Genomic DNA, 53,665 nt, shown 5'->3' with positions numbered 1-53,665 from the left:
ACCAGCGCACGCCCCCCGGCGTCCCCGAGAGTTTCGGCACGATGCCGGGCATCTTCACCCGCGTGCCGCCGGGCAGCTCCGTCGGCAGGATCATGTCGCGGGCGGCGTAATGCGGGTCGGCGACGATGTCGGCCACCGAGTAGATCCGCCCCGCCGGCACCTCGGCCGCGTCCAGGACGCAGAGCACCTCCTCGATCGTGCGCGCGCCCGACCACGCGGCGATCGTCGCGTCCAGCATGGCGGCCTGGGCCGAGCGGCCGTCATTGCTGCGCAGGGCCGGGTCCTCCGCGAGGTCGGGCCGGCCGATCGCGCTCATGAGGCGGCGGAAGATCGGGTCGCTGTTGCCCGCGATCACGACGTAGCCGCCGTCGCGGGTCGGGTAGGTGTTGGAGGGCGTGATGCCCGGCAGGGCGCCGCCGGTGCGGGTCCGGACCTCGCCGAGGAGGTCGTACTCGGGCACCAGGCTCTCCATGACGTTGAACACGCTCTCGACCAGCGAGACGTCGACCACCTGCCCGCGTCCGCCTTGGGTCTTCACGTGCAGGAGCGACATCAGCGCGCCGATCACGCCGTGGAGCGAGGCCAGGGTGTCGCCGATGCTGACGCCGACGCGGGCCGGGGGGCTCTCGGGCGATCCGGTGGTGTAGCGGATGCCCCCCATGGCCTCGCCGATCGCCCCGAAGCCGGGGCGGTCGCGGTAGGGGCCGGTCTGGCCGTAGCCGGAGATCCGCACCATGGTCAGGCTCGGGTTCAGCGCGGAGAGGACGTCCCAGCCGAGGCCGAGCTTCTCCAGGCCGCCGGGCCGGAAGTTCTCGATCACCACGTCGGCCCCGGCCGCCAGCGCCTTGACCACCGCGAGCCCGTCCGGCGCCTTGAGGTCGACCGCGATGGATTTCTTGTTGCGCGACTGAAGGTACCACCAGAGCGAGGTGCCCTCGTGCAGCTTGCGCCACTTGCGCAGGGGGTCGCCCGATCCGGGGGTCTCGACCTTCACCACGTCGGCCCCGAACTCGGCCAGCAGGCGCGCGGCGAACGGCGCGGCGATCAGGTTTCCGAGTTCGAGCACGCGGATTCCGGCAAGCGGACCAGTCATCGACGTTACCTCCGAATTGATTGTCCCGGAGAGTATCGGAGGCGCGCCGGGCGTGTCCAAACGTCATGCACCATTGGGCGTTCTCCAACGGAGAACGCCGGGCCGGATTCGCGTTACGTGCCGCCGCCTCGTCGCGATGATAATCGGACGCTTGGTAGTGCTTGTTGAATGTTCGTCTCGGGCGGATTTGCGAGCGTCCGCTTTCAAGCATCTTGACGGCTGAAGCGGACATCGCAGGCCGGAAGGTGTTGACCTCAAGCGGACATCAAGGAGACGCGCCGCGGAGATTTGCTCGAAGGCGCGAACCGGACCGACGGGTCTGTCGCATCAACGAATGGTCGCTTCCGTTGATGCGATCGATTCCAGCAGGCCGAGATAGAAGGCCATCGGGCGTTCGGCGCGGGCTTCGAGTGCACTGACTTCCGTCGCATGCGTGATGTCGAGGGTCGGAGAGCGCGCGAAGTTCGTCGCCAGCAGCACCTTGATCTCGGGATGTGTCGCGAGAATGCCTGCGAAAGCGGTGCGGGTGAGTTCGAAGACGAGGCTTTGCGTGATGGCCCCGATCGGGGCTGGGTGGGGTAGGCCGGATAGGAAGGCGCGTCGTCCGAAAGCCTGGGTTGCGATATAACGTTCCTCTACGAAGCCGGGCCGGTCGGGCCGAGCGCGGAGCCGCTTGATCAAGCCCTCGCCGACGATGAAGAGCGATGAGCGCACCGTGCCCGCCGCGATGAGTGAGGCGCCCGCCTGAACCGTCTGCTCGATCAACGCATCGGCGATCCGGGCTTGGACCGCCGGTGGCAGACCGCGGAACAGCCCGCATTGCTGCACGAGCACGCGCCGATCGACGGTGCGATCCGCGACACGGATTCGACGCTCGGCGTTCACGACCTCCTGCTTCGGATAGGCGACGCCGATCCCCGCGTCGCGCAGATGCGCCAGGATGCTCTTGATGACCGCGTGATCGGAAGACAGCCCCTGGTCGTGGCTCGCGATCACGTAGCGGATTGCGTAGACCACGCCGTCTCGATCGAGGCGGATGGCGTGGACCCGTGGCGCATCGACGAGTGTGATCCCCGCGGCCCCGAGCACGCCAGCGAGCAAGATCCGCTCCGCGCTTTCCGCCGTGACGTCGTAGTCGAGGCAGATCTCCAGGATGCGTTGCTCGCTCTTGTCCGGCCGGTCGAAATTCGTGATCGAGGTCGTGCCGAGGGCGATGTTCGGGATCGTGACGAGGCGCCGCGCCTTGGTCAGGATCGTGGTGCTGCGCCAAGTCGACTGCACCACGGTGCCGTCGACCTCGCCGATCTTGACGCGATCGCCGACCATGAAGGCGTTCTCCACGTTCAGCGCGGCACCGTTGAAGACAGCGAGGATGACATCCTTGAGCGCCAGTCCGAGGATGGCGAGGCTTAAGCCGCCGGCTGCGACGACGGCGCCGATGTCCCAGCCGTACACGCCCGTCATGATGATGGCGGCGCCGACAACGAAGACGAACAGGCTCGCCACGTCGCCGATGAGATGAGGCAAGGCCTTGCCGGCCCGACGCTCCAGCAAACCGTGGATCAGGTCGCGCCGGACGAAGCGCGCGACGAGAAGGGTGGCGATGCCGAGCAGGAGCGCCGTCTCAGCGCGCCGAACGGCCTCAAAGCTGATGCCGGTCAGGAAGGTGAAGGGGCGGGCGAACAGATCTTCGAGGAGGAGCAATCCCGAGACTGCCAGGAAGGACAGGATCAGGGCCAGCGGCGGTCGCGGCAGGAGGCGCGCACCCATCAGGCAACCTTCAGAGTGAATTGGAAGCCGACCCGGTTCGGCTCATTGTCGAGGAGGGACAGAGAGCCGTCGAAATGCTCGAAGGTGAGCCGGGCCAGGATCAGCGAGCTGCCGGCTTCCTTGTCCGTCGCCATGCCGAACGCCACCAGCTCGTCGAGGCTCGGCATCGTCCCTTTCCAGGCGCCGGATCCCACGATGCGGCCGACGATCACGCCATCCTCCGTCTTGATCGCCATGACGAGGGACGTCGCATCCGAGCGCCGCTGCAGCACGAGGACGACGGTTCGGAACGCCGCGCGCAGGAGCGATGCGTCGCAACGCACCGGCGGGAGGCCCGCCGACGCATTGATCTGGATCGCGGGTGGCCCGCCTGCCTCGGCGGCGACTGCGGACGTCAAAGCCGTCACATCGACGGGTTCCGGCTCGGCGCGCCTGAGGCGGTCGCGCATGAGGAGCATCGTCGCCTGGTCTTCCACCGCGGTGTTCAGGCGGTGGACCTCGCTGGCCGCGAAGGCAAGGGACGGTCCGGAGACCTCGGGATCGCCGCGCATCGCCGTATTGATCGCGCCCTGGACGGCGATGAGCGGGTCGCGGATCAGCAGAATCAATTCGGTGAGAAGCCCAAGTTTCCATGCATTGAGGTCGTTCAGCGATTGGCGGATCTGGTCGTAGGCCCGTGCCTTGCTCCGCACTTCCTGGAGGCGCCCGGAGAAGCTGCGTTCCAGGCGCGCACGCAACGCGCGGAACTGGAAGAGTCCGATCAGCATGACCGCCAGCAGGATCGCTGTCGCCGATGCGGTGTACAGGACGATCCGGTTGCGGGCCCGGGCAAGCGCGTCGGTCAGGTCGTCCGCCACGGTGATGTGGATCACCGGCTGCCGGCTCACGTCGACGATCGGGATCGTCTGCACGAAGGCCTCGCGGCCATCAGCCTGCGAGGATTGAGCGGCGGTCTCGGCCGGGTTGAACGGTATGAGGGCGAGAAGATCGCGCGCCTCGGTCCGGGAGAAGCGGATGTAGAGCACCTCACCCTTCGCCAAGTCGGTCGTTCCGCGCGTCCGGTCGAGGGTCTCGGCGACACGACGGTCGAGGGCGAAGCCGAAGTCGAGACCGGTCGCCTGCGCGGCAATCTGCAACGCATCCCAAGGCGAGCTGCCGAGTTCGAGATTGCCGACGAACGTGTCGCCAGACACGACCGGTGCGATCACGCGCAGTTCCGGGCCGAGGCGGCCGATTTCCAGGCCAACCACCGGGACGCGCGTTTTCATGACGGCGGCAACCATCGCACGATCCGCCAGGCTGTCTCCGAAGAGGTCAGGACGATGAGCCCTGAAGAAATTGACGTCGGCAGCGACCTGGAAGCCCAGGATGGTGACGCCGAAGCGGGGCTTCAGAACCTGCTCGAAGAGGGGCACCGAACGCCGGGCGAGTTCTGGGCGGTCGCGCTGCATGAGCGCGGCGACGATGAGCGTGTCCCGTGCGATGATCTCCGCGCCAAGGCGCAAAGCTTGGAGGCGCGCCTCGGAGGCCTCGCGATAAACCGTCTCGAAGCGTGAGGCCCGGGTCTGCGCATCGCCAATCAGAGCCGCGCGAGAGCCGGCGTACTGGCTGACACCGGCCAACGTCCCCGCCGCGATGATGAAGATCGAGACGACGAGGGCGAGAATGACCTGTCGTGCTTCGAAGCCGCCCTCTGATATCGCCGAGATCGACACCGGCTTCTCTACCCTGGTCATGTGATCGCAACGTGCCCGCTCATCCGAAGAACCGCGTTGGGCTGCTCACCGCCTGCCTAGGCCCTACGGTGTTGAGCGTCTCGGCGATGCCCTATTGGAGGTTAGAGCTGATCCGAGCCAGCGTTCGTGTCGCTGGTCGAAGCCCTGACTATCCTCCAGACATCACGGCGAGGCCCAAGGCTGTAGCACATCAACAACACAGCCGAATTTCCTCTTCATCATACCTGATTTCTGAAGCGGTCACTGCATTCCAGGGCTTGGGTCCTCGACCTCGGAGCGTTCTCGCAACAGGAAATAGGAGGCACATCGAAGGGCCGATCAAGATGCACCTGTCGGCGGTCAACATCTTGCCTGCGCGGCGTCCGACATTGCTGAACTTGCGCTCCTCGGCTTCGAAAGGGACATCAGTCTTTCATGACGAAGTCGCATGGGGTCACTCCGTACATATTGCTGTCGGAATAACGATGTCAGGAATGTCCGCTTCCAAGGATGATGTCGATCGCCTTTTGCGGCGAGGTTGGGTCGAAAGGGGGGGATGGCCGCTCGGGGTGAACGTTGTGAGAAAACACCGGCCCTTTCCAGAATCGCAGAACGATCTTCTGTGTGACAGACATTCCAGTCCGCCAAGGGCCGTTCTGACGCCAATCGGACGCCCTTTTCAGCATTGTCGAGATTGCTTGAGGGTAAATCCTTCTCCCGCTCGCGCGTTTTCACACAGCCTCGGTCGCAAGCGGCTGTACACTGATGTAAATTGGATTGAGGCCCATTAGGGATAAATAACGGAAGTTTCGCTGTCGCGTTGTGGCGACCGTAATGGTTCGCGTAGCACTATAAGATCGCAATCGATGATCTCCACCTGCGGAGCGCCGGATCATGGTCGGGGTCCTATACGCGTTATCGATCGTCTTCTTCGGGCTGACTGCGTGGTGCTCGCAAGCCGCGCTCGCTGAGGTCCGGTCCAGATTGCCCAACAGTTTCAGCGAGGACGATATTCGTGCCGCGGCCGACTACTGGGTGTGGGATCGGAATATGCCGAACCGCGTGCGCCGCTACACCGTCTGGGAGGGGGTTTGGTCCTCGCTCGCATGCGCAAGCGCGAGTATCGGCCTTTGGCGCTCTGGGCATGGCGTGGGTGCTGCGGTCGTGGCGCTGCTCGGCGTCTACATGCTGCTCCGCACAGTTTGGAAGCGGCAGCAGTTCAGGTGTCAAAACTTCCAATGAGCTTGCCAGACACGCGCAGCTTCTAACTCTGCTTGGGGTCCAGGCTGTGTGAAAACGTAGCCGCGTCACGCAGCCGTAGAGCAAATTTCCAAACCATGCTCTTTCTGGCGTGCCAGAGATTGGAAAAGTGCTCACCAGAAGGCGCGGCATCGCTGCTTGAGAGAACGAAATTCTATCGCGGCCAGCGATGCCAGGGTTTTCACAAAGGCTCGGTGGTGTGCGGACGTCACCGTTGCGCTAGGATGGACGGCATATCTTAACTTGCTCGCACGATGGTTGCGCTGCGGATCTTCGGCGACCCCCTCGATCCGGACGAGATCACGCAACGACTGGGCATCGAACCTACGGGGTGGGCGCGGAAAGGCGATACGCGTCGCACGGCATCAGGTCGCGATGTCGTCGCCTGGTCCGGGTCGTGGCGGCTCGATGCCGGCATCCCTGGCGATCTCAACACGCAGATCGGCGCGCTCCTCACCAGGCTCCCGAGCGACCCGTCCCTCTGGCGCGAACTGTCCCACCGCTACCAGTGTGATGTCTTTTGCGGCCTGTTCCTGCGAGAGGGCAACGAAGGGACAGAGTTGCAGCCCCAGATTCTATCGATGCTGGGCGAGCGCGGCCTCCCGCTAGGGCTGGACATCTACGGCTTGGCCGACTGACCAGGGTCCGCAAGGGGTGGTTTTCTGCCCTTCAGCTTTCGAGTTGTAACCGCCTGGAAATGGACAAAAGGCAGAAGGGTCGCAGCCTGTTTCACCGTCACTCGAATGCGGCTAGAGAAGAATTAAGGGCTATTCATGGGGGATGAATTTTGTCGAAAGAAAATCAGATAACTCTCAAATCATATGCGGAGAAATTTCGCGAGTACGATGCAAATTCGTCGCAAAATGTGACAGGTGCATCGAAGGATTGGATCGACAGGGTCCTCGCGCGCTTTGCTAAAGATGCAAGAATATTCGAGATTGGGACCGCGCACGCCCGCTATGCAAGGTATATCACGAGTAAAGGCTACTCCTTAACATGCCGTGATGCAATCGATGAGTTCGTCGAAGACATCCGCCTTAAAGGATTTAAGGTTGTAAAGTTCAATGTTTTGACCGATAAATTTGACCAAAACTATGATGCAGTCATTGCAAATGCTGTGATGCCGCACTTCAATGAGGTTGAGTTCGATGATGTTTTGACGAAAACAATTGACATGCTCAATCCGGGCGGAGTATTCGCCTTCACCATCAAAGTTGGTCAGGGCTCCGAATGGCATAATAAAAAGATCAATGCCCCAAGATTTTTTCGATATTGGACAAAGCGAGAGCTAAATGACAAGCTTATCGGTCATGGCTTGCTTGAATTCGAAATAACTGAGGCTCAGACGGAAAGGGCTCATGCAGACTGGATCTATCTGGTGGTTGAGAAACCCAACAAGTGATCCACTGATCGAGTTAGTAACCGTATTGGGCAACCTACGGCAGCTTTGGGGGAGGCCCGGCCGCCGTCAGGATGCCCGACATGGGTCGGACGCGGACAGGCCGGCGCCTCAGATCTCCACAAGAAGGTGGTCGAGGAGAAGGCGCGCGGCCGGCGGCAGGGCCGTTTGGCGGGTGACGATCCGCAATTCGCGGTGCGCCCAGGCATCCGTCAGGGGCACCGCGGTGAGCCGCATCTGGGGCCCCAGGAGATCGAACACTCCGGACGGGACCACGCCGAGGCCGAGCTTCGCCTGCGACATCCGGCAGACCGCGTCGAAGCTCGGCACGTGGACGCGCAGCCGCAGCGGGCGCCCGAGGCGCTGCGCCTCGGCCCGGACGCTGCCGTAGATCGAGCTTTCCGCGTGGAGCCCGACATGGTCGTGGTCGAGGGTCGCGGAGAAGGGGAGTTCCGGATGCCCGGCCAGCGGGTGGTCGGCCCGCATCACGAGGACGAGCCGGTCGCGCCGATAGGGCAGGCTCGCGAGATCGTGGGTCGGCGTGTCGCCGGCGCAGATGCCGAGATCGGCGGCCCCGTCCCGCACGCCGGCCACGACGCGGTTGCTCGGCCGCTCCTCCAGCTCCACCCGGAGGGCGGGCTGAGCCGCGAGGAAGCCCCGCAGGTCCTCGGGCAGGAACTGCACGATGGCCGAGAGATTGGCGAGCATGCGCACGAAGCCCCGCACGCCCTTGGCGTGCTCGGCCAGTTCGAGGGCCGCCTGCTCGGCGTTGCGGAGCATGCGGCGGGCATGGTGCAGCAGCGTGTCGCCCGAGGGCGTGGCCACCATCCCGGTGGCCCGGCGCTGGAACAGCGCGATGCCGAGGGTTTGCTCCAGCTCCGCGAGGCGCTTGCTCACGGCCGAGGGCGCGATGGCCTCGCGCCGCGCCGCCCCCGTGAGGGTGCCCTCCTCGCACATCGCCACGAAGAGCTTCAGGGTCGTGAGGTCGAGCCTGCGCAGGACGGCCGCCCGCGCGGCCTCCCGGGAGAGGGCCTGCGCGTCGGATTCGGACAGGGGCGGGATGCTCAGGCGGGACCCTTCCGGGTTCGATGCGGCCGGCGGCAGGACAGGGTCTCGTGGTCCGGCCGCCACGATGATCCGCCGCGGCGCATCCGCGTTCAAGGGGGCTGTCGCGCGCAGGCCGTTTGCGAAGCCGCGCGGCCGGTGGCAAGGACGTCCGGCCACGGACCACACGCGAAGACCCCGCCCTTGAACGATGCTCTGCCCTACCGCCCGAATGTCGGCGTGGCGCTCTTCGACCGTCGCGGGCGCGTTCTGATCGCCCGGCGGATCGCGGATGACGGCCCCGAGATCATCCTGCCGGGCCACGCCTGGCAGATGCCCCAGGGCGGCATCGATGCCGGCGAGGATGCGGAGGCGGCGGCCCATCGCGAGCTCTTCGAGGAGACGGGCATCCGCAGCGCCGTCCTGCTCGGCGCCCATCCGGACTGGCTCACCTACGATTTCCTGCCCTATGCCGGGCCGCCCCACCGCCTCGCGCGGTTTCGCGGGCAGCGCCAGCGCTGGTACGCCCTGCGCTTCACCGGCGCGGATGCGGAGATCGACGTCGCCCGCGCCCCGGACGGGATCGCGCCGGAATTCTCGGATTGGCGCTGGGAGCGGCTCCCGGCGATCGTCGACCTGGTGGTGCCTTTCAAGCAAGCGATCTACGCCGAGCTGGTCCGGGCGTTTGCGGGCTTTGCCGAGCCGGTCTGAGGCCTCGCCTCAGGCGGCGCCCGACGCCGTCGTCCGCAGGCGGCTCTCCAGCAGGTCGCCGCTGGCGCGCAGGATCGGGTAGGCCGCGGAGGCGACGAGGTGGTCGTTGATCCGCTTCAGGTCGCGCACCAGGTCGAGCTCGATTCCCCAGAGCGCGGCATCGCGCGCCGGCGCCCCGCGCAGCAGCGCGACATGCGCCTCGATGCGCTGTTCCTCCAGGGCCCGGAAGCCGCGCTTCTCGTTGGCGAGGTGGCGGGCCGCGGCCTCGTCCTCGGTGACGAGGAGGGAGGCCGCCATGCGCAGATTCGCGGAGAGGCGGTCCAACAGCGCCGCGAGGTCGAGCGCGTCGCCGGCGGCGCGGGTCGCGCCGAGCTTGCGGCGGCGCCCGACCTGGGCGACGACGTTGCGGGTGAGCACGTCGGCGGCGTGCCCGAGCTGGATCGTGAAGCTGACGAGCGCGGCGAGGCGGCGCTCCTCGGCCTCCGTCAGGGCGTCCGCGTCGAGGCCGGCGAGGAAGCGCTGCACCTCCGCCCCGCGGGTCTCGAGGGTCCGCTCGGCGAGGCGGATCCGCTCCTGCGGCCTGTCCCCCTCGCGCAGCAGGCGCGCGGCATCGGCCAGCATGCCCTCGAGGAGGTCGGCCATGCGCAGCGCGTGCCGGGAGGCGAGCCCGAGTGCCACGGAGGGCATCTCCACGAGCCCCGCATCGAGGCGCAGGGCCGGCTCGGCGCCCGAGGCGCCCGAGTCGGGCAGCAGGCGTTGCAGGAGCCGCCCGAGGCGCCCGAGCAGGGGCAGGGCCGCGAGGGCGAGGCCGAGATTGAACAGGACGTGGAAATCCGCCACGGCGAGGCCCGGGCCGCCGAGGCGCGGGCCGAGCCCGCCCGCGATCCAGGGCAGGAGCGGCAGGGCGAGGACGCAGCCGGACAGCCGCACGAGGACGTTGCCGAGCGCCACGCGCCGCCCCGTGACCTCCCGGCTCGCTACGAGCGGGTTCAGGGCGCTTCCGAGATTGGCGCCGAGCACGAGCGCGAGGGCGGTGGCGAGGGGGACGATGCCCTGCTGGGCGAAGGCCGCGACGAGAAGCACGACCGCGACGCTCGAATGGGCCGCCCAGGCCAGGAGCGCGGCGAGCAGCAGGGCGATGACCGGATCTCCCGCGACGAGACCGAGAAGCGCGTGCGTGCCGGGAGTGCTCCCGTAGGGCGCAAGCGTCGCGACGAGCTGGATCAGCGACAGCAGGACGAGGCCGAGGCCGATCGCGACCCGGCCGAGTGCCCGGCCCCTCGCCCCGCCGGCCCGGCGAAACGTTACGGCGCCGACCAGGATCAGGATCGGCGCGACCTTGGCGATGTCGAAGGAGAGCGCCTTGACGATCAGGGCCGTGCCGATATTCGCGCCCAGCATCACGGCGAGCGCCGGCCCCAGCGCGACGAGGCCGCCCGCCGCGAAGGCGGTCGCCATCAGGCCGGTCGCCGTGCTGCTCTGGAGCAGCATCGTCACGCCGAGCCCGGCCAGGAGGGCTTTCAGCGGATGGTTCAGGCTGGCGCCGAGGATGCGGCTCAGATCCGGGCCGTAGGCGCGCTGCACCCCGGTCCGGATCATGTGGATGCCCCAGAGCAGGAGCGCGACCCAGCCGGCGAGGTCGAGGAGGACGATGGTCCCGGTCATGGCCGGCCCGCCGCGATCGCGCGCTCGATGATCGCGAGGGCGTCGAGCATCTGCGCCTCGCTCACGATCAGCGGCGGCGTCAGGGTCAGGACGTTGCCCATGGTGGTCTTGAAGGACAGGCCGGTATCGAGGGCGCGGTAGAGCACGGCCTCGGCCAGCGCCCCGTCCGGGGCGCGCGAGTCCCGGTCCCGCACCAGCTCGATCCCGATCAGGCAGCCGCGCCCGCGCACGTCGCCGATGGCGGGCAGGCGGTGCTTCATCGCCTCCAGCCGCTCGAGGGCGAGGCGCCCGACGCGCGCGGCGTTCTCGACGAGGCCCTCCTCCTCGATGATCGCGATGGTCTCGAGGGCGGCGCGGGCCGTCACCGGGTTCTTCTCGTGGGTGTAGTGGCCGAAGGCCCAATCCCCGCCGACATCGAGGCGCCGATCGGCGATCACCGCCGCGATCGGCAGGATGCCGCCGCCGAGCCCCTTGCCGAGGACCAGGATGTCGGGCGCCACGCCGTCATGCTCGCAGGAGAACATCTTGCCGGTCTTGCCGAGGCCGGTCGGGATCTCGTCGAAGATCAGGAGCACGCCGTGCCGGTCGCAGATGGCGCGGACCTCCGCCCAGAAGCCGGGGGGCGGGATGTAGGGCACCGCCCGGGTCGGCTCGGCGATGAGGGCCGCGACATCGGTGTCGCGGGCGAGCACGTAGTCGATCATGCGGGCGCAGGCCCGGCCGCTCGCATCCGCCGAATCCGTGCCGTAGGGGCAGCGATAACCCCCGAAGGGCGCGACCTGGAGGGCGCCCGCCACCATCGGCCCGGCGGGTCCGGAGCGGAACAGCATCTCGCCCGACATCGCGGCGGCGCCGGTGCCGGCCCCGTGGAAGGAATCCCAGAACGACAGGGTCTTGTGGCGCCCGGTCGCCGCGCGGGCGATTTTCACGGCGACCTCGATCGCGTCCGAGCCGCCGGTGGTGAACAGCACCTTGCCGAGATTGCCCGGGCTGATCGCCCCGAGCGTCTCGGCGAGCCGGACCGCCGGCGCGCAGGCGTAGCGCCGGGGCGCGAAGGGGAGGGCGTCCATCTGCTCCGCGATGGCGCGCTTGAGGCGCGGATGGCCGTAGCCGATGTGGTGGACGTTGTTGCCGTGGAAATCCATGAAGCGGCGCCCGGCCACGTCCTCGATCCAGATCCCCTCGGCCCGCGCGATGGCGTTGAGGCAGGGCGTCGAGACGGATTGGTGCAGGAAGGCCGCGGAATCCCGCGCGAGCAGGGTCCGGGTCGCGGCATCGAGGCTGCGCGCCTGCCAGGCGGCGCGGCGATCGGTGAGGTTGGTGTCGCTCTCGGATTCGGCGATCATCGCTTGCTTTCTCGCGGTCAGGCTTCGCGGCGGCGCCAGCGCTGCAGGCGATGGACCACGCCGCGATTGACGAGGACGAGGATGAGCCGCGCCCCGAGGGCGGTGGCCATGATCACGCTCGCCATCGCGGCGGCCGAGGCGGTGGCGCCCGCCTCGTCCATGTGGACGATCGCGATCGAGGCGAGCTTGGTGTCCGCGCCGTAGAGGAAGATCACCGCCGAGACCGTCGTCATGGCGTTGACGAACAGGTAGGCGGCGAGTTCCAGCACGGTCGGCAGGCAGATCGGCAGGCTCACCCGCGTGAAGGTCTGCCAGAACGGCACCTTGAGGGAGGCCGAGACCGCCTCGAATTCCGGGTCGATCTGCTTCAGCGCCGTCGCGGCGGTGACGTGGGCCACCGTGTAGTAATGGGCCAGCGTGTTGATCGCGAGCAGCACCAGCGTCCCGTACAGGACGTTGAGCGGGTTCCAGGGCGCGTTGAAGAAGAACACGTAGCCGAGGCCGAGCACGAGGCCCGGCACCGCGAGCGGCAGCATCGCCAGGAACTGCGCCAGCATCCGGCCCGCCGCGAAGGTCCTGAGCTTCTCGATCAGGTAGGCGCCGCAGAACACTAAAGCGGTGCCGATTGCCGCGACCGAGGCCGCCATGATCAGGGAGTTCCAGTAGGGCGACCAGCCATCGGCATCGGCCGCACCGAAATCGTAATGGTCGAGGGTCAAGGCGAGGTTGTAGGGCCAGTAGCGGATGAAGGAGGCCCAGACCGCGACGCCGTAGGTCGCCACGATCACGCCCGCGACGAGGACGGCATAGGCCAGGAAGGCCTGGTCGCGCCCGCGCCGGGGCTTCGGCTCGTAGGGGACGGAGCGGGCCGACAGGAGCGAGGTCTGGCGCCGCTGGATCACCCGGTCGACCCCGAAGGCGATCACGGCCGGGACCAGCATCAGCAGGCCGACGACGGCCCCCATCGGGAAGTTCTGCTGCCCGACGACCTGCCGGTAGGCGTCGGTGGCGAGCACCGCATACTGGCCGCCGATCACCTTGGGGATGCCGAAATCGGTCACCACCAGGGTGAAGACCACGAAGGCCGCGCTGACGAGGCCGTAGCGGGCGCCCGGCAGCGTCACGGTGGCGAAGGTGCGCAGGCGGCTCGTGCCCATCGCGGCGGCCGCCTCGTAGAGCCGCCCGTCCGACAGCGACAGGGCGGTGATCAGGATGATGAGGGCGTGCGGGAAGGCGTAGAGGCACTCGGCGACGACGATGCCGATCGGCCCGTAGACGGAATGCCCCATCAGGAGCCCGCGCAGGAGCCCCTGATTGCCCAGGATGTAGGTGAGGGCGATGCCCGAGAGCAGGGACGGCGCGAAGATCGGCAGCAGGGCGGCGGCGAGGAGAAGCCCCTTGAACCACATCGCCGTGCGCGTCAGCGCGTAGGCATAGCCGAAGGCGAGCGGCAGCACGATCATCACGCAGAGGGCGGCGATCGTCAGGCTGTTGGTGAGCGCCTCGACGAGGGTCGGCGTCGCGAAATAGGTGCGGAAATTGTCGAGGCCGGCGAGCCCGCCGGAGGGGGCCTCCAGGCTCTTGATCAGCAGCGCCCCGAGCGGCAGCGCGATGATGAGGACGAGAAGCCCGCCCATGAGCGCGATGAGGCCGGTCGCCACCGCGCGCTCGGAGAGGCGACGCACGGCCCGGGGCAGGACCACCGGCAGCGGGATCGCGGGGGCGCCCTCGGCCACGCGCGGGCTCTCGCTCGTCGCGGCGCTCATGTCGCCGATGCCGCCGAGGCCTGCGGCGGCGATGTCGCCGAGGCTTGCGGAAAGGCCCGCAGGGCCTTGGGCGGAAGGGCGACGTAGAGGTACTGGCCCTCGCTCAGCCCGAGGTCCCCCGACAGGTTGGCGGAGAGATCCGCCACGAGGCTGCCGCCGAGGTCGCGGCTCGGCTCCAGCCGCGCCCGGGTGAAGGAGCCGAGGAATTCGAGACTCTGCACCCGCACCTCGAGGGCGTTGACGTCGCCCGGCGTGACGTTGCCGACGCGGATCTCCTCGGGGCGGAAGCCGAGGCGGATGGGACTGCCGGGGATGAAGCCGCGGCCGTCCTCGCAGACGAGCGCGACCGAGCCGACGCGCAGCGCGCGCTCGCCCTCGACGGTCGCGTCCAGGAAGGTCATGGCGCCGATGAAGTCGGCCACGAAGGCGCTCGCCGGGTTGCGGTAGATCTCGTGCGGCGCCCCGACCTGCTCGATCCGGCCCCGGTTCATCACCACGACGCGGTCGGCCATGGCGAGCGCCTCCTCCTGGTCGTGCGTCACCATGATGGTGGTGATGCCGAGCCGCTTCTGAAGCTGCCGGATCTCCGTGCGCAGGCGCGTGCGGACCTTCGCGTCGAGGGCCGAGAGGGGCTCGTCCAGAAGGAGGAGCGAGGGCGAGGTCGCGAGGGCCCGGGCGAGCGCCACCCGCTGCTGCTGGCCGCCGGAGAGCTGGACCGGGTGCTTGTCGCCCTGGTCCGGCAGGCCGATCAGGGCGAGGAGTTCCGCCACGCGCGCCTCGATCCGCGCCCGCTTCATCCGGCGGTTGACGAGGCCGTAGGCGATGTTGGCCGCGACCGTCAGGTTCGGAAACAGGGCGTAGGACTGGAACACGATGCCGAAATCGCGCTCGGCGGGGGGCGCCGTCGAGACGTCGACGCCGCCGAGCGCGATCCGCCCCGTATCCTGGCGGTCGAGCCCGGCGATCATCCGCAGCAGGGTGGTCTTGCCGCAACCCGAGGGGCCGAGAAAGCAGACGAACTCGCCGCGCTGGATGTCGAGGTCGATCTCATCGAGGGCCCGGAAGCCGCCATAGCTCTTCGACAGCCCGCGAACCGTCAGGAACGGCATCGTCGCCTCGGCACTCGTCATGGCGTCGGTCCTCTGCGTCTCGGCCGGCGCGCCGGCCGCGCGCCGGGGTTGATCCGGAAGCCCTACTTCTTGGCGGCCGCCTTGCTCTCGTAGCGGCGCGACCACTCGGCCAGGATGCGCTCGCGGTTCTCGGCCATCCAGCCGAGATCGTTCTTGATCATGCCCGCCTCGGCGTTGGCCGGATAGTTCGCCGGGGCGCTCGCCGCGCCCGGATAGGCGACGATCGCGTAGCTCTTGGCGTAGACCTCGTTCGCGCCCTTGCTGGCGCCCCAATCGGCGACCTTGCGGGCGAGCGCCAGGTTCTTCGTCGTCGCGACGACCGCCAGGGCCTCCTCGTCCCAGCCCGTGCCGTCCTGGGGCACGACCACCTCGATCGGCGCGCCCTTGCTCTTCTCGGCAGCCCCGCGCATGTCGAGCGACAGGCCGGCGACCCGCTCGCCGCGGGCGGCCTGGACGCAGGGCGCCGAGCCCGAATGCAGGTAGGCGGCCATGTTCTCGTGGAGCTTGTCCATGAAGGCCCAGCCCTTCTCCTCGCCCATGCTCTGCAGCCAGCCGGCCACCATCAGGTAGCCGGTGCCCGAGGAGGCCGGGTGGGGCATCACGATCTTGCCCTTGAGGCCGGGGGCCAGCAGGTCGGACCAGCGCGCGGGCGTGCCGATCCCGTCGCGGGACGCCTCGGCGGTGTTGAAGCAGACGACGCCCAGATAGGCGTCCATGCCGGTCCAGGTATAGGGCGCCTTCGGGTCCCGGAACTCGGCCTTGAGGGCGTCGGCGCCTTGCGGCTTGTACTCGGCTAGGAGGCCGAGCTTCTCGAACATCAGGAGGCTCGAAGCCGCGAGGCCGATCACCAGATCGGCGCGCGGGTTCTCCTTCTCGGCCAGGAAACGCGCCGTGATCACCCCGGTCGAGTCGCGGACCCAGACCACCTCGACCTCCGGCACCGCCCGCTCGATGCTGGCCTTCACGGGGCCGAGCTGGTCGTTCTCGAGGGCCGTGTAGATCGTGAGCTTGGTGCGATCGGCTGCCTGCGCGGCCGATCCAAGTAGGGCAAGGGCAAGCGCGAGGGATCCGAGGGCTTTCATGAGTCTGGCTCCGATGTCGTACCGTCACATTCCTATATGTCCGGCGACATGACAGTAGAACGACAAATTCTGCCCTCGACAAGATCCTTGTTTTTGCAACGCACGACCAGTAATTGTGCAGTTTCGATCAATATTGTTGGCGATTAATCGGAAACGCATCTTTGCTGCCCGGCACGCTGTGCTGGGCAGTGATGATCGTTCGGGTTTCGGCGCGCCGCCCGTGCGGCGCGTGCCTCAGCAGGCTTGCGGCATGCGGCCCGCGGCGAGCAATCCTTCGATGTCCTGCACGACACCCGGCAGGTCGGCGATCGTGTCGATCAGGAAGTGGGGCCTCGACTCGGCAAATAGCGCCGCGATGCGGGTCCGCTCGGCGGCGAGGCGCTCCGGCGGCAGCGCCCGGAACGCCTCGTAGCTGAGCCCCAGCGCGTTGCCCGAGCAGGTCAGCGCCACGGTCCACATCCCGGCGCGCCGCCCTTCGAGGATGCCCGGCACGGTGTCGTCGACCTTGACGCAGGCGGCGACGTCGTCGACGCCGAGGGCGATGACGTTGGCGAGGGCCTGCGCCGGCCAGGGGCGGCCGTTCGGGACCTCGTCGGTCGCCACCACGTGGTCGGCGACGTAGCCGTTCTGGCGCGCCAGCGCGACGACGCGCTCCATCACGCGCGCGGGGTAGCCCGAGCAGGAGCCGATCTGGATGTCCCTGGCGCGCAGGGCCGCGATCGCCTCGAGCGCCCCCGGGATCAGGGCGGAATGCTCCGCGATCTTCTCGATCTGGAGCGGCATGAAGCGCTCGTAGATCGCCGTCACGTCGTCGTCCGTGGCCTCGCGCCCGAACCTTGCCGCGTAGCGCGCCGCGATCTCGGGCTGGTCGCAGAGCGTGCGGATATGGTCCCACTTGCCCATGCCCATGGGGCCGCGGGCCTCCGCGAGGCTGATAGCGACGCCGAACTCGCCGAAGGCCTCCACGAAGATCTGGGTCGGCGCGAAGGAGCCGAAATCGACGACCGTTCCAGCCCAATCCAAGATCGCGGCCTGGAGCTTGCGTGGGGTCTCGTAGGGCATGGCGGGTGTCCCCGGGGCTGGCATTCGGCGGGAAGGGGCGGTCAGATCGTCTCGATCTTCATCGCGCGGAGGGTGTCCGCGACGGCGTCCACGGCGCGCTCCATCTCGGCGGATCCGACGCTGCCGATGCAGCCGACCCGGAAGGTTTCGAGCTCGGTGAGCTTTCCCGGATAGAGGATGAAGCCCTTGGCGCGCACGGCCTCGTAGAATTCGGTGAAGCGATAACGGCCGTCGCGCGGCGCGTGGAAGGTCACGATGATGGGCGCCTGGATCTCGGGGGCGAGGAAGCTGCGCAGGCCGAGCTTCGCCATCCCGGCGATCAGGACTTGGCAGTTGCGCGCGTAGCGGGCGTGGCGCGCCGGCAGGCCGCCCTCTTCCTCGTATTGCAGCAAGGCCTCGTGCAGGGCCGCGACCACGTGGGTCGGCGGCGTGAAGCGCCACTGGCCGGTGCGCTGCATGTAGAGGTGCTGGTCGCGCAGATCGAGGGCGAGGGAGGCGGTGTTGCCCGCGCTGGCCAGGAGCGCTTCGCTGCGGGCGATCACGAAGCCCATGCCGGGCACGCCTTCGAGGCACTTGCCCGAGGCCGCGATCAGGGCCTCGAAGGGGATTTGGCGCGCGTCGATCGGCAGCGCCCCGAAGGAGCTCATCGCGTCGATGATGAGGGCGCGGCCGTGGCGCGCCACCACCGCGGCGATCGCCTCCAGCGGGTTGAGGATGCCCGTGCTGGTCTCGCAATGGATCAGCCCGACATGGCTGATCGCCCGGTCCGCCGCGAGCAGCCGGTCCACGGCCTCCGGGGTCGTCGGAACATCGTCGCCGGTCTCGTGGATCACGTGGTCGCGCCCGAGCGCCTCGCAGATCTTCGCGAGCCGCTTGCCGTAGGCGCCGTTCACGCAGACCAGCACCTTGCCGCGGCGCGGCACGAAGGTGCCGATGGCCGCCTCGACCGCGAAGGTCCCGCTGCCTTGGAGCGGCACGCAGACATGGCTGCCGGTGCCATGGGCGATGGCCACGAGCTTGTCGCAGAGGCTGGCGGTCAGCGCATTGAAGCTGCCGTCCCAGGAGCCCCAATCCGTCAGCATCGCGGCGCGGGTGCGCTCCGAGGTGGTCAGGGGGCCAGGCGTCAGGAGGATGGGCGTCAGGAGGATGGGCGCGGAGGCTGCTGTCATGATCGTCCTGCCGAGGCTCGCCTACCCGAGCGAATCCGCGAGGCGGTGGGTCTCGGGACGGGCGGATCTTGCGTTCGGGCCATCCATCAGATCAAATCGTTTGTCGTAATGCCTGCCATCAGTCTCGTCGATAGGCGCCGATGAACCTGTTCCAGCTCCGCGCCTTCGACGCCGTCTCGCGCGAGGGCAGCTTCACCCGGGCGGCCAAGCGGCTCTGCATCAGCCAGCCGGCGGTGACCGGGCACATCAAGGCGCTGGAGGAGCGCTACGACCTCGTGCTGTTCCGCCGGACGGCGCGCAGCGTCGCGCTGACGCCCCAGGGTCACGCCCTCGCGGCGCTGACCGGGCCGCTCTTCGGCCTCGTCGAGCAGGCCGAGGACCTGTTGCTCGCCAACCGCGCCCTCGTTTCCGGCCGCATCGAGATCGCGGTGGACGGCCCGCACGTCGTCATGCCCCTGCTGGCGCGCCTGCGCGAGAGCCACCCTGGCATCACCGTGAGCCTGATCCTCGGCAATGCCGCCGAGACCTGCGAGGCGCTCCTGGCCGAGCGGGCGAGCATCGGCGTGGTCACCGAGGTGCAGCCCCATCCCGACCTGCATATCGAGGAGATCGCGGCCTCGCGCATCTGCGTGGTCCTCCCGCGGGGCCATGCCCTCGCGGACGAGGCCGAGATCGACCTCCGCCGCCTCGATGGCGCCGCGATGGTGCTGCGCGAGCCGACCTCGGTCACGCGCCGGACCTTCGATGCGGCCTGCCGCCGCCGCGGCGTCGCGCCCGCGATCCTGATGGAGCTCGACAGCCGCGAGGCGGTGATCGAGGCCGCCGCCGCCGGCCTCGGCCTCGGCATCGTCTCCTCCCTGGAGCGCGGCGAGGATGCCCGCATCCGCGCGGTGCCGATCGCGGGTCCGGACCTCGTCAACCGGCACGCCATCGCGTGCCTCGCGCGCCGGCGCAACCTGCGCCTGATCCGCGCCGTCTTCGACCTCGCCCGGAGCCTTGGCCCGCACAACCGCGATGCCGGCCGGGACCGTGGCGGCATGAGCCCCGGGAAGCACGCATGAGCCAGCCGCCCCGTCCCATCGCGGCCCGGCGGCATGACGAGATCCTGCGGCGCCTCTCCGCCGACGGCAATGTCAGCGTCGAGGAGATGGCATTGGTCTTCGACGTCTCGCGGGAGACGATCCGGCGCGATCTCAAGGCGCTCGCCGGCCGCGGCCACCTCGCCATCGTGCATGGGGGCGCGACGCGCCGGGCCGACGAGCCGGCGCTGGCCGATCGGCAGAGCGACAACCCGGAGGGCAAGGCCGCGATCGGCCGGGCCGGCGCCCGCCTCGTCGAGGACGGCATGGTCGTCCTCCTGGATTCCGGCGCGACCACGCTCGCCCTGGCGCACGCGCTTGCCGGGCTCGACCCGAGCGCGTCGCGGGAAAGGCCGGCCTGGACCGGGCTGACGATCTGCACCAACAGCCTGCCGATCGGGCTCTGCCTCTGTCGGATCCCCGGCATCCGGGTCCACATGCTCGGCGGCGAGGTGAGCGTCGGCGACGAGGCCGCCTTCGGCACCGAGGCGATCGCGGCGCTCGCCCGGTTCCGGGCCGACCTCGCCTTCGTGGGGGCGGGCGGCATCTCGTCCGCGGGCGAGATCACCGACTTCGCCCTGCTCCCGACCGATCTGCGCGCCCGCATGCTGGCCTCGGCCGAGCGCGCCTACATCGTGGCCGACCGCACGAAGTTCGGCCGCCTCACCCCGATCCGGCTCCAGCCGATCCCGCGGGGCACCGGGCTCATCGTCGACGCGGCCCCACCGCCCGCCATGGCGGGCGCGCTCGCCGAGCGCGGCCTCGACCTCGTCCTGGCCCGTTGATGTGAGATTTTGTGGTTTTTTGTTGTATTTTCTGACGGGCCTCGGCTAGGGCTGGGCAGCCGCAGGAGATGCCGCCGATGACCGCCAGCGCTTTCCCGACCCAGGCCCGGACCGTGATCATCGGGGGCGGCATCGTCGGCACGTCGATCGCCTACCATCTCGTGGGTCTCGGCCATCGCGACGTGGTCCTGCTGGAGAAGGACCGCCTGTCGAGCGGGACGACCTGGCACTCCGCCGGCCTCGTCGGGCAATTGCGCCAGCAGGCGAGCCTGACCCGGATGATCCGCTACTCCACGGGGCTCTACGAGCGCCTGGAGGCCGAGACGGGGCTCGCCACCGGCTGGAAGCGCTGCGGCTCCCTCACGGTCGCCCGCACGCCCGAGCGCATGACGGTGCTGGCCCGCAACGTCGCCAGCGCCCGGGCCCAGGGCGTCGAGATCGAGCGTCTCGATCCCGCCGAGGCCGGCCGGCTCTGGGCGCCGATGCGCCACGAGGACCTCCTCGGCGCGGTCTGGCTGCCCGGCGACGGCAAGGCCAACCCCTCCGACGTCACGGCGGCGCTCGCCCGCGGCGCCCGGCTCGGGGGTGCGCGCCTCTTCGAGCGGACCGGGGTCCGGTCGATCGAGACGGTGGCGGGCCGGGTCGCGGCGGTGGTCACCGACCGGGGCCGCATCGCCTGCGAGACCCTGGTGATCGCGGCCGGCCAGTGGTCGCGCCAGGTCGGCGCCCTCTGCGGCGTGTCGGTGCCCCTGCATTCGGCCGAGCACATGTACATCGTCACCGACGCGATCCCGGGGGTGAGCCCGGACCTGCCGGTGATGCGCGACCCCGACGGCTACATCTATTTCAAGGAGGAGGTCGGCGGCCTCGTGATGGGCGGGTTCGAGCCGCAGGCCAAGCCCTGGGGCATGGACGGCATCCCGGAGGATTTCGCGTTCCAGCTCCTGCCCGACGACTGGGACCAGTTCGAGATCCTGATGGAGAACGCGATCCGGCGCGTGCCCGCCCTGGAGACCGCGCCGGTCAAGCTGTTCCTCAACGGCCCGGAGAGCTTCACGCCGGACAACAATTGCCTGCTCGGCCCATCGCCCGATTGCGCCGGCGTCTACGTGGCCGCGGGCTTCAACTCGGCGGGCATCGCGCTCGGGGGCGGGGCCGGGCGCGCGCTCGCCGAGTGGCTCGTCGCGGGCGAGCCGACCGACGACCTCTGGGCCGTCGACATCCGGCGCTTCGCGCGGTTCAACGCCAACCCGACCTGGCTGCACGACCGGGTCAAGGAGACCCTCGGCCTGCACTACGCCATGCCCTGGCCGAACCGGGAGCTCGTCTCGGCCCGCCCGCTGCGCCGCTCGCCGCTCTATGACCGGCTCGCCGCGAAGGGGGCGGTGTTCGGCGCGAAGATGGGCTGGGAGCGCCCGAACCTCTTCGATGCGCAGATCGCGGCGGCCGGGCCCGCCTACACCTTCGGGCGCGGGGCCTGGACCGGGGCGGTCGCGGCCGAGCAGCGCGCGATCCGCGAGGGCGTCGGCCTCGTCGACATGACGAGCTTCGGCAAGCTCCTGGTCCAGGGCCGCGACGCCCTCGCGGTGCTGCAGGAGATCTGCTGCGCCGACATGGCCATGGAGCCCGGCGAGAGCCGCTACAGCCCGATCCTGAACGCCCGCGGCGGCTTCGAGAGCGAGGTGACGGTGGCCCGGCTCGCCGCGGATTCCTTCCTGGTCATCACCGGCTCGGGGCAGGCGGTCCGCGACGAGCACCTCCTGCGCAGCCGCATCCCGGCCGCGGCCTGCGCGGTGGTCACCGACATGACCTCCGCCTACGCCGTGCTGGCGCTCGCCGGCCCGCGCGCCGCCGAGCTTCTCGGGCGGGTGAGCCGGTCGGGGACCGGGTCGATCCCGCCCGGGTTGGGGTCGATCCCGCACGGGATCGGGACGATCCCGCACGGGATCGATACGATCCCGCAAGAGGGGCTGCGCGAGATCGATGTCGGCTACGCCACCCTCCGGGCGGTGCGGCGCAGCTATGTCGGCGGGGACGGGTTCGAGCTCATCGTGCCGACGGAGTTCGCGGCCGGCGTCTACGACACCCTGACGGCGGCGGGCGAAGCGCTGGGTCTGCGCGATGTCGGCGCCTACGCGGTCGACGCGCTGCGGATCGAGATGGGCTACGCCGCCTGGGGCCGCGATATCGGACCCGACGTCACGCCCTTCGAGGCCGGCCTCGGCCACGTCGTGCGCTTCGACAAGCCGGCCTTCGCGGGTCGCGAGGCGCTCGTCGCCGCGCGGGACGCCGTGCCGGACCGCCGCCTCGTCTCGCTCTTCGTCGATCTGCCGGGCGACGTGATGGCCTGGGGCGGCGAGCTGATCCTCGAGGAGGGCCGGCCGGTCGGCGAGGTCACCTCGGCGGCGCTCAGCGCGACCCTCGGGGGCCTCGTGGCCATCGGGCGGATCGCGACGGGGGGCCTCGGCCTCGACCAGGCGGGCCTCGACGCGCGCAGGTTCGAGATCGAGGTCGCCGGCCGCCGCGTCCCCGCCTGGCTCGGGCTCACGCCCTACCGGGCCCGTTCGGACCGACGCGGCGACGCCGCATGAGGTCCAGCCTATGAGTCCCGCCGCATGAGTCTTGCCGCATGAGACCCGCCGCATGAGTCCCGCCGTCTTCGCCGCAGTCCTCGCCGGCGCCTGCATGCATGCGGGCTGGAACGCGATGGTGAAGCTGCGCCTCGAGCCGATCCTCACCATGGCGCTGATCACGGCGGCGGCGGGCGTGATCGCCCTGCCGGCGCTCGCCTGGTTCGGCCTGCCGCGGTTCGAGGCCTGGCCGTGGCTCCTCGGCTCGATCCTGCTGCATCTCGGCTACTACGTCGCGCTGACGGAGGCCTACCGGCACGCCGACATGAGCCAGGTCTACCCGATCGCCCGGGGCAGCGCGCCGCTGCTGACGATGCTGGTCTCGGTCGTGATCCTGCGCGAGGCCGTGGCGCCGCTCGCCGGGCTCGGCATCCTGCTCCTCTGCGCCGGCGTCGGCCTGATCGCGCTTAGCCGCGGCAAGGGGCAGCGGCTGCGGCCGCAGGCCCTCGCCTATGCGGGGCTGACCGCGCTCCTGATCTGCGGCTACACCCTGGTGGACGGGATCGGGGCGCGCGTGGCCGAGAATCCCCACGCCTATTCCGCCGCCCTGTTCGTGGTGGACGGGATCCCGCTCCTGCTGTTCGTGCTGTGGCGGCGGGGCAGGGCGGTCCTGGAGCCGATGCGGCGGGTCCTGGTCCCGGGGATGATCGGGGGCCTCCTGTCCCTCGGCTCCTACTGGATCGCGATCTGGGCGATGACGGTGGCGCCGATTCCGCTGGTGGCGGCGACGCGCGAGACCAGCGTACTCTTCGCGGTCCTGATCTGCGTGACCATCCTGAAGGAGCCGCTTCCGGCGACCCGGGCCACCGCGGCCCTCCTGGTCGTCGTCGGGGTCGCCGCGATGCGGCTGGCCTGAGGGGCTCAGCCGCGGATGCCGAGCCAGCTCGGCCGCGGATGCGGCTTCGGGCCGATCGAGCCCGTGGCCACCGGATCCGTCGTCCGCAGGGCGAAGGGATTGACCCCGCGCCGATCCGCGAGGTCGGCCGAGTAGAGCGCCGCGGCCACGAGCGCCCCGATCGCCAGCGTCGCCGTCGCGACCCGCCAAACCTGACGCAGGATACCGAGCATCACCGCAACCTCGCTGCCCGCGAGACTGAGCGATCACGGTTAGGGATCAACTAACGGTTCGGTTCAAATTCGGACCTATTCGATCCTGCGGCGGGTCGGGCGGAAGGCGGCGGCGAGGGATATGGGGGCCGCCATCGAAGCTGCCGAGGGGAGGGCGAGGGTCGTAAGCGCCGTCGGGTCGCATGGGCCGGCTTGGGCGCCCCTGCGTGATCGTCCGATCTCGGCACCTTTATGCATCTTGAAGTTGTGTTCATCGCGAAGCCGCCGCCCCGCTCAGGCCGGGAGGGTGGGCAGGATCGCGTTGACCCAGAGCACGACGGTCCGGGTCGTCGCCGAGGGGTTGCCGAAGCGGTGGGGCCGGCGGCTCGCGAAGCGGAAGCTGTCGCCCGTCGCGAGCCGCAGCGTCTGGTCCTCCACGGTGAGCACGAGGTCCCCTTCGAGCACCAGCCCGGCCTCCTCGCCATCGTGGCTGAACGAATCGTCGCCGGTGCTCGCCTTCGGCTCGAGCACGGTCCGGAACAGGCTCAAACCCCCGGCCGTGCCGCTCGGCGTCAGCAATTGCTTGGTGATTCCCGCCCGCCAGAGCCACAGGTTCGGGCGGTCCTGCTCGCGGGTGACGATCGCGTCGTCGCGGGCCTCGGTCTCGGAGCCGAACAGGCCCGCCAGCCCCGTCTGCAGGGTGTCGGCCAGGAGGGCGAGCATGCGCAAGGAGGGCGAGGACAGCCCGCGCTCCACCTGGCTGAGGAAGCCGATCGACACGCCGGTGCTCGCCGCGACCTTCTCGAGGGACAGGCCGCGCGCGAGCCGCAGCGCCCTGAGGCGCTGCCCGACCGCCACGTCGACGGCATCGCCCGATGACATGACCTGTCCGCTCGTTCTGCCCATGCCGAACTGCCCAGCCCGAACTGCCGCTACGGAAACCGCCTGCAACCGAAACACGCTTTCATGCACGTGAAATCGACTTGCGTCATGCCGCCGGTTATGCCGTAATCTTCACGTACATGAAAGTGTCGATCGAGCCGCGGCGCCGGTTTCGCTGCCGCAGGAGGATTGAGAGATGCGCTATCTCGTTCGTGCAGCCTGCCTCGCCCTGGCGACGCTCGTCGTCCCGCCCGCGCAGGCCGAGCCGGCCCTCCGGGTCGGCGCCACGCCCACCGGGCTCCCCTTCACCTTCCTCGACACGAAGACGAACAGCATCCAGGGCGTCATGGTCGACCTGATCAACGCGGTCGGGAAGGAGGCGGGCTTCGTGCCGGCGGTGGAGCCGCTGCAATTCTCGACCCTGATCCCGGCGCTCACGGCCCGGAAGATCGACCTGATCTCGGCCGCGATGTTCATCACGCCCCAGCGCCGGGAGGTCGTGGACTTCTCCGAGCCGGTCTACAGCTACGGCGAGGGCCTGATCGTCCCGAAGGCGGACACCAAGGCCTATTCCACCTTCGAGGACCTCAAGGGCGAGACCGTCGGCGCCCAGGTCGGCACCGCCTTCGTCGAGCCGCTGAAGAAGTCCGGCCTCTTCGCCGAGGTGAAGATCTACGACACCATCCCGGACATCATCCGGGACGTGAATTCCGGGCGCCTCAAGGCCGGCTTCGCCGACAGCCCGATCCTCGCCTACTACGTCAAGCAGGGCACCTTCCAGGGCGTGCGCATGGTCGAGGGCTTCAAGCCGCGCGTGACCGCCTCCATCGGGGTCGCCCTGCGCAAGGGCGAGGGCGACCTGCTGCAGCGGATCAACGCGGCCATCGCCAAGCTCAAGCAGGATGGCGGCCTCAAGGCGATCCTCGACAAGTGGGGCCTGCAGCCCTCCGCCGACCCGTCCTGAGCCACCTCTGACCGGAAGGCCGCCGGATGACCGAGTTCCTCTCCGACGCGCGGGAATTCCTGCCGATCCTGTTCCAGGGCGTGCAGCTCACGGTCCTGATCACGGTCGCGTCGCTCGCGGTCTCGACGGTGCTGGGCCTGTTCTGGGCGATGCTCCGGGTCTCGGGCAGCCGGGTCCTGTCGGGATTCAGCGTGGTGATGGTCAACATCCTGCGCGGCATCCCGATCATCGTGCAGCTCTTCTACATCTACTTCGTGCTGCCCGAATTCGGCGTCTCGCTCACCGCCGTCCAGGCGGGCATCATCGGGCTCGGCATCGCCTACTCGGCCTATCAGGCCGAGAATTTCCGGGCCGGGATCGAGGCGGTGGACCGCGGCCAGGTCGAGGCGGCCCAGGCCATCGGCATGGGCTGGTGGCTCACCATGCGGCGGGTGGTGCTGCCGCAGGCGATCCGCATCGCCCTGCCGCCCTACGGCAACCTCATGATCATGATGCTCAAGGATTCCTCGCAGGCCTCGACCATCACGGTCGCGGAGCTGGCCCTGCAGGGCAAGCTCATCGCCTCCTCGACCTTCAAGAACACCAGCGTCTTCACCCTCGTGGCCCTGATGTATCTCGCGCTCAGCCTGCCCCTGATCCTGCTCGTGCGCCATCTCGAGAAACGGGCGGATCGTTCATGATTTGCCTCACGGACGTGCACAAGCATTACGGCTCGCTGGAGGTCATCAAGGGCGTCTCCGCGGAGGTCGCCAAGGGCGAGGTCGTGTGCATCATCGGGCCGTCCGGCTCCGGAAAGTCCACGCTCCTGCGCTGCGTCAACGGCCTCGAGGCCTATGACGGCGGCGAAATCCGGGTGTCGGGCACCCGCGTCGACCGCAACGCCCGCAGCATCCGCGAGATCCGCACTCGCGTCTCGATGGTGTTCCAGCGCTTCAACCTGTTCTCGAACCGGACGGCGCTCGAGAACGTCGTCGAGGGTCCGATCCACGTGAAGCGCGAGCCGCGGGCCGAGGCGCAGGAGCGCGCCCGCGCGCTGCTGGCGAAGGTCGGACTCACCGGCAAGGAGGACGCCTATCCGCGGGAATTATCCGGAGGCCAGCAGCAGCGCGTCGCCATCGCGCGGGCGCTCGCCATGCGGCCCGACGCGATCCTGTTCGACGAGCCGACCTCCGCCCTGGATCCGGAACTCGTCGGCGACGTGCTGCGCGTCATGCGCGGCCTCGCCGAAGAGGGCATGACCATGCTGGTGGTGACCCACGAGATGGGATTCGCCCGCGAGGTGGCCGACCGCGTCCTCTTCCTCGATGGCGGCGTGCTGGTGGAGCAGGGCCCCGCCGCGGACATCCTCAGCCGGCCGGCCCATCCGCGCACGCAGGACTTCCTGCGCCGGGTGCTGAACCCACTCTAGCGCGACGATCGACCGGCGAGACCCCACAGGCACACAGGCGAGCTGACGCGTGGCGGAACCCTTCCCTCTCGAACCCTCCCTCTGGGCCGCCACCGCGGCACCGGCTCCGGAGACTCCACCGCTCGACCGGTCGGGCCAGGCCGATGTCGTTATCGTCGGCGCGGGCTATTGCGGCCTGTCGACGGCCCTGCACCTCGCCGAGCGCGGCATCCGGCCGGTCGTCCTCGAGGCGCGCGAGGTCGGCTTCGGCGGCTCGGGGCGCAATGGCGGGCAGGTCATCCCCGGCCTCAAGTTCGACCCCGACGACCTCGTCGCCAAGTTCGGGCAGGAGCGCGGCGCGCGCCTCGCGCGCTTTGCCGGCAGCACCGCCGACACGGTGTTCGGCCTGATCGAGACGCATAACCTCGACGTGCCCCACCGGCGCAACGGCTGGATCCAGGGCGCGCATACGCCGGCCGGACTCGACGAGGTCGGGCGGCGGGCCGAGCAATGGGCCCGCCTCGGGGCCCCGGCGCGGGCCCTCGACAAGGGCGAGACGGACCGGCTCCTCGGCACCGAGCGCTATCTCGGCGGCTGGCTCGACGGCCGGGGCGGAGCCGTCCAGCCCCTGAGCTACGCCCGGGGCCTCGCGCGCGCCGCCCAGGCCGCCGGCGCGACCATTCACGGCAACAGCCCCGTCACGGGCCTGAGGCGCGCGCGCGACGGCTGGCACGTGACGACCGCGCGGGGCGCCAGCCTCAGGGCCGAGCGGGTGATCCTCTGCACCAACGGCTATACCGGCCCGCTCTGGCCCGACCTCGCCGAAAGCATCATCGCGGCGAATTCCTTCCAGGTCGCGACGGCGCCCCTGTCCGACAATCTGCGCCGCTCGATCCTGCCGGAGGGGCACGTCTCCTCCGACACCCGCAAGCTCCTGCTGTATTTCCGCCTCGACCATACCGGCCGGCTGCTCCTCGGCGGCCGCGGCCCGTTCCGCGAGCCGCGCGGGCCGGCGGATTGGGCGCATCTCGAGCGCATCGTCGGCAAGCTGTTTCCCCAGCTCGGCGCCGTCACCTTCGATTACCGCTGGTGCGGCCGGGTCGCGATCACGCGGGATTTCCTGCCCCACCTGCACGAGCCGGAACCGGGCCTGTTCATCGATATCGGCTGCCAGGGGCGGGGCGTCGGCCTCCAATCCGCGATGGGGCGGGCGATCGCCGAGTATGTCGCCACCGGCAATGCCGAGGCGCTGCCCGTCGCCCCGACGCCGGTCGCGCGGCTTCCCCTCCACGCGCTCCACCGCGTCTACGTGTCGGCCGTGATCGCGTGGTATCGCCTGAACGATGGCGGCATGCGCTGAGATGACGAACCCGATTGCCCTGGTCACGCGCGGGGATGCGGCGACGCAGGAGGAATGGCGCGCGGCGCTGGCCGCTGCCATGCCCGAGGAGACGATCCTTCCCTTCTCGGTGCTGAGCGCCGAGCAGCGCCGGCAGGCCGACATCGCCATCGTCGCAAATCCCGATCCCGCGGATGTCGCCGCGCTCCCGAACCTCGCCTGGGTGCAGAGCCTCTGGGCCGGCGTCGAGCGGCTGGTCGGCGAGCTCGGCGCGGACGCCCCCCCGATCGTTCGGCTCATCGACCCGGAATTGTCGCGGGCGATGGCGGAGGCCGTCCTCGCCTGGACCCTCTATCTCCACCGCGACATGCCGGCCTATGCCGGGCAGCAGCGCCGGCGGGTCTGGCAGGCGCTTCCCTATCGCGCGCCGTCGCGGACACGGGTCGGGCTGCTCGGCCTCGGCGCGCTCGGCGCCGCCGCCGCCGCCTGCCTGCTCCGCGCCGGCTTCTCGGTGGCGGGCTGGAGCCGATCCGAGCAAACGCTGCCCGGCATAAAGACCGCGACCGGCGCCGCCGGGCTGTCCGGCCTCCTGGCGCACAGCGACATCGTGGTCTGCCTCCTGCCGCTGACCGCCGAGACGCGCGGTCTCCTGGACGGCGCGCGGCTCGCGCAGATGAAGCCCGGCGCGAGCCTGATCAACTTCGCCCGCGGACCGATCGTCGTGACCCCGGACCTGATCGCGGCGCTGGATTCGAGGCACCTCGCTCACGCCATCCTCGACGTCTTCGACGTGGAGCCCTTGCCCCCGGATTCCGCCCTCTGGGATCACCCGCGGGTGACGGTGCTGCCCCATATCTCGGCGCCGACGGACCGCGTCTCGGCCGCCGGGATCGTCGCCGCCAACGTGCGCCGCTACCGCGCGAGCGGGCGATGTCCGGAGGCGGTCGATCGGGCCCGCGGCTATTGAGGCCTTGATGCCGGAGGCGGTCCCCGGCGCGCCCCGCGATGGCGCCGTCGGTTCCGGGCCGGCTGGGCGGTGCCGGGCTGGTACGGGATTTGCCGAACGCCCGCGGGTTGCGGGCGAGGCAGATGCGGCCGGGCAGCCCGGTGGGTTCGGCCTGGATTTGCTCCGGGCTACGTGACTCGACGCACAGCGAAAAAAGACCTTCGCGGCAGAATCTGGACAGGAACGGGAAGCGGGTATGCGTGAGCGGGTCGATGTCGCGGTGGTTGGCCTCGGCGCCATGGGCAGCGCCGTCCTGTACCAGCTCGCCCGGAGCGGGGCGGAGGTCGTCGGTCTCGATCGCTTCGCGCCGCCCCACGCGCTGGGCTCGAGCCACGGCGAGACCCGGATCACCCGCCAGGCCGTCGGCGAAGGCGGCGATTACGTGCCCTTCGTCCTCGCCTCTCACCGCATCTGGCGCGAGCTCGAGGCGGCAACCGGCGAGACCCTGCTCACCTCCTGCGGCGTGCTGGTCCTGTCCCCGGGCCAGGGCGAGACCCTGCACCATGGCAAGCCGGATTTCGTGGCGCGTTCGGTCGCGGTGGCGGAGGCGTCCGGTATCCCGCACGCGGTGCTCGACGGGCGCGCGGTCGCCCGGCAATTCCCGCAATTCCTGAACCTCGCCGGCGACGAGAAGGCCTATTTCGAGCCCGGCGGCGGCTACGTCGCGCCGGAGCGCTGCATTGCCGCGCAGCTGGCGCAGGCGGTGGCGCACGGGGCCGAGATCCGCACGGGCACGGATGTCCGCGCGATCGCGCAGGACGGCGCGGGCGTGCGCATCGAGACCCCGGACGGCACGCTCCGAGCCGACCGGGTGGTCGTGGCGGCAGGCGCCTGGGCAGCGCCCCTCCTCGGCGATCCCTTCGGACGGCTGCTCGCGGTCAACCGGCAGGTCCTGCACTGGTACGCCCTCGACGACACGACGCCCTTCGGGCCCGACGCGCCGGTCTTCATCTGGATGCACGGGCCGCGGGAGGTCGATTATTTCTACGGCTTCCCGCCGATGCCCGGCGAGCGCCGGATCAAGGTCGCGACCGAGCAATACGCCGCCTCCACCACGGCCGACGCGGTCGACCGGATGGTGAGCGCGGCCGAATCGGCCGAGATGTATCGCCAGCACGTGCAGGGGCGGCTGGCCGGCGCGACGCCGGAGGTCGCGCAGGCGGCGGCCTGCCTCTACACCGTGACGCCGGACCGCGGCTTCATCATCGACCGGCACCCGGAGCAGGACCGCATCCTCGTCGTCTCCGCCTGTTCGGGCCACGGCTTCAAGCATTCCGCCGGCATCGGCGAGGCGGTGGCCGGGTTGCTCGCGCGGGGGCGAAGCCCCGTCGACCTCGCGCCCTTCGCGCTCGGCCGCTTCCGCTAGGGCGCCCCGCCGCAGGGGAGGCCGGTCGGGCGCGGCCGCTGGCCTCTGCCTTGCTTGTATACAATCGGTCGGCACCGCACCGGTGAAGCGCAGTCAGCCGTTGCACTCGGCGCGGCAAGCGTCGATCCTCGCAATCGACGTTGCGAGGTTCCAGCCCCCGAATTCATCCAGAAAGGCGTGATCCCATGCGTAAGACGACCTGTGCCCTGATCCACGCGGCCGCAATCCTGTCAGGGCTCGGCTTCGGCCTCGGGACGGCCGGTGCCGCCGACGGCGTCGACGCGATCAAGCAGCGCGGAACGCTCGTCGTCGGCGTCAAGGCGGATTACAAGCCCTTCGGCTTCCGTGACCCGAGCGGCACCATCATCGGCATCGAGCCGGATCTCGCGGCCGACGTCGCCAAGCGTCTCGGCGTCAAGCTCGAACTCGTGCCCGTGGTCTCCTCGAACCGGATCGAGTTCCTGCAGCAGGGCAAGGTCGACCTCCTGATCGCGACGGTCTCGGACAAGCCCGAGCGCCGCCGGGTCGTCCAGGCGATCGACCCGCAATATTACTCGGACTTCGTCAACGTGCTGCTGCCCAAGAAGTCGGGCATCAAGGATTGGGCCGAGCTGAAGGGCAAGCCCGTCTGCGCCACCTCGGGCGCCTGGTACAACAAGGACATCGCCCGCACCTACGGGGCGGAGATCGTCGCCTTCGACGGGTCGGAGAAGCCGCTCTTCGCGCTCAAGCAGGGCAATTGCGTCGGCTATCTCTACGACCAGACCTTCATCCAGGGCCGCCTGCTCGACGAGGAGTGGAAGGCCGAATACGCCATGCCGCTGAAGGGCGTGCTCGAGGCCCCGTGGATCATGGCGGTGGCGCCCGGCAATTCTACCCTGCAGGCGCTCCTCGAGACCACGACCAAGGACTGGATGAAGACCGGGTTCGTCGTCGCGGAGGAGAAGAAGTGGGGCATCGAGCCGACGGATTACTCGAAGGCGATGCACGAGAAGTACAAGAACGCCACCAATTGAGGCCGAGCGCCCGCGCGGGGGCCCGGCGCCGCGCCGGGCTGCCCGGGCCGGAATCGTCAACCTGAGCCGGGGGCCTGCCCCCCGGCCGCCGAGAGTTGCTTGATGGATGTCATCCCGGACTGGTTCCAGCGTCTCTACGAGAGCACCGGCCTCAACTTCACGGTGTTCTACGATTCCTACGATTTCCAGCGCTATCTCAACGGTTTGAAGACGACGCTCTTCCTCGGCATCAGCACGATCCTCGTCAGCCTGGTCATCGGCGCGGTCGGGGCGCTCCTGCAGAGCGGCCCCTCGCGGACCCTGCGCGGCCTCGTCAACGGCTATGTCGTGCTCTTCCGCAACACGCCGCCGCTGGTGCAGATCTTCTTCTTCTATTTCGGCCTCGGCACCCTGCTGCCGGCGGCCGAGAGCGCCTCGGGCCTGCGCGAGCCGATCCTCAACAACGTCCAGTGGGCGATCATCTCGCTGTCGCTGTTCGCCGGCGCCTTCAACGTCGAGATCTTCCGCTCCGGCATCGAGGCCGTTCCGAAGACCACCGTCGAGGCCGCCGAGTCCCTCGGCTATACCCGCCTCAAGGCCTACCTGTTCATCATCCTGCCGCTTGCCCTGCGCATCTGCCTGCCGGCCCTGAACAACAACCTCATCAATCTCCTGAAGACCACGACCCTCGCCTACGCGATCGCGGTCCCGGAGACCCTCTACGCGGTCAAGCAGATCTGGTCGGAATCGCAGAACGTCTTCGAGATGATGTGCGTGCTGCTCGCCACCTACGGGATCCTCGTCGGCGTGCTCGTCTGGATCATGCATCGCTGGGAGCGGGCCCTGCGCATCCCCGGATACGGACGATGAGCGACCGGTCCGACGGACGCGACGTGCTCCCGGTCCTTCACCCGTTCCGCGTCGTCCCGACGCGCTTCGCCCCGCGCCTGCGCGGACGGCACGGGTTGCTCCTCGGCCTCGGCGCGGTGCTGGCCGCCGGCTCGGCCTGGGCGCAGGCCGGCGCGCCCCAGCTCTCGCCGCTGGCGGTCATCGTCAAATGGGCGCCGCTCCTCCTCACGGGCTTCGCCTTCAACATCGCGATCTCGCTTCTGGCGATGCTGATCGGCACGGTCGCGGGCGTCGGGCTCGGCCTCGCGATCCTGTCCGAGCAGCCGGTGCTGCGCCGGGCCGCCTGGGCGGTGACGCAGTTCTTCCGCAACGCGCCCTGGCTGGTGCTGCTGTTCTTCGTGATGTTCCTGGTGCCGTTCCAGGTGACGGTGCTGGGCCTGCGCATCCCGTTGCCGGATTGGGTCAAGGCGACCTTCGGGTTCTCCCTGCCGGTGATGGCCAACGTCGCCGAGGTCGTGCGCGGGGCGGTCCGCTCCGTGCCCGCCACGCAGTGGGAGGCGGCCGAATCCCTGGCCTTCACCCGCCGCCAGATCCTGTGGCGGATCATCCTGCCCCAATGCGTCAAGCGGATGCTGCCGCCCTGGATGAACATCTACGCCCTCGTGGCGATGGCGACCGTGCAGGCCTCGATCGTCGGCGTCTCGGAGATGCTGACCCTGACCGCCCAGGTCCACGCCGCCGAGGGCGGGCGGCCCGAATTGTTCGCGCCGCTCTACGGCTTCGCCCTGCTCTGCTTCTTCCTCTACTGCTACCCGATCGACCGCTGGACCGCCCGCATGGAGCGGCGCTTCCAGATCCGCTGAGAGCATGATTTCGTGACCATGGCCGGCACCGCGCCCCCCGCTTGGACTCCCGCCAAGCCGATCGTCCAACTCGTCGACGTTCACAAATCCTTCGGCACCGTCGAGGTCCTGAAGGGGATCAGCCTCGACGTGCGGAAGGGCGAGGTGATCTGCATCATCGGCCCGTCCGGTTCGGGAAAGTCGACCCTGATCCGCTGCATCAACGCCCTGGTGCCCGTCACCTCGGGCACGATCCGGGTCGAGGGGATCGAGGTGGCCGATCCCAAGCTCGACAAGCTCGCCTTGCGCCGCAAGGTCGGCATGGTGTTCCAGCAGTACAACCTGTTCCCGCACAAGACCGCGCTGCAGAACGTCATGATGGCGCCGATCCACGTCCTCGGCCAGGATCGGCGCGAGGTCGAGGAACGGGCGCGCGCGCTGATGCGCAAGGTGCGGCTCGCCGGCAAGGAGGACAGCTATCCGGGCGAGCTCTCCGGCGGCCAGCAGCAGCGCGTCGCCATCGCCCGCTCCCTGGCGATGCGCCCCGACGTGATGCTGTTCGACGAGGTCACGGCCGCCCTCGATCCCGAGACCGTCAAGGAGGTGCTGGTGACGATCCGGGAACTCGCGGAGGACGGCATGACCTGCCTCCTCGTCACCCACGAGATGAACTTCGCCCGCGACGTCGCCGACCACATCTACTTCACCGACCGGGGCGTGATCGTCGAGCACGGCCCTCCGAGCACGTTCTTCACCGCCGCGCAGGACGAGCGCACCCGCCGCTTCCTGTCGCAGGTCCTGTGAGCCGCGCGGTTCCCGGCGCGCATGGTCTCGGGCTCCAATCCCGCATCCCCCGAAAGGGGCGGGTGCCCTACACCGTCTGAGCCCTGAAGGATCCACTGACGCGCTGGTAATCTTCGACATCCCCGTCGGGGGAGCCGGAGACGGATTGGAATGACGAACGCCCTCGCGGATTCTGCCGCCCCCGATGCGGCGCCGCTGACGCCGAGGCGGCAGGGCGCCGAGCGGCGCCCTGCGCGAGCCGATCCGCGCCTTCCGAAGCTTCGCCCCTGCGAGATCGCGGCGGCGGCCGGACTCGAGGCGGTTCGGCGGGCGCTCGACGACCTGCTGCAGCCCGCTCCCTGATCGCCCAATCGGGCTCTCGGCGCGGATCGGGATCGGGCGGCGCGGGACCGGGCTCGGTACCCGGCCGTACGGTCAAGCTTTCGTCATGCTTGGAGGTCATAAGGGCGCCGTCACACAAAACGGACAGGAGCCTGCGCTTGCAGCCAGACCGAGCCGATTTGCGCGTCAGCGCCCCCATCACCGCCAAGATCCTGCTCGGGAGCGAGATCATCGGCTGTCACATGCGCGACGATGACGATGCGGGCGCGTGCCTCGAACTGATGAGCGCTGCCGGAATTCCCGAGCATTTCGTTCTGTCCGTCGGCGTCGCCTGCGACGATCGACTGGCCCGCGTGACCTGCCGGAAGCAGGGCCAGGACGGCGCCCGCCTCTGGGTGCAGTTCCTGGGGCCGGCGCAAGTCACCGCGTAGCGGCGGGCCTTCGGGGATCGCGGGCTCCGCGTGCCGCGTTGGCATGCGAGGAGAGCCGCATGCCCGACGACAAGACCGACACGCAGGCCCAGCGGATGCCCGCGGGCAAGCCCGAGAGCGAGGGGCTTGCCAACAGCCCGCAGGACACGACGACCGGCAAGGTCCGTGCCCAGGACGGGCCGATGGAGCGGGCCGGCACCGAAGCCGAGGCGGCCGCCCGCGGCGAGTCCGGCCCCGAGGACGGGGCCGGCAAGCCGTAGCCCGCGCGGGGCGCGATAACCCATCGCGCCAGCGGTTCCGGCAATCCAGCTTTGCCATCCACGCCCTATCTCGCATGCCCATTTCCGCGCCATAGCGCCCACGCATTGAGCGGGCAAAGGACCGGGATGACATCGGTGTATCGGGTGGTCACGCGTAAGCGTGGCGTTGTGGGCAATTTCTGCAAGTGGGCGTTCGTCGGCTTCAACGGCCTGACCGTGTGGTGGCTCTGGGCCTATGTCGAGGCCGCCATCACCGGCGCCGGTGCCGGCATGGCCGCGGCGGCCGGAACCGGCATGCCCCTGGGCTCCGCCTCCGGCGCCGCGCTCGCGGCCGTCCTGTGGCTGATCGGCGGGGCGGGCCTGGGCGGTCTCACCTTCCTCACGCGCCCCCGCATGATCGTCTTCATCGAGGATCGAGGCGACGGGGTGACGGGTCCGCTCCAGCCCCGTGCGGCGCGGTGATGCCGGGCGCCGCATGAGGCCCAGGCCGGGCGCCCGTGAGGTCGGGCGTCCGATGGCGGCCTCCCGCGCCGTCCCGCCGCCCGGCAGTGATCGGCGACCGGCGTAAACGATCCGGCAATCACTCCGAGACAGGTTGGCGCGGTCGCGCCGTCGCCCTCCTCAGGCTGGCTCGATGGGCAGGCTGGGCGCCGTCGACCGCCGCCCGGCCTGCCGCCGACTGCCCGCGATGGCGCCCGGCAGAACCGGCCGCCGTTCCGGCCAGGACGGTTGCGCCACGATCGCGCGATTCAGCAAGGGGATCGACGAGCGATCCACCCCACACCCTGCATGGGGGATCCGCTCAGTCTCGGGAAAGATTGGTCGGAGTGGCAGGATTTGAACCTGCGACCCCCACGTCCCGAACGCGTTTCCCGCACGAACGTGCGCGGATTTCCTCAGCGGCGCGCATCATCTCGCGGCCCTCCGTTCGCGTTCGGTTCCGTTGAAAGCGTCCCGGTGGGACGTTTTCCGCGTCCCGATGGCTTGGACTGCTCCGCCGAAGTGGTCGGGGTGGTGGTGGCCGTAGATTCCCTCCAGCACCTCCAGGGTCATGCCGAGGTAGCCGGCGGCCTCCCACGCTGGGCAGCCGTTCTGCAGGAGGACCGTCGCCGCCGTGTGTCGAAGGGAATGCGGGATCACGTCTGGGCCGAGGCCGGCGTCGGTACGAGCCGCGCGAAACGCCTTATTGATCCGGCCCACCTTCTGTCCCTGCCACTCCACGACCCACTTGCTGGAAATGCCGAGACGCTCCCACCGACGCAGATGAGCGAGTAGACGCGGGTGCATCCGGATCGGCGGCTGCCGCTTCTTCGTCTCGCGCGAGCCCGGCGCACGGCGGTAGAACATGCCCTGGTCGAGATCGACGAACCCGCTGCCGACGGTCGGCCGAATTGCCGCGCCACAGATCGCACCAGCCCGGGTGCCCGTGTAGAGCGCGACCAGGATGAACCGGGCGACGTGGCGCCGCGAGCGCCGGCCAGTCGGATATCCTTTCTGGACTTCCTTGTAGCGCCAGGCGGCCCAGATCAGCCGGGCGACCTCGGATCGGGTCAGCCAGCGCTCGCGTGATGCGCCCTTCTCCGGCAGCACGACGGCGACCGGTACCTCAAGGAATCCCTCGTGGTGGTAGTGGTTGATCGCCGCTCGGAAATCCTCGAGCTCGCGCCGCGCCGCGCCCGAATTGCCTCGGGCAGTCGCGTAGGCTCGACACGAAGCGCCGGTCACCGTGCTCAGCTTCTTGTCGCCGAAGTGCTCAAGCACGCGGCCGAGGCGCGCGGCGATCTCGCGGGGTCGCTTCAGGCGGGCCGTCACGTCGTCCACGTAGACAGAGATCACGTCCGCCACGTCTACCTGAGACGGGTGACGGTCGCGTTCGCGAGCGGGTGCGTGCTGTTCGGTGATGTAGGCGGCGAGCCGCTTCTGAGCTTCGCGAGCCTCATCCGCGCGGCATCCAGTGCGGACTTTCCGCTTGCCGTCGCGGATGATCCAACTGGCGTGGCGGGTGATCTTGCCGGTCGCGTCGACCTCGGCTCGCTCAAGTTTGAGGTGAGGACCTTCGGAGCGGCGCGGCATAGGGCTCTCATCTCGGCTATCGCTGCAAGCGTGGTGTAGTCTTTGCCCGCAATCCGCTCGATGGCTAGGCGTCCGCGGGCGGCTTCACGTCGGAGGCCGGAAGCGGTCATCCCGCCACCCGGGAAGGCGAGCACCGCCGCCGTTGCGAGGCGCAGCGGGGTGTCGTCGGAGATGTCCTCACGCGATACGGCACTCACTGCTGCTCCTCCCCTCCAAACGTCCGCTCCAACGCATCCCCCGCCGCAGCCATCACGCCCCGAGCATGGGCTCGGGCCTCCTCGCGGGTCAGGCGCAGCACCACGATCATCGGCTCGCCCTCGGTGGCGATGGTCGTCGTGAGATCGACCATGCCGTCGGGGCTGCGGGTTGTGGTGAGGGTCCAGGCGCCAGGTGGTGCGTCGTCCTGCGCGGGTTTGTTCCCGATTCGGACCGGGCAGACCGTCATGTTCTCGGCATGTCCGCCAGTGAGTTGACCTTCGGGGACAGCGTTCACGTCCTGATCCTCCCCTCAGCCCGACCCGCTGCGCTGCGCAAATCGTCCGCCATCTCGCGCGCCTCGGCACGGGTCATCCTGGGGAGGCATATGTCCGCTTCCGCGGGCTTCAGGTGAGGAAAAGGCGCGACTATCTTTCTCGCTCTGATGATCGATTCGGAGCTCGCGATGACGCCATCACAAGCTGAAACGATCGCCGCAACCGACAACGCCACAGTCGCTATTTTGAATGTCCTGATCACCTTCTTGGAGAAGCAAGGGGTGATGAAGCGCGAAGAATTCGGTGGCTTTCTTCGAGCCGCGATTGAGGGCTGGCGTGCGGAAGGCGCGGACGACAAGTTGATACGGCTGATAGAAATCAAGGCACAGACCATGGCGCTTGGGCCACCGCGCTCACTGAACAACTGAGCGCCGCCCGCGAAGCTGTCGATGATCAGCGGACGATTCACGCGGCTCTCCTGCGGTGTTCGATCATGCTGGCGGGGATGAGCATCCACCCCCGCTCTAGCTTCGGCGCTATCTCCGTCCCATCCGGGTGCCGCACGCGCTCGCACGCGCCGCAGCGCTCGGCGGCGTCAGTGACCTGATTACCCATTGCCGTGTTACGGCCGTGTCTAGCTACTCGTTCTGATTGCACACGGCGCCGCAATGGCAGGAACCAAGCGTCTCTCGGAAGTCTTTCATTATGTAGACCCGAGGAATTTTCGTGATGAGGCGCCCGCAAATGTCTTTCGTTTTCTTTGGGCTTCTCGTCGCACCAGCGCTCGCCCAAAGCCCGACTGGTCCTCAACGAGGCCCGGAGCGGTCCCCAAACATGGCCCCGCACCACGAGACCATTCCGGACCGCGTGCGGACCCGAGACATGAGCGGATCGGGATTTATGAATGTTCGCAGCGGTCTCGCGGATCACCCGCAAGAGCCGAAAGTCCGCTTGCGACCGCGCGACGATACCCGGAAACGGTAGGCTGAAGCCTGCGTCGAGGGCGCCGACCCGGGTGCCGCGGAAGGCGATGCGGCCGGCGTTGAGGAGGGCCCAGGTCATGCGGCCCCCATTCGACCGGCCGAACCGATCAATCGTGCGGGAGTTGGACTGGACCCAGCTCGAGGATTCCCGCCATGCCCGCCATTGAAATGATGTCGAACGAAGATCTGGCCTCGTCCGCCTACGACGTCTCGCGCGCGCACCTGACCATGTCGGCCGATGGCAAGCCCAAGCCGGATCAACCCAGCTCGCAGGCGGACGAGTCCGACATTGCCGCGCCGAGACTGACCCCGCAGGGTCGCACCGATCCGGACGAGGCCGGCGAGGATTCGACTGACCCGGATGGTGGCGCGAAGACGGGACAGCCTGACAAGGCCGAGGGATAGCGTCTTCAGGCGGTTGCTGACGGTCGAGCATCATGCCACCCGTCCTTCTTTCTGATCTGCAGGGGTGGTCGTCGGCGAAGCAGGGCGGCCGAGAGCGGCTAGGGTGCGGGCCCTGGCCAGGTTGCGCCGAACCTCATGGTCGAGCCCCAGATTGCGGAGCCGGCGGCGGGCGGCGTCGGTCTTGAGCCCAGCAGCAGCGCAGATCGCGCGCAGCGGCGCGCCGGCCTCGGCCAGGCGCTCCATCTCGGCGTCGCGCTGCTGCAGGGCCTCGCGCTGCGGTGCCCAGAGCCCCTTACGGTAGCGGCAGACCGTGGCCTCGATCGAGCTGCGCGTGCGGCCGAGGCGAGCGGCGATGTCGGCCCAGGTCACGCCCTCGGAGCGTAGGCGAATGGCCAGTTCGATGTCTCGGCGCTCGAACGCGGTGCGGGTGCGCTTCATGCCTGCGCCTCCCGCACTACCTGCCGCGCACGCTCCACGGTGCGCACGCTCACGCCCAGGCGCTTGGCTGCGGCCGTAACGCCGACTTGGTCGGCCACATGGACGATGTGCGCGTAGTCGACGATGCATTTCGGCCCGCGGCGCGCTGTGCGCGGCACGTGCGTGGTCCACTTGTGCACGGTGGTGATGTCGACGTCGTGATCTGCGGCGATGTCGCCGGCCGGCTCGCCGGCTCGCAGTCGCCGGCAGAAGTCGCGCACCATGACGTCCGTCACCTTGCGGTTCCAGGCGAGCGCGCGGGTCGGGCCGGTCGGCGTGGCGGTCCTGTCGATGGCCGGCATTAGCGCTCCCCCGCCAGCGCGAGCGCAGCCTTAGCGATGGCCCGCACCTCGCTGAGCGACTGCGCGGCGGCTGCACGCTCCAAGGCGCTCAGCAACGCCTCCGGATCCGGCGGCGTGTGGATCGGGATGACCCGGCGCGCGGCGCGGGATTCCTGGATCAGGTCGCGCGGCGGCTGAGCGAAGTCGGGTATCGTCGAGAAGGCGTTGTCGGGGCGGGTCATACCGCCACCCCGCACGCCCAAACCGTCACCGGCCCGCCGGCCACGATGGCGGCGCCGAGCAGCATCAGCGCCAGTGCGGTGAGGTCCGGATCGCCGGCCTCGGTGCGGGGCATGCGCAGCCAGGGCCAGGCGATGACGAGGGCGGCGAGCACGATGACGGCCGCCAGGAGGGCGATGATGAGGGACATCAGGCCCTCGCACTCTGCAGTCCGCGCTCGGAGGCGAGCAGGCTGATGTCCGGCGTGGCCGCGGGCGAGAGATCGACGACAATCGCTGCGCGCTCGTCCGCAGTGCTGGCAAGGCGGTGAACGTGCACCTCCGTGGCGTCCGCGCGGATCATCGAGGCGATCCAGCCTGCGGCGCTCTCGGCGATCAGGTCGTAGGAAGCGCGGACGAGCGTGGCGAGCCCGGCTTCGTCCCGGCGCACCGCGATCACGACGGCGTCGGTCAGCTCAGCGGGCTGCACGGCCTCGATGGCGTGGACGCCCACCACGTAGCGCTTGCCCGACACGCCGCGCCAGGCGGACAAAGCGAGCGCGGGCGCGCCGGAGAGCCCGGTGGCCGTGCGCAGGCGCTCCTCGCGGACGTTGGCGCGTTTGGAGCGGTCATCTTTCAGGTCTTGCAGGAAGCGGAAGTTGTCGAAGGTGCGGCGGCGCATCGGGCGGCTCCATCGCGGGGTGGCGATGGGCATATCATAAGCAGCACTTACGAAATAGCGCAAGCGGAAATCGTAAGTGGCGCTTAGACCGGCCTGCCGGCCCTTTTCTTGTGCCCTTGTGGATTGCTGTGGACTGCAAAATTGCCACTCGACTCGGGGTCACGGGCGCGCGAGCACTGTCTGAAAGAGAACGAAAGGTGAACGTGCGATGCCTGACGTCGGAGGTATGGACGAGCTGATCGGTCTGGGTATCGCGTGCGAGAACTGCGGCCGCCTGCGGAGACTAAACAAGCGCCAGATCGCGAGCCTGATCGGCGCTCGCGGCATTCACACGGTGGAGCAGCTGGGGCGCAAGCTGAAGTGCAAGGTGTGCGCGGAGCAGGGGAAGGTCAGCAAGAATATCAGCATCGTACCGTATTACCGGTGCGATGAAGCTGCCTCTGTTGCTCCCTATGTGAAGCCTAAAGCTTCTTCCCAGGGCGTCACGCGGTAGACGTGCCTGACGTCTTCCCGTTTGAACTCAATTTCTTTCGGAGGGTTGAACTGCTCGACGACATACTTGCTCGGCGAACGCGACTTCAGGCGCTTCATGAATGCCTTGCCAGGCTCGCCAGGCTCCGTCGGATGTAGCTCGATGACGACGTCGTCACCGATCACCGGGTTGCGGTGCGGGTTCACGTAGAACAGCGCCCCGTCCTTCCAGGCGGGGTACATGCTGTCGTTCGTCACGCGCAGAGCGAAGAGGTCGCGCACCATTGCCAAGCCGGGCGGCCGAATTGCCCGGTCACTTTCTTTGCCGTTCATGTGGAAGTCGGCGTCATCGCCGCCGACAGCGGTCCCTAGAATAGGGACATCCCGGCTGAAGCCTTGGATCGTAGCAAAGGGCGGCGCCTCTCGATCTTCACGGACATTGCTCGACGCCGCCTCTGATTGCTCTCCATGCCTTACCGATGCACCCGCAGCCTCGTCAAATGAGGTTGCATCGTGAAGGTGCTGGCTGAAGGGCGCCTCGTTGAGGTTGATGCGCAGCGCCTTCGCGACGCGTAGCAGGTTGTGAGTCGTCGGGACCGTCTCGCCTGCTTCCCATTGCGAAATGGCCGCACCGCTGATTTTCAGGTCGCGCCCAAGCTGAGCCTTGCTCAGCTTCAGCTTCTCGCGCGCGTCTCGCAGCGCGTCTCCCAGCAGCGTGCTCATACCTAAGCCGATAAGCATTGCTTACCGTATGGCAAGCTAAGTGTCGCTTGCGTTTGCGCGTAAGCCATGCTTATGATGCTTCCATGAGTGAAGCAGCGCTTAAACTTGCGGTCGAGAAGGCAGGCGGCCCGGCGGCGCTGGGTCGCGTACTGGGCATCTCCGGCGCCGCCATCAGCCAGTGGCAGATCTGTCCTCCGCTCCGGGTTCTCGCCGTCGAGAACGCCAGCGGTGTCAGCCGTCATGATTTGCGCCCCGATCTCTACCCGGCCGAGGCCCGCCGCGAGGAATTCGCGGCATGAGCCAGGCTGTGGTGTTTTCGCTTCTCCCGCAAATGCGTGCGCCCGCCTGCCAGGGCGGGGCTCGCTTCGTTCCCTCTCGCGCTCGCTCTCGCTGCCAGGCTCTGCGTCGCGCTGTTCTGCGTACCCTGCTCGCCTTCCGCCTCCGTCTTCGCTGCCCCGGTGTCGATGAGCAATCGACCACAGCGGAGTTCCAAGGTGCTGGAGAACTTACCCTCAAGCTTGGAAAAACCTTCCAAGGGCAGAGCGCCGTCCATGCTTAGCCTTGCCTCATCAATGCTTCGCGAGATCGCAGAGCCTCGTCCGGTCGGCGACACGATCAAACTCGCCATCGCCCGCGCTGCCCGCGCCGTCTCGTCCCATTTGCCGGAGCCCATGTCTTATGCGCGTGCCGAAAATCTATGGCGTGGAGAGGCGCGGCGGATTGATGCCGCGGAAATGGACGCGATCCGCGCCGCGCACGCTGCCCGAGCCAAGTCGCTTCGGCAAGAAATACAGCAGGCTCAAGCGCTTGTTGATCAACTTGAAGCGCTGGCTGCCTCGGTCACTGCTGGAAGACCTCGCCGCAGTGATCTCGAGTTCAGGAAGGCGGCAGATGAAGCGCGGAAGATGGCGCACACGCTTCGCCAGATTGCTCTCGAAAACAGCGAGGCGTGATTGATGACTGAGACCTGCATTCTGGCCATCGATCCGGGCCTCACGGGAGCCGTGGCCTTCTACTTCCCGTCCGAGCCCGGCCGCGTTGTGGTCGAGGACATGCCAGTCGTGGACGGTGAGGTCGAGCCGGCCAGCCTGATCCGTCGCATTCGGCAGATGAGCCCGACTGTCGCCATCGTGGAGCGCGTGGGCCCCATGCCGCGGGACGGTGCTGTGCAAGCCTTCCGGTTCGGCTCGGCCTATGCCGCCGCCAAGGTGGCTGTGGCCGCTTGCGAGGTGCCCTATCACCTCGTGACGCCCGCTTCCTGGAAGAAGACCTACCGGCTCGCTGGCGGCCCCGAGGGTAAGGAGCAATCGCGCGCTCTGGCGCTGCAGATGTTCCCCGCGAGCTCCGCACTCTTCACCCGCAAGAAGGACCACGGACGCGCGGAAGCCGCGCTCCTGGCCCGGTACTGCGCGGACAAGCTCATCACCCCTTCCACGACCGCGGCGCGGTCGGGATGCGCCGGCGACGGGGAGGCTGCCGCGTCGGCCTCCCCTGAGCTGGCCGCCTAGCAACACCGAGGGGCACCCGGAGCACCGCCGACGGGCGGTCAGGTCGCCATCCCTGTCTTGTTCCGGGTGCCCCCGGGCCTTCCCAAGACATGGCGACCGCACAGGAGAACGATGATGGCGATATCCTGGGATTCACTCACGCAGAAGAAGAGGCCGAAGCCTCCAGCGATCCTGCTCTACGGGCCTGAGAAGGCCGGCAAGACGACGCTGGCGTCCGAGTTCCCCAACGCGGTCTATCTGCAGACCGAAGAGGGCGACGGCGTGCTCGACATCGCGAGCATGGGCAAGATCGAGAGCTTCGGCGAACTCATGGACGCGATCGGCATGCTCTACGAGCGCGAGCACGCCTACGAGACCGTGGTGCTCGACAGCGTCACCGCCTGCCAGGCCCTGGTCTGGGCCGAGACCGGTGACCGCGGCGACGACAAGGGCAACAAGAAGAAGCGCATCGAGGATTTCGGCTACGGCAAGGGCTACGTCTACGCCCTCGCGGTCTGGCAGGAAGTGCTCGATGGGCTGAACGCCCTGCGGCGTGATCGCGGCATGACGATCATCCTGATCGCGCATTCGAAGATCGAGCGCTTCGACGATCCGGAGACCGTCGGCTATCCGAGCCGGCCGGTCGCCGCGCATCTCCTGACATTGCGAGAACCCGATGACCGCAGGCAACTTCACTGCGTGGCTGAAGCTTGAGCTGATCTTCGAGGGCGGCCGGGTCGATGATCCGCGGGACCCCGGCGGCCGCACCGCGTTCGGCGTCACTCAGCGCGTCTACGACGGCTTCCGTCGAAACCGGGGGCAGCCCGCGCGCGACGTGTTCCGCATTACCTCGGCGGAGGTGGCCGAGATTTACCGCGAGAACTACTGGAAGAAGGTCTGCGGCGACCAGCTGCCCGACGGCGTGGACATCGTGGTCGGCGATGGCGCCATCAATTCCGGCCCTTCGCAGTCGATCAAGTGGCTGCAGCGCGCGCTCGGCACCGTCCGCGTCGATGGCGTCATGGGTGACGCGACGATCGCTGCTGCCCGCGCCCACCCGGATCATGACGCGCTGATCGCGGCCATCTGCGATCGCCGTATGGCCTTCCTGAAGGCGCTCAAGACCTTCCGCACCTACGGCAAGGGCTGGACGAGCCGTGTCTTCCAACTGCGCGATGCCGGGCAGGGCTTGGCGACTGGCGCTGGCATGACTGACGTGCGCGCGACCTACGTCGCGGACATGAGCCAGCCCGCGCGCCTGGAATGCGCGAAGAAGCCGCCGCCGAAGGCCGACGCCATCTGGGGGGCAGGCGCCGCGGGAGGGGCGCTCTCGCAGATCGTGGATGCGCTCACGCCAACGGCCGAGCGCGTCCAACTGATTGGCACGGTCCTAGCCGTCATCACCGCCGTGGGCGCCTTCCTGACGGTTGCCGGCCTCGTCTACCGGACCTGGGCAGCGCAGCGCACGGCTGAGTTGAACGATGCCCTGGATTTGCGCCCGGTGCCCATGGGCTCGCCAGACCGCCTGCCGAGCCCGGCCAACGACGATGCCCCTGCGGCTGAGGGGGCGGCATGATCTGGGATCTTCTGACCGCGTGGTCCTTCGTCCGCGACTACTGGCCATGGGTTTTGGGCGGATCCCTGGCCTTCATTGCCGTTGTCTCGCTCGCCTACTTCCTCCGCTCCTGGAAGCTGCTGCTTGAAGCACTCGCCGGCCTCGCAGTCGGCGTGTCGGCCTTCAGCATCTACCGGAAGGGATCGCGGGCGGAGCTCGCCCGCCGCCGCGCCGACGAGGCGCGAGCCATCGAGCGGACGCGCGCCGCGCAGGCCGAGGTGGATCGCATGAGCGACCCCGAGGTCAACCGTCAACTCGATCGCTGGATACCCAAGCCATGAAGCGGATCTTGATCATCGGCGGGCTCGCGCTCGTCCTCGGCGCCTGCAATCCGGAGCAGGTCGATACCTGGTGCCGCACGCACACGCTGGACGACGTCGCCTTCAGCCGGAAGACGGTCGACGGCATGACGGCTGCCGACAAGCGGAAGTACCTCAAGATCCTCGAAGAGGGCGCCGCGCTGTGCGGTTGGCGCCCGAACCGCTGAGCGTCCATGCGCCTCCTTCCCGCGCCGAGCCGCCTCTGGGCCGCCTTCACGAACACGAGCGCCGTCTGCGTCCTCGCGGCCGGCTTCGCACTCGCTCTGAGCTACGGCACCGCCGGCACGGGTGCAGTGATCGCGGTCGACGGGCCCCCGCAGAACAAGGCGTTCGAGTACCGCGGTCCCGATAAGGTGCGGACACTGCGCGTCCCGCTCGGCGGCAAGGTCGAGTACGATCTGCCCTGGCGCATCGTCGAGGGCGGCTGCGACCGCTGGATTGTTCGCACCTGGACCCGCTACGGCGAGGGCATGGACGCCTTCACGCTGACCCAGCGGATCAAGCGGCCGCCGTATCCGATCGGCAAGCCCGGCTTCGACCATATCGCGGCCGACATGCCGCCGGGCGTCACGCCCGGTCTTTGGCACTACCGGGCCGTCGGCGAGACCAAGTGTGCAACCCGGACGCCCGCGCCGTTCCTCTTTGCCGCCTTCGACGTCGAGGTGTTCGACCCGGACGGGCCCGTCGTCGCGCCGCTGAGTGACCCCATCCTGGCTCAGAGCGTCGTGCCGCGCGGCGGCCCGCTCGCCTACCGGCTCTCCTACGAGCGGCTGGAGGCGGCGCCGAGCGAGGTGCTCAACACCTTCACGGCCCTGACGCCCCAGCCCATCGGGATCCCGGACATCGTGTTCGAGCGTCGGCCGACGACCGGGCGGGGGGTCGGCAAGCACGAGAGCATCGACATCTCGATGACGCTCCCGTCCGGCGTTCGCGCCGGTCGCTGGCGCATGAGCCAGGTCATCATCACGGCCCGGCCGGGTGGCCGCAGCCGCGTCGATCCCCAGTTCAGCATCGAGTTCGAGGTGGTCGAGTGACGTCCTGGCTCACCCAGATCGCGGACCTGTTCGGCGCCAGCCAATACGTTCCGCACAGCATCTGCCTGTCCTCGGACCCGATCATCATCGCGATGTATCTGCTGTTCAACGGATCGATCGCGCTCTCCTACTTCACGATCGCCGGCATCCTGTACCTGATCTACCGGAACCGGGCGCACGTGCTCCGCGCCGTGATCATCATCCTGCGCGATCCGATCTTCCTGAAGCTGTTCGCGATCTTCATCGTGGCCTGCGGGGCTACCCACGTCACCGAGGTGCTGACCCTCTATTTCGGGGTATACCGGCTGGATGTGTTCGCCCGGACCGTCACGGCCGGCGCCTCCGTCAGCACGGCGCTGCGCCTGATCCTGATCGTGACCAGTCGCACCGAGGCCGACGAGATCCTGGGCGAGGTCGGCGCCGGCGGCGTGGCGAACTACGAGTCGCGCCCGCTCCACCTGCCCAATCGGAAGATCGGCAAGGCTCGGGTGCGCGCCGACGCCCCGAGTGAGCCCCATGGCGTTTGAGAGAGCGGTGATGTGGATACCCTTGCGGACCTGTTCGCGACGCTCAAGGCGAACGCTGTCTCGGTCCTCGCCCTGCTCGGCACAATCGTGACAGGTATCCTGACCTACCGGTCCACGAACCGGAAGACGGATCTGGAGGGCCGCAAGATGGACCTTGATGAGCACGCCTCCTCCCGCAAGGTGCGCATCGAGGAGGGCGACTTCTACCTGAAGCGCGAGGCGGCGCTGAAGGAGCGGGAAGACCGGCTCGTCGCTCACCTGGAGAGCCAGATCGACAAGATCGGCGCGGCGCAGCGAGCGGCCGAGGAACAGGCATCGAAGGAGCGGGCCGAACTCCGCAACATCATCTCGGGGCAGTCGGAGCGGATCGGCGTCCTCACCCGCACAGTGGACCAGCTCAAGGCCCGCGTGTCGCAGCTGATCGAGTTCATCAAGGCCGAGGGCAAAGAGCCGCCACCGCCACGGCATGCCGAGGTCGAGGATTGATCACCTCCGGCCACCTCGCCATGGCGCTCCTCGCCGGCATACTCATCGGCCTCGCGGTCGCGGCGGTGGTGCGGGATCGGTGGGGGCGATCTGCAAATCGACCTGAAATGCCCAAAGCCTAGGCATTCTGACCACTGTGCCGATCGCCACGATCAGTCTCATGGCGCTTACTGCCGATGCCGCCCCAACGAAAGACGCGGGACCGTGCCACGCCGGCCTACGCCTGCAATCCTACCAAGCGGTACTTTCGGCCGATCATGCGCGAGACCACCGTGCTGCAGTTCCAGATCCATCCGCATTCAAGCCGTCCGGATTCTCGAGGCACCCGTCTGCAACGCGCGCTACCACTGTGAACGCCAGCTGGCTTCAAACAGCTGATCCCGCTTGAACGTCAACGCGGTGCCTCAGCAGTTCCCGGAGCCGGGTAGTAGGTTAATCCACGCTCAATCGGAGCCGAGTTATCCAATTTTTCAAGTTGAAACGGATGGAACATTGACAATATCTTCCGTTCGCCTTGAGGATTTGTGACAAAACGAGCATAGGCCTGAGGATTGCTTGGAATCTCAACAGTTTGAGGAGCGGCGATATTAAATGCATTGGGTGCGAGAGGGTTGATGGCGTAAGCAATTGTGAGGCGGTAGCACGGCCGCGCTTTCGAAATCGACGCTAAGCACGGCTGTCCAGCTTCTGTACCGCCACGGGAAACAAGAGCTGCGACCCTGTCTCCCTCTGCTTGAACATCCATTAGTTCGTTAATCGTATCAGCTGTCTTATCACTGCGGACAAAATCGGCAACGGTGACGGTCAGCTCAGGATCCTCCGAAGGGACGGGCCTGCTCCGCGCCCCAGTGACCCAAAGCTTCCCCGTTGCAGGATCCTTCGTGAGTTCAGCGCCCCTGGTGTTAATGCTCAGCCACGTACCATCGCGGTTCCTTTGCTTGACCGGCGACCAGAAAACGTACAATCGCCCCTTGAACGAAAGGAGCTTCGGAACAGAGGCCGATGCTGAATGTCCACTCGGGTTTGTGGGATCAAGCGGGAGGCCTCGAACAGGAATCGACAGTCTGCTGACATCTATGCCTTTGCTCACCGAAAGCGGTGCGATGCACGTACTCACCCCTTGGTGATGGGTACACTCGAATGCGACCAACAGTTCGCCTTCATGGGACACCACGTGCGGATCGTATCCCTTATTGATAAGGATTCCGTCTGGGCTCTTAACTGGAAGACGCAATGCCATTTTTTCGAGGATCAATCTTGGCCCTTTCCAATCCATTCGAAAAAATCCTATCGACCACCCAGTTCCCGCGCAGCCCCCGTCCTGCGCGTTCATCACTCTTCCCACGAAAGTGCTCTCAAGGCCTGGGATTTGAGAAAATGCGACGGCATTGCATATGGATGCCCAGCTTTGATCAGAAAAATCGGGCGATACAAGTATTTGTACAGATTTAAAATTTTCTCTGCGCATTTGAACTTCCGCCGCAGCAGCGCCGTTTCCAACAACTACTGAGACGGCAAGGCCGGCCAACAAAGCGCCTGTTCGTTTGAAAGCCATCGCAGCATCCCTGGTGGCCATGCCACCCCACGCACAGCGGGCGCCATGGGTCCGGCTTCGCCACCAATGCGGAATTAGACGAACAACCAATTATTGTCTAATCGTCGTGTAGGACGGCGGCTCCAGGCAAAACCTAGCAGGCGCCGCGTCTGCCTGAGCATGCAGCGACCTCGGAGGCTGGGACAGAAATTGACAGCAGCAGCACAGATTTCGGAAGACAAACTGGATGCGCTTAAGGCGGCCTATGCCAAGGTTGACGCGTATCAGCCAGTGTTTGGATTAGAGAGTACATTCACCGGCCGGCCTATCTCGCGTCAATGTGCCGACAGATGCGAGTTGCTCGACAGCTATCTCGGAACAACCGCTCCAAATCTCCGCATTCTCGATGTGGGATGCTCAATGGGCTATCTAAGCCTGTACTTCGCCAAAAAGGGAGCAAGGGTCACGGGGCTCGATTCTCATCAACCAAATCTCGATTTCTGCACGACCCTGGCCAACACACTCGGTACGAGCGCTTCGTTTGTCCGTGGAGAGTTTTCTATTGGTTTTTTGGAGTCGCTTAAGCCTGGCGCATTTGACGTGATGTTCTTGTTTTCAGTCTTACATCACGTAGTGGCCAAATTCGGCTTAGAGGCTACGCGCTTGATGATGGATCGTGTGCTCAGCATATCTGATGAAATATATGTCGAGTTGGCGCGCAATACGGAGGCCGTGTCATTTGAATGGAAAAATAAGCTTCCCGCTAACGAACTTGACATATTCTCTGGAATTGAAGACTTAGAAATCACGCGCTTAGGAGAATTTCCGGCACTTGGCGAAACTACTATCCGACCGCTCTACCGGGTCCGCAAGACTGCAAAACGGATCAATGGTATTCGACATTCTGAGATGAGTGTCATGCGCTCTGCCATTCGTGATGGAAGGACGCGCGACCGAAAATATTACGTATCGGACGCGGCGTTCACCAAGTGCTTCATCGTTGAGCCAGATAAGCTCGAAACCTACAATAGGTTTGCTTGCGAAGTTGCAGCATACAAGATGTTAGGACGCGACCGTTCCATCTTGCCTCTTTTAGGGTCGTCCATAGATGGAAACTTGGCTCTGATTACTCTGCCTACAGTTTCGGGGGGCAAGCTATCGGAGGTTCTGCCGTCTGGAGATTTTCCACTCCGAGCTACCGCTCTTTCAATACTTTCAATCCTGCAGCGTTTTTCTGATTCGAATCTCTACTGGAACGACTTCCGAGCACATAATCTGGCGTTCTATGGTGGTGAATTGGTCGCCATGGATTTCGAAACTGCGAGTCCAGTCGAGCGCGAGCACACGCTGAATTTGCTTCTCTGGATGCTCTGGGATCTTCAGACACGCCGATCGAACACGGTTGAGAACAATGTGTTCCAACACGGACTCATGACCATTCCCCGACCTCCGGTGGACGAGACAGCGTTTTCGGGTGAGATCAGGGATATCGCATCCGCCACCCTAAAAGCGGTCTCCTTGAAAGCGCTACTCCAGGATGTTGGTTCGCTGACGCTCAAGGCGTTGAACCAATAAAATTTGGCATGGGTGAGCCGCGGCATCGCTGGCCTGCTGGCAACGGGGGGGGCTGGGTGGCGTGGTTTGACCCGACGGAGCCGCGCCCGATTGCAACCGGATCGGGAGCGGTTCTGGCGGCGCGTGAGCACCTTCTTTTTTCCACCCGAGCTATGCGCTCGCTTTAGATTTTACAGTCTTTGCCACTGCGGCGTTATGCCGAAGATCGTTGATCTCGCAGATAGCGCCAAGCGTCTCAGCTGCTCCTGAGACAGTTGGAAGGAATGGGTAGAAGGCGAGCAAATGGTCAGGCAGGGCTGGATGGTTGGGGTAATCCAATATAGTTGGATAGACGGTGCTAGACGGCTGTCTCTGAACAGTTTCGGTCTTTATCCATGAGAGCTCAAGTACGGACGCGACTGCAAACCCCCCAACTGCATGGGGCATGACGCCGCTCGCCCCCCCCAACAAATGTGACTGGGGCGCAATTGTTTGCATGAACATGAAACAGCGTAAATCGTTCCGCGATAGGCTCGATCGCGTCCATAAAACTCATCCGAAATTTCGCGTCTGCAAGCCGATTAAGGTGATGTAACTCCAAGACAACTTGATCAAAACAGTTCAGGCGCTCAGGTGGAAGCTTCGACAATGCTTCGTACTCGGCTCCCTCAACGTCCATCTTCAGAATGCTGTCACTTCGGTTGAGCACGTCCGTTTTCGATAATATACTTAGCAAGGACAAGTAGGGTTTGTCACCTTGGTCCTCTCCAGCAACGCCGGCCTTGAAAAATCTGAAATTGCCATGAGGGCGTGCCGGGCTATCTACTGTCGGATCGAACAGGCTGATCTTGTGACCCTGACAGGCGAGCTGCCACTCGAAGTCTGAGTTATTTCCTACCCCTAGACTAAGAACGCGTTGAGCGGATCTGAAACGGTCCGCCATAACGTAGCCCCCATCTCCATTCGACCCGATCCGAGTCTTGGGTAAGTCTATGTCATAGGGCCGCAATAGACCGAGAGCACGGTGTACGTCTTGTACATGAGTATCCTGCTATGCTAACGCGCGACGGCAGCTATAATTAATTGCCAAGGAATCTTTGCCACTGCGCTCTCACCGTTTCAATACCAAACAAGCTGATGGCCATCCTTCGTCCTGCAGCTCCGATTGCAGCCGCGGCCTTTTGATCGGCGAGAACAAGAGCAAAGGCCGCATGCGCTTCCTCAACGGAGTTTACGGTGTAACCGCTTTTTCCGTTCTCGACTATACTCGGAACCTCATAAAAGGCAGCGGCGTCACGGAACCCACCGCCAAGGGTAGCGTTCACAAGTGCCTTAAATCCTGGAGCTACAACAGGAGTACCTGTCATCAAGGCTTCAATGAAGGATAGGGTATAACTGGCCGGGAGGGTGTGGTGGCTATAGTAAACCGCATGAGTTTTATATAACGAAACCATGTCTTCTGGCTTCGCTTTCCCGCGCCAAGCGCTGAGTCCTTCATTGCTGCCGCCGTACAAACGAAGGTCGAAGCCAGCAGTCGCTTGCAGCATGAAACTCAAAAGCACTTGGGATGGGCGCCGCAGAAGCGTGTTTCCGAAGCACAGGATAGCTCTAGTCTCCCCAGTCCATCCACCATATTCGTCTGGATCTTTATAAAACCTTATGATTGCATCGTGCCCTGCGTATCCCTGGATGTTCTGTTCTGCCGGCGAGTATCGAACAACCTCAAAATTGCGCTCGGTGATGCCACGCAATTCCGCCTCATGCGAAGGCAGGTACTGCCCAATCGTCCTGAGTATGCATCGCTTGCCTGTTAGAAGCTGCCTGTTTTCCTGCAACCATCTATAATCGTGGACGGATATCACTGTATCAAACAACGACATAAACGCCGCAGTAAGCTGCTGGCGTGATTGTGGCAGATCCTTATGAAAGCCGCGCAATGTATTAAGATAGGTGGTATCAATCTTTGATGTGTCTGCAAATGGTTCTTTCTGCGATAAAAGAGACGAGACTGTGTACACGTTATGACCAAGTGACTGCAAGAGGCGAACTTCGTCGCATTCCAAGACCGAATGCGCGGGAAGATAGAGGATGCTCGACATTTTCGGCCGTCAGGTTGCCTCAGGGAGTCAGGGTTCAAAACAACCCCGTAGGTTGGTATGTTCACAAGTGGGCCTCTCGTGTCGAGAGGGGATCGCTATTTCGCTGATCGCCCGAGAGTTGCGCTCTATCCGGCAGCCAGCCTTCATGTTGCTGCTGAGTGATGCGAGGCTGCGATGAAATGGGGCCCAGCCTGATAGGACTGGTTTCGGCCTTGACATCGCCGATTGGATGCCTGTTTTGGGGCAACTCAGTGACCGAGGATCAACTATGCCTACCTCTGCGTCTACGCTTTCAATAGAACTGCCAGAGAGGCTGAACGTCGCCCAAGCCCTAGCCCGGGATGCCACACTGCTCCTAATGATGGTGGGTCCGACGACGGGCGAGCACGTGAAAACAGGATTGATGATGTCGGCCGCCTCCGATGTCATCCTTGACTGAGTGAGGTTGCTCTTTATACTGCCATCATAGAAGCCTGCCGTCTGGATTGATCAGAAGTTCGCCTCGCCTTATGTGACTTCGATAGACGATACCCTTCGTCCACGCGACCGTGCGTTGACATAGACTAGCCTCAGATGCTGTTACGTTAGCGGCTCTGCGTGCCCGCCAGCCTTTTCCTGAGGATATCTCCCGACTCGTAGGGCGGCTCTTGCCTGCGATCTCTGCAGTTCGGCTCATTTATGGCCGAGAAATAGGAAATCCAGTTATGGGCTTCGATGAAATTTTCCCACCTCGCTCTCACGAAAGATCGTCGCGCAAACTTCTAATTACGCTTGCGATGGTCGAGGATGCAACCATCGAACTGACCAAGGCAGGCATGTCAGAGGATGCCGGGCGCACGCAGATCATGGTCGCAGCGGCCATTGAGGCCATGTTCTGGGATGAGCCAAACGTCGAGATCGAATGGCTTGAGGGGAAATAAAAACCTAGATCATGTTGTACACGTTAGCAGACCTCTAACAGGGTGTTGAAGAAGTCCGTGGCGTGGCCGAGCTGGGCGTGATTCACTCCTTCCCGGAAGCGCTT

The 53,665-nt window shown here is 67.0% G+C and carries 60 protein-coding genes (1 of these 60 cut by a window edge); 37 read left to right on the top strand and 23 right to left on the bottom strand.

The features are described 5' to 3' along the window. The 3 genes from F6X53_RS22960 to F6X53_RS22950 all read right to left on the bottom strand — a co-directional run. Positions 1-1,093, bottom strand: partial view of a CaiB/BaiF CoA transferase family protein gene (locus F6X53_RS22960; protein WP_151002682.1) — the 5' portion only. The gene continues 101 nt to the left of window position 1, outside the view; the window shows 1,093 of its 1,194 coding nt (coding positions 1-1,093); its start codon is at positions 1,091-1,093; its stop codon lies off the left edge, out of view. A 327-nt stretch (positions 1,094-1,420) separates the two neighbouring features. Further along, positions 1,421-2,863: a mechanosensitive ion channel family protein gene (locus F6X53_RS22955; RefSeq protein WP_151002681.1), complete on the bottom strand. Its 1,443-nt coding sequence runs from the start codon at positions 2,861-2,863 to the stop codon at positions 1,421-1,423. Continuing rightward, positions 2,863-4,485 carry a cache domain-containing protein gene (locus F6X53_RS22950; protein ID WP_210386404.1) on the bottom strand — a complete coding sequence of 541 codons (1,623 nt, stop codon included), beginning with the start codon at positions 4,483-4,485 and terminating at the stop codon, positions 2,863-2,865. The genes F6X53_RS22955 and F6X53_RS22950 overlap by 1 nt, the downstream gene beginning before the upstream one ends. A gap of 987 nt (positions 4,486-5,472) precedes the next feature. Here F6X53_RS22950 and F6X53_RS22945 point away from each other — a divergent pair. The 3 genes from F6X53_RS22945 (at position 5,473) to F6X53_RS22935 (ending at position 7,240) form a co-directional block, all read left to right on the top strand. Next, positions 5,473-5,820: a hypothetical protein gene (locus F6X53_RS22945; RefSeq protein WP_151002679.1), complete on the top strand. Its 348-nt coding sequence runs from the start codon at positions 5,473-5,475 to the stop codon at positions 5,818-5,820. Positions 5,821-6,092: 272 nt separating this feature from the next. Further along, on the top strand, positions 6,093-6,476 hold the full coding sequence (locus F6X53_RS22940; RefSeq protein ID WP_151002678.1) for a DUF4279 domain-containing protein: 384 nt from the start codon (positions 6,093-6,095) through the stop codon (positions 6,474-6,476). Positions 6,477-6,625: 149 nt separating this feature from the next. Continuing rightward, the gene (locus tag F6X53_RS22935; RefSeq protein ID WP_191970949.1) at positions 6,626-7,240 is read left to right on the top strand and encodes a methyltransferase domain-containing protein; all 615 of its coding nucleotides are present in this window, start codon (positions 6,626-6,628) and stop codon (positions 7,238-7,240) included. 108 nt (positions 7,241-7,348) lie between these two features. Here F6X53_RS22935 and F6X53_RS22930 read toward each other — a convergent pair whose 3' ends face one another. Then, positions 7,349-8,290 carry a LysR family transcriptional regulator gene (locus F6X53_RS22930; RefSeq protein ID WP_280526056.1) on the bottom strand — a complete coding sequence of 314 codons (942 nt, stop codon included), beginning with the start codon at positions 8,288-8,290 and terminating at the stop codon, positions 7,349-7,351. Positions 8,291-8,485: 195 nt separating this feature from the next. Between F6X53_RS22930 and F6X53_RS22925 the strand changes: the two genes are divergently transcribed. Continuing rightward, positions 8,486-8,992, top strand: a complete 507-nt coding sequence (locus F6X53_RS22925) for an RNA pyrophosphohydrolase (RefSeq protein WP_151002676.1) — start codon at positions 8,486-8,488, stop codon at positions 8,990-8,992. Positions 8,993-9,001: 9 nt separating this feature from the next. Here the strand turns inward: F6X53_RS22925 and F6X53_RS22920 are convergent, their stop codons facing one another. The 7 genes from F6X53_RS22920 to F6X53_RS22890 form a co-directional block, all read right to left on the bottom strand. After that, entirely contained in the window at positions 9,002-10,657 is a 1,656-nt protein-coding gene (locus tag F6X53_RS22920) for a Na/Pi cotransporter family protein (protein ID WP_151002675.1), read from the bottom strand. After that, entirely contained in the window at positions 10,654-12,003 is a 1,350-nt protein-coding gene (pbfA, locus tag F6X53_RS22915) for a (R)-1-hydroxy-2-aminoethylphosphonate ammonia-lyase (protein ID WP_151002674.1), read from the bottom strand. Before pbfA ends, F6X53_RS22920 begins: the two co-directional genes overlap by 4 nt. Before the next feature lie 17 nt (positions 12,004-12,020). Then, a complete protein-coding gene (locus F6X53_RS22910; RefSeq protein ID WP_151002673.1) occupies positions 12,021-13,769 on the bottom strand; it encodes a putative 2-aminoethylphosphonate ABC transporter permease subunit in 1,749 nt (582 codons plus the stop codon). Next, the gene (locus F6X53_RS22905) at positions 13,766-14,899 is read right to left on the bottom strand and encodes a putative 2-aminoethylphosphonate ABC transporter ATP-binding protein (RefSeq protein WP_151002672.1); all 1,134 of its coding nucleotides are present in this window, start codon (positions 14,897-14,899) and stop codon (positions 13,766-13,768) included. Before F6X53_RS22905 ends, F6X53_RS22910 begins: the two co-directional genes overlap by 4 nt. A gap of 62 nt (positions 14,900-14,961) precedes the next feature. Next, positions 14,962-15,981, bottom strand: coding sequence for a putative 2-aminoethylphosphonate ABC transporter substrate-binding protein (locus F6X53_RS22900; RefSeq protein WP_151002671.1), 1,020 nt, complete (start codon positions 15,979-15,981; stop codon positions 14,962-14,964). A 234-nt stretch (positions 15,982-16,215) separates the two neighbouring features. Continuing rightward, on the bottom strand, positions 16,216-17,043 hold the full coding sequence (gene phnX, locus F6X53_RS22895) for a phosphonoacetaldehyde hydrolase (protein WP_151002670.1): 828 nt from the start codon (positions 17,041-17,043) through the stop codon (positions 16,216-16,218). Between the two features lie 41 nt (positions 17,044-17,084). Continuing rightward, entirely contained in the window at positions 17,085-18,212 is a 1,128-nt protein-coding gene (locus F6X53_RS22890; RefSeq protein WP_151002669.1) for a 2-aminoethylphosphonate--pyruvate transaminase, read from the bottom strand. 140 nt (positions 18,213-18,352) lie between these two features. Here F6X53_RS22890 and F6X53_RS22885 point away from each other — a divergent pair, with 140 nt between their 5' ends. The 4 genes from F6X53_RS22885 to F6X53_RS22870 all read left to right on the top strand — a co-directional run bounded on the left by F6X53_RS22885 (position 18,353) and on the right by F6X53_RS22870 (position 23,562). Then, entirely contained in the window at positions 18,353-19,273 is a 921-nt protein-coding gene (locus tag F6X53_RS22885; RefSeq protein WP_151002668.1) for a LysR substrate-binding domain-containing protein, read from the top strand. Beyond that, entirely contained in the window at positions 19,270-20,076 is an 807-nt protein-coding gene (locus F6X53_RS22880; RefSeq protein ID WP_151002667.1) for a DeoR/GlpR family DNA-binding transcription regulator, read from the top strand. The genes F6X53_RS22885 and F6X53_RS22880 overlap by 4 nt, the downstream gene beginning before the upstream one ends. A 77-nt stretch (positions 20,077-20,153) precedes the next feature. Next, complete coding sequence (locus tag F6X53_RS22875; protein ID WP_151002666.1) at positions 20,154-22,667, top strand: GcvT family protein; 2,514 nt, start codon at positions 20,154-20,156, stop codon at positions 22,665-22,667. Between the two features lie 52 nt (positions 22,668-22,719). Next, positions 22,720-23,562 carry an EamA family transporter gene (locus F6X53_RS22870; protein WP_151002665.1) on the top strand — a complete coding sequence of 281 codons (843 nt, stop codon included), beginning with the start codon at positions 22,720-22,722 and terminating at the stop codon, positions 23,560-23,562. A gap of 5 nt (positions 23,563-23,567) precedes the next feature. Here the strand turns inward: F6X53_RS22870 and F6X53_RS22865 are convergent, their stop codons facing one another. Both F6X53_RS22865 and F6X53_RS22860 read right to left on the bottom strand, forming a co-directional pair. Beyond that, complete coding sequence (locus tag F6X53_RS22865) at positions 23,568-23,774, bottom strand: hypothetical protein (protein WP_238295950.1); 207 nt, start codon at positions 23,772-23,774, stop codon at positions 23,568-23,570. Between the two features lie 273 nt (positions 23,775-24,047). Next, positions 24,048-24,635, bottom strand: coding sequence for a cupin domain-containing protein (locus tag F6X53_RS22860; RefSeq protein WP_306426575.1), 588 nt, complete (start codon positions 24,633-24,635; stop codon positions 24,048-24,050). 196 nt (positions 24,636-24,831) lie between these two features. Between F6X53_RS22860 and F6X53_RS22855 the strand changes: the two genes are divergently transcribed. The 14 genes from F6X53_RS22855 to F6X53_RS22790 all read left to right on the top strand — a co-directional run bounded on the left by F6X53_RS22855 (position 24,832) and on the right by F6X53_RS22790 (position 35,661). Then, the gene (locus F6X53_RS22855) at positions 24,832-25,599 is read left to right on the top strand and encodes an ABC transporter substrate-binding protein (RefSeq protein ID WP_151002663.1); all 768 of its coding nucleotides are present in this window, start codon (positions 24,832-24,834) and stop codon (positions 25,597-25,599) included. A 26-nt stretch (positions 25,600-25,625) separates the two neighbouring features. Continuing rightward, on the top strand, positions 25,626-26,279 hold the full coding sequence (locus F6X53_RS22850) for an amino acid ABC transporter permease (protein WP_151002662.1): 654 nt from the start codon (positions 25,626-25,628) through the stop codon (positions 26,277-26,279). Further along, positions 26,276-27,007, top strand: coding sequence for an amino acid ABC transporter ATP-binding protein (locus F6X53_RS22845; RefSeq protein ID WP_151002661.1), 732 nt, complete (start codon positions 26,276-26,278; stop codon positions 27,005-27,007). Before F6X53_RS22850 ends, F6X53_RS22845 begins: the two co-directional genes overlap by 4 nt. A gap of 49 nt (positions 27,008-27,056) precedes the next feature. Continuing rightward, positions 27,057-28,346, top strand: a complete 1,290-nt coding sequence (locus tag F6X53_RS22840; protein ID WP_151002660.1) for an NAD(P)/FAD-dependent oxidoreductase — start codon at positions 27,057-27,059, stop codon at positions 28,344-28,346. Between the two features lies 1 nt (position 28,347). Then, complete coding sequence (locus F6X53_RS22835; RefSeq protein WP_151002659.1) at positions 28,348-29,292, top strand: 2-hydroxyacid dehydrogenase; 945 nt, start codon at positions 28,348-28,350, stop codon at positions 29,290-29,292. 235 nt (positions 29,293-29,527) lie between these two features. Continuing rightward, positions 29,528-30,697 carry an N-methyl-L-tryptophan oxidase gene (solA, locus tag F6X53_RS22830; RefSeq protein WP_151002658.1) on the top strand — a complete coding sequence of 390 codons (1,170 nt, stop codon included), beginning with the start codon at positions 29,528-29,530 and terminating at the stop codon, positions 30,695-30,697. 185 nt (positions 30,698-30,882) lie between these two features. Continuing rightward, the gene (locus F6X53_RS22825) at positions 30,883-31,713 is read left to right on the top strand and encodes a transporter substrate-binding domain-containing protein (protein ID WP_151002657.1); all 831 of its coding nucleotides are present in this window, start codon (positions 30,883-30,885) and stop codon (positions 31,711-31,713) included. 102 nt (positions 31,714-31,815) lie between these two features. Continuing rightward, complete coding sequence (locus F6X53_RS22820) at positions 31,816-32,562, top strand: amino acid ABC transporter permease (protein ID WP_151002656.1); 747 nt, start codon at positions 31,816-31,818, stop codon at positions 32,560-32,562. Beyond that, entirely contained in the window at positions 32,559-33,404 is an 846-nt protein-coding gene (locus tag F6X53_RS22815; protein WP_151002655.1) for an amino acid ABC transporter permease, read from the top strand. The genes F6X53_RS22820 and F6X53_RS22815 overlap by 4 nt, the downstream gene beginning before the upstream one ends. 18 nt (positions 33,405-33,422) lie before the next feature. Beyond that, positions 33,423-34,187, top strand: coding sequence for an amino acid ABC transporter ATP-binding protein (locus F6X53_RS22810; RefSeq protein ID WP_151002654.1), 765 nt, complete (start codon positions 33,423-33,425; stop codon positions 34,185-34,187). A 150-nt stretch (positions 34,188-34,337) separates the two neighbouring features. Continuing rightward, a complete protein-coding gene (locus tag F6X53_RS22805) occupies positions 34,338-34,529 on the top strand; it encodes a hypothetical protein (RefSeq protein ID WP_151002653.1) in 192 nt (63 codons plus the stop codon). Between the two features lie 137 nt (positions 34,530-34,666). Next, positions 34,667-34,939, top strand: a complete 273-nt coding sequence (locus tag F6X53_RS22800; protein WP_151002652.1) for a hypothetical protein — start codon at positions 34,667-34,669, stop codon at positions 34,937-34,939. 59 nt (positions 34,940-34,998) lie between these two features. Beyond that, a complete protein-coding gene (locus F6X53_RS22795; RefSeq protein WP_151002651.1) occupies positions 34,999-35,199 on the top strand; it encodes a hypothetical protein in 201 nt (66 codons plus the stop codon). A gap of 126 nt (positions 35,200-35,325) precedes the next feature. Beyond that, positions 35,326-35,661 (top strand): hypothetical protein, encoded by a 336-nt coding sequence (locus F6X53_RS22790; RefSeq protein ID WP_151002650.1) that lies wholly within the window; start codon positions 35,326-35,328, stop codon positions 35,659-35,661. Between the two features lie 447 nt (positions 35,662-36,108). Here the strand turns inward: F6X53_RS22790 and F6X53_RS22785 are convergent, their stop codons facing one another. Continuing rightward, a complete protein-coding gene (locus tag F6X53_RS22785) occupies positions 36,109-37,272 on the bottom strand; it encodes a site-specific integrase (RefSeq protein ID WP_151002649.1) in 1,164 nt (387 codons plus the stop codon). 193 nt (positions 37,273-37,465) lie between these two features. Further along, a complete protein-coding gene (locus tag F6X53_RS22780; RefSeq protein ID WP_244965610.1) occupies positions 37,466-37,765 on the bottom strand; it encodes a hypothetical protein in 300 nt (99 codons plus the stop codon). Positions 37,766-37,933: 168 nt separating this feature from the next. Between F6X53_RS22780 and F6X53_RS22775 the strand changes: the two genes are divergently transcribed. Together F6X53_RS22775 and F6X53_RS22770 are read left to right on the top strand one after the other, a co-directional pair. Beyond that, positions 37,934-38,173 (top strand): hypothetical protein, encoded by a 240-nt coding sequence (locus F6X53_RS22775; protein WP_151002648.1) that lies wholly within the window; start codon positions 37,934-37,936, stop codon positions 38,171-38,173. Positions 38,174-38,881: 708 nt separating this feature from the next. After that, positions 38,882-39,133, top strand: a complete 252-nt coding sequence (locus F6X53_RS22770) for a hypothetical protein (RefSeq protein WP_151002647.1) — start codon at positions 38,882-38,884, stop codon at positions 39,131-39,133. Positions 39,134-39,163: 30 nt separating this feature from the next. On the opposite strand, the gene F6X53_RS22765 is transcribed toward F6X53_RS22770, so the two are convergent. Genes F6X53_RS22765 through F6X53_RS22745 form a run of 5 tightly spaced genes read right to left on the bottom strand, consistent with a single transcriptional unit; the run spans position 39,164 to position 40,791 of the window. Next, the gene (locus F6X53_RS22765; RefSeq protein WP_151002646.1) at positions 39,164-39,571 is read right to left on the bottom strand and encodes a helix-turn-helix domain-containing protein; all 408 of its coding nucleotides are present in this window, start codon (positions 39,569-39,571) and stop codon (positions 39,164-39,166) included. Then, positions 39,568-39,912 (bottom strand): hypothetical protein, encoded by a 345-nt coding sequence (locus F6X53_RS22760; protein WP_151002645.1) that lies wholly within the window; start codon positions 39,910-39,912, stop codon positions 39,568-39,570. Before F6X53_RS22760 ends, F6X53_RS22765 begins: the two co-directional genes overlap by 4 nt. Beyond that, positions 39,912-40,133: a hypothetical protein gene (locus tag F6X53_RS22755; protein WP_151002644.1), complete on the bottom strand. Its 222-nt coding sequence runs from the start codon at positions 40,131-40,133 to the stop codon at positions 39,912-39,914. The genes F6X53_RS22760 and F6X53_RS22755 overlap by 1 nt, the downstream gene beginning before the upstream one ends. Next, a complete protein-coding gene (locus tag F6X53_RS22750) occupies positions 40,130-40,321 on the bottom strand; it encodes a hypothetical protein (RefSeq protein ID WP_151002643.1) in 192 nt (63 codons plus the stop codon). Before F6X53_RS22750 ends, F6X53_RS22755 begins: the two co-directional genes overlap by 4 nt. Next, positions 40,321-40,791, bottom strand: coding sequence for a hypothetical protein (locus F6X53_RS22745; protein ID WP_238297507.1), 471 nt, complete (start codon positions 40,789-40,791; stop codon positions 40,321-40,323). The genes F6X53_RS22750 and F6X53_RS22745 overlap by 1 nt, the downstream gene beginning before the upstream one ends. A 226-nt stretch (positions 40,792-41,017) precedes the next feature. Between F6X53_RS22745 and F6X53_RS22740 the strand changes: the two genes are divergently transcribed. Beyond that, the gene (locus F6X53_RS22740; RefSeq protein ID WP_151002642.1) at positions 41,018-41,284 is read left to right on the top strand and encodes a hypothetical protein; all 267 of its coding nucleotides are present in this window, start codon (positions 41,018-41,020) and stop codon (positions 41,282-41,284) included. On the opposite strand, the gene F6X53_RS22735 is transcribed toward F6X53_RS22740, so the two are convergent. Continuing rightward, complete coding sequence (locus tag F6X53_RS22735; RefSeq protein ID WP_191970948.1) at positions 41,242-41,985, bottom strand: XRE family transcriptional regulator; 744 nt, start codon at positions 41,983-41,985, stop codon at positions 41,242-41,244. The genes F6X53_RS22740 and F6X53_RS22735 overlap by 43 nt on opposite strands. Positions 41,986-42,068: 83 nt before the next feature. On the opposite strand from F6X53_RS22735, the gene F6X53_RS22730 reads away from it, so the two are divergent. The 10 genes from F6X53_RS22730 (at position 42,069) to F6X53_RS22685 (ending at position 47,454) form a co-directional block, all read left to right on the top strand. Continuing rightward, entirely contained in the window at positions 42,069-42,284 is a 216-nt protein-coding gene (locus tag F6X53_RS22730; RefSeq protein WP_151002640.1) for a transcriptional regulator, read from the top strand. Between the two features lie 195 nt (positions 42,285-42,479). Further along, complete coding sequence (locus F6X53_RS22725; protein ID WP_238297510.1) at positions 42,480-42,938, top strand: hypothetical protein; 459 nt, start codon at positions 42,480-42,482, stop codon at positions 42,936-42,938. A gap of 3 nt (positions 42,939-42,941) precedes the next feature. Further along, on the top strand, positions 42,942-43,493 hold the full coding sequence (locus tag F6X53_RS22720; RefSeq protein WP_191970947.1) for a RuvC family protein: 552 nt from the start codon (positions 42,942-42,944) through the stop codon (positions 43,491-43,493). Between the two features lie 111 nt (positions 43,494-43,604). Beyond that, positions 43,605-44,186, top strand: a complete 582-nt coding sequence (locus tag F6X53_RS22715; protein WP_151002638.1) for an ATP-binding protein — start codon at positions 43,605-43,607, stop codon at positions 44,184-44,186. Continuing rightward, positions 44,149-45,048: a glycoside hydrolase family 108 protein gene (locus F6X53_RS22710; RefSeq protein WP_151002637.1), complete on the top strand. Its 900-nt coding sequence runs from the start codon at positions 44,149-44,151 to the stop codon at positions 45,046-45,048. The genes F6X53_RS22715 and F6X53_RS22710 overlap by 38 nt, the downstream gene beginning before the upstream one ends. Next, a complete protein-coding gene (locus F6X53_RS22705) occupies positions 45,045-45,368 on the top strand; it encodes a hypothetical protein (RefSeq protein ID WP_151002636.1) in 324 nt (107 codons plus the stop codon). Before F6X53_RS22710 ends, F6X53_RS22705 begins: the two co-directional genes overlap by 4 nt. Beyond that, complete coding sequence (locus F6X53_RS22700) at positions 45,365-45,574, top strand: hypothetical protein (RefSeq protein ID WP_151002635.1); 210 nt, start codon at positions 45,365-45,367, stop codon at positions 45,572-45,574. Before F6X53_RS22705 ends, F6X53_RS22700 begins: the two co-directional genes overlap by 4 nt. Before the next feature lie 6 nt (positions 45,575-45,580). Next, positions 45,581-46,441 (top strand): hypothetical protein, encoded by an 861-nt coding sequence (locus F6X53_RS22695; protein WP_151002634.1) that lies wholly within the window; start codon positions 45,581-45,583, stop codon positions 46,439-46,441. Further along, the gene (locus F6X53_RS22690; protein ID WP_151002633.1) at positions 46,438-46,968 is read left to right on the top strand and encodes a hypothetical protein; all 531 of its coding nucleotides are present in this window, start codon (positions 46,438-46,440) and stop codon (positions 46,966-46,968) included. Before F6X53_RS22695 ends, F6X53_RS22690 begins: the two co-directional genes overlap by 4 nt. 12 nt (positions 46,969-46,980) lie before the next feature. Continuing rightward, positions 46,981-47,454: a hypothetical protein gene (locus tag F6X53_RS22685; RefSeq protein ID WP_151002632.1), complete on the top strand. Its 474-nt coding sequence runs from the start codon at positions 46,981-46,983 to the stop codon at positions 47,452-47,454. A 391-nt stretch (positions 47,455-47,845) separates the two neighbouring features. Here F6X53_RS22685 and F6X53_RS22680 read toward each other — a convergent pair whose 3' ends face one another. Then, positions 47,846-49,009 (bottom strand): hypothetical protein, encoded by a 1,164-nt coding sequence (locus F6X53_RS22680; RefSeq protein WP_151002631.1) that lies wholly within the window; start codon positions 49,007-49,009, stop codon positions 47,846-47,848. Positions 49,010-49,198: 189 nt separating this feature from the next. On the opposite strand from F6X53_RS22680, the gene F6X53_RS22675 reads away from it, so the two are divergent. Continuing rightward, positions 49,199-50,563: a class I SAM-dependent methyltransferase gene (locus tag F6X53_RS22675; RefSeq protein ID WP_191970946.1), complete on the top strand. Its 1,365-nt coding sequence runs from the start codon at positions 49,199-49,201 to the stop codon at positions 50,561-50,563. 1,058 nt (positions 50,564-51,621) lie between these two features. Here F6X53_RS22675 and F6X53_RS22665 read toward each other — a convergent pair. After that, positions 51,622-52,641, bottom strand: coding sequence for a glycosyltransferase family protein (locus tag F6X53_RS22665; RefSeq protein WP_151002628.1), 1,020 nt, complete (start codon positions 52,639-52,641; stop codon positions 51,622-51,624). A gap of 704 nt (positions 52,642-53,345) precedes the next feature. On the opposite strand from F6X53_RS22665, the gene F6X53_RS22660 reads away from it, so the two are divergent. Further along, positions 53,346-53,561 (top strand): hypothetical protein, encoded by a 216-nt coding sequence (locus tag F6X53_RS22660; protein ID WP_151002627.1) that lies wholly within the window; start codon positions 53,346-53,348, stop codon positions 53,559-53,561. The last annotated feature ends 104 nt before the right edge of the window (positions 53,562-53,665 follow it).

Source organism: Methylobacterium soli, assembly GCF_008806385.1.
Lineage (GTDB): Bacteria > Pseudomonadota > Alphaproteobacteria > Rhizobiales > Beijerinckiaceae > Methylobacterium > Methylobacterium soli.
Note: the sequence above shows the minus strand (reverse complement) of the source record. Positions and strands in the feature narration are given on the sequence as shown.

What these genes read in the sequence shown, in the direction of transcription:
- F6X53_RS22955 (WP_151002681.1), bottom strand. Translation starts at nt 2,863, where the DNA reads ATGGGTGCGCGCCTCCTGCCGCGACCGCCGCTGGCCCTGATCCTGTCC.
- F6X53_RS22945 (WP_151002679.1), top strand. Translation starts at nt 5,473, where the DNA reads ATGGTCGGGGTCCTATACGCGTTATCGATCGTCTTCTTCGGGCTGACT.
- F6X53_RS22940 (WP_151002678.1), top strand. Translation starts at nt 6,093, where the DNA reads ATGGTTGCGCTGCGGATCTTCGGCGACCCCCTCGATCCGGACGAGATC.
- F6X53_RS22920 (WP_151002675.1), bottom strand. Translation starts at nt 10,657, where the DNA reads ATGACCGGGACCATCGTCCTCCTCGACCTCGCCGGCTGGGTCGCGCTC.
- pbfA (WP_151002674.1), bottom strand. Translation starts at nt 12,003, where the DNA reads ATGATCGCCGAATCCGAGAGCGACACCAACCTCACCGATCGCCGCGCC.
- F6X53_RS22910 (WP_151002673.1), bottom strand. Translation starts at nt 13,769, where the DNA reads ATGAGCGCCGCGACGAGCGAGAGCCCGCGCGTGGCCGAGGGCGCCCCC.
- F6X53_RS22905 (WP_151002672.1), bottom strand. Translation starts at nt 14,899, where the DNA reads ATGACGAGTGCCGAGGCGACGATGCCGTTCCTGACGGTTCGCGGGCTG.
- F6X53_RS22900 (WP_151002671.1), bottom strand. Translation starts at nt 15,981, where the DNA reads ATGAAAGCCCTCGGATCCCTCGCGCTTGCCCTTGCCCTACTTGGATCG.
- phnX (WP_151002670.1), bottom strand. Translation starts at nt 17,043, where the DNA reads ATGCCCTACGAGACCCCACGCAAGCTCCAGGCCGCGATCTTGGATTGG.
- F6X53_RS22890 (WP_151002669.1), bottom strand. Translation starts at nt 18,212, where the DNA reads ATGACAGCAGCCTCCGCGCCCATCCTCCTGACGCCCATCCTCCTGACG.
- F6X53_RS22885 (WP_151002668.1), top strand. Translation starts at nt 18,353, where the DNA reads ATGAACCTGTTCCAGCTCCGCGCCTTCGACGCCGTCTCGCGCGAGGGC.
- F6X53_RS22880 (WP_151002667.1), top strand. Translation starts at nt 19,270, where the DNA reads ATGAGCCAGCCGCCCCGTCCCATCGCGGCCCGGCGGCATGACGAGATC.
- F6X53_RS22875 (WP_151002666.1), top strand. Translation starts at nt 20,154, where the DNA reads ATGACCGCCAGCGCTTTCCCGACCCAGGCCCGGACCGTGATCATCGGG.
- F6X53_RS22870 (WP_151002665.1), top strand. Translation starts at nt 22,720, where the DNA reads ATGAGTCCCGCCGTCTTCGCCGCAGTCCTCGCCGGCGCCTGCATGCAT.
- F6X53_RS22865 (WP_238295950.1), bottom strand. Translation starts at nt 23,774, where the DNA reads ATGCTCGGTATCCTGCGTCAGGTTTGGCGGGTCGCGACGGCGACGCTG.
- F6X53_RS22860 (WP_306426575.1), bottom strand. Translation starts at nt 24,635, where the DNA reads ATGTCATCGGGCGATGCCGTCGACGTGGCGGTCGGGCAGCGCCTCAGG.
- F6X53_RS22855 (WP_151002663.1), top strand. Translation starts at nt 24,832, where the DNA reads ATGCGCTATCTCGTTCGTGCAGCCTGCCTCGCCCTGGCGACGCTCGTC.
- F6X53_RS22850 (WP_151002662.1), top strand. Translation starts at nt 25,626, where the DNA reads ATGACCGAGTTCCTCTCCGACGCGCGGGAATTCCTGCCGATCCTGTTC.
- F6X53_RS22845 (WP_151002661.1), top strand. Translation starts at nt 26,276, where the DNA reads ATGATTTGCCTCACGGACGTGCACAAGCATTACGGCTCGCTGGAGGTC.
- F6X53_RS22835 (WP_151002659.1), top strand. Translation starts at nt 28,348, where the DNA reads ATGACGAACCCGATTGCCCTGGTCACGCGCGGGGATGCGGCGACGCAG.
- solA (WP_151002658.1), top strand. Translation starts at nt 29,528, where the DNA reads ATGCGTGAGCGGGTCGATGTCGCGGTGGTTGGCCTCGGCGCCATGGGC.
- F6X53_RS22825 (WP_151002657.1), top strand. Translation starts at nt 30,883, where the DNA reads ATGCGTAAGACGACCTGTGCCCTGATCCACGCGGCCGCAATCCTGTCA.
- F6X53_RS22820 (WP_151002656.1), top strand. Translation starts at nt 31,816, where the DNA reads ATGGATGTCATCCCGGACTGGTTCCAGCGTCTCTACGAGAGCACCGGC.
- F6X53_RS22815 (WP_151002655.1), top strand. Translation starts at nt 32,559, where the DNA reads ATGAGCGACCGGTCCGACGGACGCGACGTGCTCCCGGTCCTTCACCCG.
- F6X53_RS22810 (WP_151002654.1), top strand. Translation starts at nt 33,423, where the DNA reads ATGGCCGGCACCGCGCCCCCCGCTTGGACTCCCGCCAAGCCGATCGTC.
- F6X53_RS22805 (WP_151002653.1), top strand. Translation starts at nt 34,338, where the DNA reads ATGACGAACGCCCTCGCGGATTCTGCCGCCCCCGATGCGGCGCCGCTG.
- F6X53_RS22795 (WP_151002651.1), top strand. Translation starts at nt 34,999, where the DNA reads ATGCCCGACGACAAGACCGACACGCAGGCCCAGCGGATGCCCGCGGGC.
- F6X53_RS22790 (WP_151002650.1), top strand. Translation starts at nt 35,326, where the DNA reads ATGACATCGGTGTATCGGGTGGTCACGCGTAAGCGTGGCGTTGTGGGC.
- F6X53_RS22785 (WP_151002649.1), bottom strand. Translation starts at nt 37,272, where the DNA reads ATGCCGCGCCGCTCCGAAGGTCCTCACCTCAAACTTGAGCGAGCCGAG.
- F6X53_RS22775 (WP_151002648.1), top strand. Translation starts at nt 37,934, where the DNA reads ATGACGCCATCACAAGCTGAAACGATCGCCGCAACCGACAACGCCACA.
- F6X53_RS22770 (WP_151002647.1), top strand. Translation starts at nt 38,882, where the DNA reads ATGCCCGCCATTGAAATGATGTCGAACGAAGATCTGGCCTCGTCCGCC.
- F6X53_RS22765 (WP_151002646.1), bottom strand. Translation starts at nt 39,571, where the DNA reads ATGAAGCGCACCCGCACCGCGTTCGAGCGCCGAGACATCGAACTGGCC.
- F6X53_RS22760 (WP_151002645.1), bottom strand. Translation starts at nt 39,912, where the DNA reads ATGCCGGCCATCGACAGGACCGCCACGCCGACCGGCCCGACCCGCGCG.
- F6X53_RS22755 (WP_151002644.1), bottom strand. Translation starts at nt 40,133, where the DNA reads ATGACCCGCCCCGACAACGCCTTCTCGACGATACCCGACTTCGCTCAG.
- F6X53_RS22750 (WP_151002643.1), bottom strand. Translation starts at nt 40,321, where the DNA reads ATGTCCCTCATCATCGCCCTCCTGGCGGCCGTCATCGTGCTCGCCGCC.
- F6X53_RS22745 (WP_238297507.1), bottom strand. Translation starts at nt 40,791, where the DNA reads ATGCGCCGCCGCACCTTCGACAACTTCCGCTTCCTGCAAGACCTGAAA.
- F6X53_RS22740 (WP_151002642.1), top strand. Translation starts at nt 41,018, where the DNA reads ATGGACGAGCTGATCGGTCTGGGTATCGCGTGCGAGAACTGCGGCCGC.
- F6X53_RS22735 (WP_191970948.1), bottom strand. Translation starts at nt 41,985, where the DNA reads ATGAGCACGCTGCTGGGAGACGCGCTGCGAGACGCGCGCGAGAAGCTG.
- F6X53_RS22730 (WP_151002640.1), top strand. Translation starts at nt 42,069, where the DNA reads ATGAGTGAAGCAGCGCTTAAACTTGCGGTCGAGAAGGCAGGCGGCCCG.
- F6X53_RS22720 (WP_191970947.1), top strand. Translation starts at nt 42,942, where the DNA reads ATGACTGAGACCTGCATTCTGGCCATCGATCCGGGCCTCACGGGAGCC.
- F6X53_RS22715 (WP_151002638.1), top strand. Translation starts at nt 43,605, where the DNA reads ATGATGGCGATATCCTGGGATTCACTCACGCAGAAGAAGAGGCCGAAG.
- F6X53_RS22710 (WP_151002637.1), top strand. Translation starts at nt 44,149, where the DNA reads ATGACCGCAGGCAACTTCACTGCGTGGCTGAAGCTTGAGCTGATCTTC.
- F6X53_RS22705 (WP_151002636.1), top strand. Translation starts at nt 45,045, where the DNA reads ATGATCTGGGATCTTCTGACCGCGTGGTCCTTCGTCCGCGACTACTGG.
- F6X53_RS22700 (WP_151002635.1), top strand. Translation starts at nt 45,365, where the DNA reads ATGAAGCGGATCTTGATCATCGGCGGGCTCGCGCTCGTCCTCGGCGCC.
- F6X53_RS22695 (WP_151002634.1), top strand. Translation starts at nt 45,581, where the DNA reads ATGCGCCTCCTTCCCGCGCCGAGCCGCCTCTGGGCCGCCTTCACGAAC.
- F6X53_RS22680 (WP_151002631.1), bottom strand. Translation starts at nt 49,009, where the DNA reads ATGGCTTTCAAACGAACAGGCGCTTTGTTGGCCGGCCTTGCCGTCTCA.
- F6X53_RS22665 (WP_151002628.1), bottom strand. Translation starts at nt 52,641, where the DNA reads ATGTCGAGCATCCTCTATCTTCCCGCGCATTCGGTCTTGGAATGCGAC.
- F6X53_RS22660 (WP_151002627.1), top strand. Translation starts at nt 53,346, where the DNA reads ATGGGCTTCGATGAAATTTTCCCACCTCGCTCTCACGAAAGATCGTCG.